Consider the following 56,272-nt stretch of genomic DNA (forward strand, 5'->3'; position numbering starts at 1 on the left):
CGAAGCGGGTACGGTCGCCGATCCACAGCATGTGGGCCGAGCAGTCATACCAGTCGCCGGTCAGCGAGTCGCGGCGGGTCAGCGCTTCCTCGTAAGGCAGCAGCAGCGCTTCGTGGCTGGTGTAGAACTCCGTGCCCTGAAGCTGCGGAACCGAACTCGGGTCCACGCCGCAAGCCGCCATGAAGTCCAGCGCCTCGCCGATGCGGTCCGCCATCTGCGAGAACTTCTCGCCCCAGGGGCTGCGACCGATATGTTCCATCGTCCACTGGTGGACCTGGCGCAGGTTCGCATAGCCGCCATGCGCGAAGGCGCGCAGCAGGTTCAGCGTGGCCGAGGACTGCGTGTAGGCACGCAGCATGCGCTCCGGATCGTTGCGACGCGCATCGGCGTTGCCTTCGATGCCGTTGATGATGTCGCCGAAGTAGCTGGGCATCTCGACGCCGCCCACCATCTCAGTCGGCGCCGAGCGCGGCTTGGCGAACTGGCCCGCCATGCGGCCCAGCTTCACCACCGGCTGCTTGCTGGCGAAGGTCAGCACGACCGCCATCTGCAGCAGCACGCGGAAGGTATCGCGAATGTTGTCGGCGCTGAATTCCGCGAAGCTCTCCGCGCAGTCCCCGCCTTGGAGCAGGAAACCGCGACCGGCGGCGACTTCGGCGAGATCCGCCTTCAGAGCACGCGCCTCGCCCGCAAAGACCAGCGGCGGAAACTTCGCAAGCGTGGCCTCTACCTCGCCCAGCTTCTCCGCATCGCCGTAAACCGGAAGATGGCGGGCTTCCTGAGCCTTCCAGCTTTCCGGGGTCCAATTGCTAGCCACGTTACGTACTCCTGGCGGTTCCTTCGCCTTCTCTCCCCAAGCCGTATGCCCGAGGCCAAACCGGCAAGAACCGCAAAACAAGGGGCGCCCTTTAGCGCCCCCGAGTAATTTTTGCAAAGCCGGTTTAGCCGATCAGCGTGATCGATTGCGCCTCTGCAATCCAAATGAGTGCAAGAATGTTACAGCAAGGCGGGTCGGAGCAGCACTCCACTCGCGGCATCCTGCTAGGTCTCGTAAAAAAGCTTCGTCGCCCCCGCGAAGGCGGGGGCCCCGCTTCCTTCCTTGCGACCTTTCGCCATGCCGCAACAAAAGCGGGATCCCCGCCTTCGCGGGGATGACGGGATATCTATAGGAGGGAGGTTCGGCGACAGTTGAACGCCGGACGGCCCCGCCCCTTACTTCGCCGCGACTGCGCCCACCGCCTTGCCTTCCGGCATGACCTCAAGCCGCCACGAATTGTTCTTGCCGAGATAGCGGGCGGCAAGCGCCTGCATCTGCTGCGGTGTGGTGGCGGTGTAATCGTAGAGGATCGTGCGGACGGTGCCGATCCGCGAGGGATCGTAAGTCGCGCCTTCGAGCTGCCCCATGAAGAACGAAGTGCTCGAAGCCGCGCGCGTCACCTGCTGGCGCATCGGTTCGGTAACGAGCGCGAGTTCCTGCGCGGTCGGCGGATTGTGGATCAGGTCCTGCGCGATCTCGTCGGCGGTCTGGAAGAACACCGTGGTCGACTTGGGATCGAGCTGGGCGACCGCCGTGATCGAGCCGCCCGCCGCCATGTCCACCGGCCACTGCGAATAGACGTAAGGCGCATAGGCGACGCCCAGCTTCTCGCGCACGGCATCGAGCAGGCGGTTGGTGAAGAGCTGCGTGAGGATTTCGAGCTGGCGCGATTCGCGGATGCCCATCGAGCCGCCGCCGGTCGGCCACGAGATCACCGCCGCCGCCTGGTCCGGGTCGCCGTGGTGCTGGAGCACGATCGGCGTATCCGAAGGCTTGGGCACGGTGACGTCCGCGACATTGGCCGTCGAAGGCGCCGGGGTGCGGGCCTTGAGCGCGCCGAAGGTCTTCTCCAGCGCGGTAATGGTCGAGGCCTTGTCGAAGTCGCCGTAGATCTGCACTTCCACCGGACCGCTGGCCAGGGCCTTGCTCCAGACCTTCTTGAACCCGGCCGCCGTGGTCTTCTCGATCGCCTCGGGCGTCGGCGTGGCGAAACGGGGGTCCTTGCCGCGCTGGTAGAATTCGAGATCGCGGGTCAGCACGCCCTGGGGCGAGGTGGCGTAAGTGGCGTACTGGATCTTCGCGGCGGCCTTGGCGCGGACCAGCGGCTGCGGGTCCCAGCGCGGCAGGTCGAGCTTGGCGGCGAAGAGATAGAGCTGGTCGGCCAGATCCTGCGGGCGGGATTCCGCCTGGAACTGGAAGGTGGCGTCCTGAACCTCGAAATCGAAGCCCATCTTGCGCCCGGTCGAGATGCGATCAAGGTCTTCCTGACCCAGCGTGGCCAGACCCGAGCCGACGAGCGCGAATTCGCCGAGCGCGATGTAAGGCGCATCCTGCGGCGCGATCGAACGCTTGCCGCCGCCGAAGCGGACTTTGACGGTGACACGGCCCGGCTCTTCCTGAACCGGCCAGAGCATCGCCTTCACCCCGTTCGCGAAAGTGAGCTGCTCGATGTCGAGCAGGCCGGTTCCGGTCTGCGCGGTCGCCTTGTGAGGCGCGCCGATCGCAGGCAGCTTCTCGAACGAGACCGGCTTCTCGTTACCGGCAGTGCGAATCGAGGCGTCGGGCTTGATCGGCTGGAGCAGCGCACTGCGCAATGTCTCGTCGGTCGCCCCATCCTGCTTCTGCGTGGTGAAGATCGCGCGCGTCACCGTGCCGCCGAACAGCTGCTGTGTGTGCTTGAGCACATCCGCAGGCGTGAACAAGTGCTTCGATTCGCGGAAGATGCGCAGCACGTCGTTCGGCGCGGCCACCGTCTCGCGGATATCGAGCGCATTGACCATGTCGTCGGCCAGCTTCGAACCCGGCAGGATGCGCTGCTGCTCCACGGGCACCTGGAACGCCACGTCGAGTTCGGCGACTTCGCGGTCGATCTCGGCCTGCGTCGGCGGCTTGGTCATGGCATCGGCGATCACCCCGCGCACGTCGCGCAGCGCCGCCTCCCAGTCCTCGCCGAGCGGCGTGACCGAAACGAAGGTGGCATCGGCCGAACGCGAGACATCGTCTTGATTGACCGAGGCGGAGAGGAAGCTGCCGCCCGCACGCGCCTTCGATTCGAGGCGGCGGTTGATCACCGCCTGCGCGATCGAATCGACCATCAGCCCCTGGTTGTAGACAATGTTGTCCGTCACCTGACGCCAGGGGCGCAGGATCGCATACATCAGCGAGGGCGGCAGGTCGGGTTCCACCAGCACCTTGGTCTCGCCGACCGGGTTCTGCGGATCAGCGCCCTGCGGCGCGGCCGGATCGCCGAAGCTCGGCGCCGGGCTCAGCTTGCCGCTGGCCTTCCAGTCGGAAAACCACTTCTTCACATAGCTTTCCAGCGTCGCCGGATCGGCATCGCCCGCCACGATCACCGCGACGTTATCCGGACGATACCAGCGCGAATAGAACGCCCGGACCGAATCCGGGGTCGCCGAAGTCAGCGTTTCCACCGTGCCGATCGGCTCGCGCACCGAAAGCGGCTGTCCGGCGTAGAGCGTCTTCTGCATGGCGTCCTGCACGCGCTTGGCGGCGCCGCCGCGCTCGCGCATCTCGGCTAGCACGATCGGCAGGTCGGACTTGAGGTTGGAGGCCGAAAGCGTCGGCGCCGTCACCATGCCGCTCATCAGCTTGAACGTCTCGTCCAGCGAGGTCGGGGTGGCATTGGGCAGATCGAGCTTGAACACGGTCTGCGTGGTCGAGGTGATGGCATTGGTATCGCTGCCGAAGGTCGCGCCCAGACGCTGGAAGGCGGCAATCGCGGTGCCCTCGGGAATGTACTTCGACTGGCGGAACAGCATGTGCTCCAGCAAGTGCGCATAGCCGCGCTCCGAATCGGTTTCGTAGAGCGAGCCGGCATCGACGCGGATGCGGATCGAGACCTGCCCCGGCGGCACGCCATTACGGCGTACGGCATACTTCAGGCCATTGGAAAGCTCGCCGAAATGCCACTCGGGATCGCGCGGAATGTCGCTGCCGCGATAGAGCCAGGGGTCGCGGTCGCCGGGCAGCGTTTCCGCCGCCGGTGCCTGGCCCGGAACTGGGGCGTTCGGCACTTGCGCGAGAACGGACTGAACCGAAAGGGGAGCCAGCAGCAGGAAGCAGGCGAGCGAGCGAGCGGCGCGCGAAGATTTCGTCATCGGGAGGGGTATAGGTTCCGGTTCGATTAAGGGCCAGTGAATAGCGTGACGTATTAAAGTCGCGGCATAAAAGAGCCGGATTGCAGCCTTGTTCCCGCGCCGCGCAAAGTCAATTGCAGCTTGTGGACTTGACCCTATCCCCGCAACACCTAAATCGCGTGGACCATGTACATCGAAACCGAAGCCACGCCCAATCCCGCCACGCTCAAGTTCCTGCCCGGACGGCAGGTCATGGCAGCAGGCACCCGCGAATTCACCTCGCCCGAGGACGCGGAAGCCTCGCCGCTGGCACAGGCGCTGTTCGACCTCGGTGACGTGACCGGCGTGTTCTTCGGCCAGGGCTTCGTCTCGGTGACGGCCGCGCCCGGCGCCGAATGGTCTGATCTCAAGCCGCAGGTCGTCTCGATCCTGCTCGACCATTTCGTGTCGGAAGCCCCGCTCTTCGCGGGCGGCGACGCCAGCGGCTTCTCGGTTCCGCTCGAAGAAGACACCGATTACGGCGACGATCCCGCCGATGCCGACATCGTCGAGCAGATCAAGGACCTGATCGAGACCCGCGTGCGCCCGGCCGTTGCCAACGACGGCGGCGACATCGTCTATCGCGGCTTCCGCGACGGCGTGGTCTACCTCGCGATGCAGGGCGCCTGCTCGGGTTGCCCCTCGTCCAGCGCAACGCTCAAGCAGGGCATCGAAAGCCTGCTCAAGCACTACGTCCCCGAAGTCACCGAAGTCCGGGCCGCCTGATCGCCCGCATGACGGAGAAGACAGGAGAGCCGTTCATCGGCCGGACACTGGTGATCGATAGCGCGACCGAGGCCTGCTCGGTCGCGCTTTTCGATGAAAAGGCACTTGTTGCGGGTGACTTCCGCATGCTCGGGCGCGGCCATGCCGAAGCGCTCGTGCCGATGATCGCCGCCCTGCCCGATCGCGGCCGTGCGGCGCGGATCGTCGTCGCGCTCGGCCCCGGCAGCTTCACCGGTGTGCGCGTCGGCCTCGCCGCCGCAAGGGCGCTGGCATTGGCCTGGGGTTCCGAGGTTCTCGGCTATTCGACCCTCGCCATGGTCGCCGCTATCGCCCGCGATCAGGCTGGCGCCGTACCCGTGGGCGTAACCATGACCGGCGGCCACGGCGAATGGTTCACCGAGAGCTTTGCCGCAGACGGCAGCCTCACCCACCCCCTCGCCTCCCTGCGCCCCGAAGACGCCGCCGCAAGCATGACCGAAGAGGTCATCGCGGGCACCCAGGCCGAAGCGCTCATCGGCCGGCGCGGACACGGCACGGCCCTCGCAGTCTGGCCCGACGCCCGCGCCTTCCCGCTGCTTCCAGAACATGCCCTGCTGACCGATACCCGCCCGCTCTATGGCCGCGCACCCGACGCGCGCCTGCCCGGCGGACTTCCCGGCCCGCAAAGTTGAAACCGCGATGACCGACGATCTCGACCGGATCATGGCCGTCATGGCCAGTGCATTCGACCCGGCCTGGGGCGAAGCCTGGAACCGCCGCCAAGTCGACGACGCGCTGACGTTCGGAAACTGTCACTACTTCCTCATCTCCGCCCAAGGAAAACCCGTCGAAGCGGAAGAGGAAGCCGCTGGATTTTCTCTGTCCCGCACCGGCTATGAAGAAGAGGAGCTGCTGCTTCTTGCAGTGGCGCCCGAATATCGCCGTATGGGACTGGGGCGCTCCCTACTGGATGCGCTCAAGAAGGCCTCTTCGCAGCGCGGTGCGAAACGCCTTCTGCTTGAAATGAGAAGAGGAAATCCCGCAGAGCGACTCTATTCCAACATGGGCTTCTATCAGATCGGCGAACGCAAGGACTATTATCGGTTGCTGCACGGAGAAAGGCTCGATGCCCTGACCTTTGCTTGCGACATCGACTGAACTTTACACCGACTATTGGAAAATCATTTTCTGTTACAAGTGTCACAATTAGGGACGACTTTTTATAGACCTTGTATTCCCGAACGAAATGGTCCAGAGCGACTATGCAGGGCTTAAATGGCTCGCGGGTTCCAGAAATGGAAATAATAAAGAGGTCGTATAAAATGGAAAACATTCAGGCTGACGCCAACGAGACGCTGATCACGCTCACGTCCGACATCGTCGCTGCTCATGTCAGCAACAACAATGTCAACGTCGAGGACCTGCCTTCGCTCATCACCAACGTCTACGGCGCTCTCGCCGGGCTTGGTGGCACCCCGGTCGTCGAAGAAGAAAAGCCGGAACCCGCCGTTTCGGTTCGCGCTTCGGTGAAGCCGGACTACATCGTCTGCCTTGAGGACGGCAAGAAGCTGAAGATGCTGAAACGCCACCTCATGACCCACTACAACATGACCCCGGAAGAATACCGCGCGCGCTGGAACCTGCCCGCCGACTACCCGATGGTCGCCCCCAACTATGCCGAAAAGCGCCGCGAACTCGCGAAGAAGATCGGCCTGGGTCGCAAGCCTAACGCCAAGCGCGGCCGCAAGCCCAAGGCTGCTCCCGCCGCTGCCTGATTTCGCCGCCTGACGGCACGGAAAAACGCATCCAAGAGCGAGACCGATTTCCACAAGAGGAATCTCCGGCGACGTTCACAGGTTGTGATTAAAGGCACGGCGGCCTATCTAGGTTGCCGTGCCTTTTCATTGATACGGGTCAAACGTGAATCAACCTATCGACCTCGAAGCGCTCTGCGCCGAACGCGGCCTTCGGATCACCGAACAACGCCGCATCATCGCCCGCGTGCTCTCCGAGAGCACCGACCACCCCGACGTGGAAAAGCTCCACGAACGCGCCACCGCGCTGGACCCGGGCATCTCGATCGCCACGGTCTACCGCACCGTCCGCCTCTTCGAAGAAGCCGGCATCCTTGACCGTCACGACTTCGGCGACGGCCGCGCCCGCTACGAAGCGGCACCGGAAGCCCACCACGACCACATGATCGACGTCGAATCCGGCCAGGTCATCGAATTCGTCGACCCCGAACTGGAATCGCTGCAGCGGCAGATCGCCGAAAAGCTCGGCTTCCGTCTCGTCGACCACCGCATGGAACTCTTCGGCGTGCGGATCGATCGCGAGGACGGCGAAACCCGCAAGTGATCGCCGTAAAGTGATTTCGGGGCCTCCGGCCACGGCAATCCAACCAAAAAGGCGGATCGCGCTCCGGGCCTGGCCCCTGATCGCGATCCGCCTTTTGGCGTTGTTGCTCCTGCTCATCGCCTGCGTTCCTGCCTACTACCTGCTCGCGCCCTTCAAAGCCCGCAACCCGGTGCCCCGGCAGTTCCTGAAACTGGTCGGCACGATCTCGGGCCTGCGCGTGACCACGCAGGGAATGCGACCTGCCTCAAGCACATTCTTCCTCGCCAACCACCTGAGTTGGCTGGATATTCCCGCCCTCTCCGGAGCAACCGGAACCGCCTTCATCGCCCATGACGGACTGGCAGGCTTCACACCCCTGCGCTGGCTCTGCTCACTCAACGACACCGTCTTCATCGCACGCCACCGCCGCAGCACCGTGGCCGCGCAAGTCGAGCAAGTGCGCAAGGCCCTGAGCGAAACCGGCGCGCTAACGATCTTCCCGGAAGGCACGACCTCCGCCGGGGACGAACTGCTGCCCTTCAAGTCATCACTGCTCTCTGCCATCGGCACGGACGATACCGGCCTCACTGTGCAGCCGGTCTGGCTCGACTACGGCAAGGACGCCGCCGAAATCGCCTGGGTCGGGGAAGAGCCGGGCCTCGATAACGCCCTTCGCATTCTGGCCCGCGCAAGACCTCTGCGCGTGACTTTGCACTTTCTGCCGCCGCTGGTTGGCGAGGAGCGGGGTGATCGCAAGGCCATGGCGCGGGGGGCGCAACTGGCGGTCGAGCGAGCTAGTGGGGAAGAATAAAGAATAAGCAGGGGAGCATAGCCCCCCTGCACCCCCATTATCGTCTAGGTCGGGTGCCGCCTATCCGTTCCGCGCCCATGGCTGCGTCGGGAGACTTATTGGCTGCGCCGCAAGGAGCGCACACCGGATAGGTCGTGCGCACCGTCGCCAATTCCGAGGGTCTGGGGGATCATCCCCCAGGACTTCTCTTTTCTTGAATTCTTGAATCAACGCGTAGCGTTATAAGCCAGCTGCGCCTCATCCAGCTGGAACCCGACCAGCACCTCGAAGCTCGAACGCGCGACCGCCGCCTTCACGGTCGGATCCGACAGCGGATCGACGGCGGCATCGGCGTCACCTGCCTTGCGCTTACGGGTAATCTTCTCGCGGATATCGGCGGGCAGCGTGGCGGCGGCGCGGTCGATGAAGGCCGAGCCGACAGCGTGGAACTGCGCGCGGTCCTGGCCGTCCGCGAAGTTGAGCGTAACGTGGCCGACGCGCTTGGAGATCACCGCCGAGCCGCCCTGGAGCACCGAGACGAAGTAGGGCAGCGTCACCTGGCGAGCGCCCTGCTTGTCGTTGCGGCGGGCGAGAACGTCGAATTCGACTTTCGCGGTGACTTTATCGCCGACCTGTTCGTTGCAGGTGGTGCGCACGTTGGTCATCGCCGCTTCGAGGTCGATATTGGCCGCCGTGCGATCGTTTGCCACGCGGAACAGGGTCATGTCGCCGGTGTAGTCGGGAATGCCCACGGCCGGGCAAGCCGAGCGCACCGAAGTGATGCCCACGCCCGAATCGACCACGATCTCTCCCTTCTTGGCGCAGCCGCTGAGCGCGGTCACCGCGGCGGCGGAGCAGAGGACAGTGGCAGTCAGGCGGCGTGCATTCATCGTGAGGTTCCTCGAAGACGTCGGCTTGCCCTAGCGGCGCAAGCGGCAAAGCGCTAGAGGCCCATTCATGAACGCGCCCTTTCCGTCTCCGAACCCGTCCTCTTCCGGCCCCTCTTCAGGCAGGCCCCTGCGCCTCCTGATCGCGGCCCCGCGCGGCTTCTGCGCCGGTGTCGATCGCGCCATCGAGATCGTCGAGCGCGCGCTCGAAATCTACGGCGCGCCGGTCTATGTGCGGCACGAGATCGTGCACAACAAGTTCGTGGTCGATAATCTGAAAGCCAAGGGCGCGGTCTTCGTGGAGAGCGTCGATCAGGTGCCGGACGGGGTGCCGGTGATCTTCTCGGCCCACGGCGTGCCCAAGGCGGTTCCGGCCAAGGCCACCGCGCGCGGCCTCGAATGGCTGGACGCGACTTGCCCGCTCGTTAGCAAGGTGCACCGCCAGGCCGAACGCCAGATCGCAGACGGGCGCCACATCCTCTTCATCGGCCATGCCGGGCACCCGGAAGTGATCGGCACTTTCGGGCAGGTTCCCGAAGGCAACATGACCCTGATCGAGACCGTCGAGGACGTCGCCAAGATCGAGGTCCCCGCCGACCGCGAACTCGCCTATCTGTCGCAGACCACGCTTTCGGTGGACGATACCGCCGCCATCATCGAGGCGATCCTCGCCCGCTTCCCCGCAGTCGTCGCGCCGAAGCAGGAAGACATCTGCTACGCCACCTCCAACCGTCAGGGCGCGGTGAAGCAGATCGCGCCCGACTGCGATCTGGTGCTGGTGATCGGCTCGCCCAAGAGTTCCAATTCGCTGCGCCTCGTCGAAGTGGCCGAGCGCGCCGGTTCGCGCGGACAGATGATCCAGCGCGCGACCGACATCGAACCGGAATGGCTGGCCGATATCGCGACGCTGGGCCTCACCGCCGGGGCCTCGGCGCCGGAGGAACTGGTCAACGAAGTGATCGCGCGGATCAAGGAACTGCGCGAAGTCGAATCCGAGGAACGGGTGACCGCCGAGGAAACCATCACGTTCAAGCTGCCCCGCCAGCTCGCCCGCTAAGGAACACTCTACCTCATGGCAGTCTATACCCGGCTCGGCGCGGAAGAGATGTCCGCGATCATCGAGACCTTTGGCGTCGGCACGCTGGTTTCGGCCAAGGGCATCGCCGAGGGCGTGTCCAACAGCAACTGGCTGATCGAGACGCAGCAGGGCGATGACGCCCACCGCTTCATCCTGACGGTCTACGAGAGCCGGACGGACATTTCCGACTTGCCTTTCTTCCTCGACCTGCTCGACCACCTCGCCGCCCGCGACTGCCCGGTCCCGCGCACCATGCATGACAAGGGCGGCGCCAGCCACCGCTTCATCGGCGAGGGCGAAAACCGCAAGGCGCTGGCGCTGATCGAGTTCCTGCCCGGCGTTTCCGTCTCCGAACCGACCCCGGCGCAGGCCCGCGCAGTCGGTGCCGCACTTGCACAGATCCACCTCGCCGCCGCCGATTTCGGACAGTCGCGCGCCAACTCGCTCGACTTGCCCGCATGGCAGCAACTGCTGGGTGACTGCACCCGCGAGGGGCTGGAATCGATCGATCCGGACCTCGGCGCTCTCGTCGAACGCGAACTCTCCGAACTGGCAGGCCAGTGGCCCTCCGACCTGCCGAGCGGCGTGATCCATGCCGACCTCTTCACCGACAACGTGCTGATGCTGGGCAGCAAGGTCACCGGCCTGATCGACTTCTATTTCGCCTGCACCGATCTCTTGGCTTATGACGTCGCCGTCACCCATGCTGCGTGGTGCTTCAACAACGACGGCACCGCATTCCAGCCCGAGCTGTCGCGCGCGCTGATCGAAGGCTACGAGGCCGTGCGCCCGCTTTCCCAGGCCGAACGCGCCGCCCTGCCGCTGCTCGCGCGCGCTGCGGCGATCCGCTTCCTCGCGACACGTGCCTACGACTGGCTCAACACACCGGAAGACGCGCTCGTCACGCCGAAAGACCCCATGGCCTTCGCAAGACGACTTCAGTTCTATGCAGACCCTGCCAATTCCGGGATATTCGGCGCATGAAGCAGGTTCAAATCTTCACCGACGGCGCCTGCAAGGGTAACCCCGGCCCCGGCGGCTGGGGCGTGCTTTTGCGCATGGGCGTCCACGAAAAGGAAATGTCCGGCGGCGAACCGGACACCACCAACAACCGCATGGAGATGACCGCCGTCATCAAGGGCCTCAACGCCTTGACCGAACCCTGCGAGATCACGCTCCAGACCGACAGCAAATACGTGATCGACGGTATCACCAAATGGGTCCACGGCTGGAAGAAGAAGGGCTGGGTCAACGCCAGCAAGCAGCCCGTGCGCAATGCCGATCTCTGGCACGACCTGATCGAGGCGGTCGCCCGCCACAAGGTCCACTGGGAATGGGTGCGCGGACACTCCGGCCACGCCGAGAACGAGCGCGTCGACAAGCTCGCCAGCGACGCGGCGGTCGCCGCAGGCAAGTAACGGGAGCGCAATGCCCGCTTCCGAACCCCGCCTGCCCTCCTTCCCCGTCATCCGGAACCGCCTGCGCGAAGAAGCCCGCGCCCTCGTGACGCCCGGCCCGCGGATGGCCGACGAATGGGCCTGCGTCGCCTCGGTCATGCTGGCGATTCTCTTCGCCCACCTGATCGGCGCGAAAGTGGTGGCCTGGGCTGCCTTCACCGCTTTCGTCCTGCTCAAGAGCGAGACCGCCGAAACGCTCCTTCGCGGCGTGCTGCGCATTGCCGGGACCGCGATCGGCTCGCTGCTGGCGCTGGCCATCGTGCCCTACGCCGCCCACTCGCTGCCGCTCGCCATGGCCAGCGCCGCGCTGGTCGGCGCCGTTGGCCTCTACGGCATGATCACCGCCCGGCGCGCCTATGCCTGGCTGCTGTTCGGCCTGACCTTCGAGATGATCCTGCTCGACAAGCTGGAACACCCAGACCTCGACACCATCCACTTCGCCCAGACCCGCCTGCTCGAAGTCCTCGCGGGCACCGTGGCCTGCGTGATCGTCAGCCTCGCCGCCGCCACGCTCTCCGGCAAGAAGTGGCTCGCCGGACGCAAGCCCGCGCCCGAGCGGATGAAATGGCACCCCCACGCCGCCCGCCACGCGGCGCAGGCGGGAATCGCCATCGCCGTGCTCCCGGTGCTTCACGCCCTGTTCCAGCTGCCGCAGATGGCCCAGGCCGCCGTCACCGTGATGGCCGTGATGATCGTGCCGGTGAGCGGCATCGGCGCGAGCGGCTTCGCCCCCGTCACCCGCCGCCTGCTCCAGCGCACGCTCGGCTGCCTCGCGGGCGGAGGCCTCTCTCTGGCGGTCCTGCTCCTCGCACAAGGCAGCGCACCGGTGCTGATCGCAGGGACCTGCCTCGGCATCGTCATCGGCAGGCATATCGAGAACGGCCTGCCGAACGTGACCTACCTCGGGCTTCAGTTCACCCTCGCGCTGCTGGTCGTACTGGTGCCCGACTCCTACGCCGACGCGGAAATCATGCCCGCGGTACACCGCCTTATCAGCATCTTCGTCGGGATGGCGGTGCTGGAGCCGGTGCTGCTGGTCTGGCACTTCATCGCGCCGGGGCGGAAGGTGAGCGGGGCTGGTCCGCAGGCTGAGAATAACGAGTGAAGGAAAGTGAAAGCAGGGGAGCATAGCCCCCCTGCACCCCCATTACCGTCTAGGTCTCACCCAGCCTATCCGTTGTGCGCTCATGGCTGCGTCGGGAGACTTATTGGCTGCGCCGCAAGGAGCGCACTTCGGATAGGTCGTGCACAAGGTCGACATTCCGAGGGTCTGGGGGATCATCCCCCAGGACTTCTACTTCCCTAAAACCTTCCCGGCCCGAACGGCAGAGGATCAACCTCCCCCCCGTCCTGCCCCAGCAACAACGCCGCCCCCAGCACCGCCGCAGCGGGCGCCGTCTGAATACCGAAGCCGCCTTGCCCCGCGAACCAGAAGAACCCGCTGCATTCAGGGTCGAAACCATAGACCGGCAGCCGATCCTGCGCGAAGGAGCGCAGCCCCGCCCAGCGGTGCTCCACGCGCAGGACCGGGCGGTCCACCACCTGCTCGAACCTGTCGATAGCGAGCGCCACGTCGATTTCTTCCGGCGCGGCGTCACAGGGGGAGCTGGGCGTTTCATCGTGCGGGCTGAGCCAAAGACGGCCGCTTTCGGGCTTGAAATAGAACCCACCCGCAACATCGAGAACGAGGGGCAGCGTATCCGGCGCAGCAGGCTCGATCGCAACTTGGGCGATCGTGCGGCGATAGGGCGCGATGCCGAGCGGGCGGACGCCCGCCTTGCCTGCCACCGCATCGGCCCAGGCCCCTGCCGCGTTCACAAGCACGTCGCAGGTCACGCGGCGCCCGTCGGCCAGCGTGAGCGACCAGCCGCCCGGCACCCGCTCGACCGCAGCAAGTCCCGCGCGGCACCAAAGCGCCACACCTGCTTTGCGGGCGGCGGCCAGGTAATGCTGGTGAAGTCCCGCAACGTCGATATCGCAGGTGCTCGGCTCCAGCACGCCGCAGGTCCATTCGGGCTTGAGATCGGGGATGCGCGCGGCGATGTCGGCGCGGTCGAGTGTCGATACCTCGATGCCGACGCCGCCGTAGGTCTCGGCGAAAGCGGCGATCTCGCGCTCCTGTCCGGTCTTGCCGATCGTCAGTGCGCCGCGCGGGGTCAGCACGCCGAGGCGGTGGAGTTCGGGACCGGAGGCGGTGGTCAGCGGTTTGACTTGCGGGCCGCCGTAGCTTTCGGTCCAGAATGCAGCGGAGCGGCCGGTAGCGTGATAGCCGGGGCGTTCCTCGGCCTCGATCACCAGCACCCGCGCCTGCTCTCCAATCCGGGCGGCCAGCGAGGCGCCTGCCATTCCGGCGCCCACAATGACGATATCGAACCTGCTATCCATAGGGGGTCAGCCCCTAACGGGCGCCGTCCGGTTCAGGAAGTCCCGAATGGCCGCGAGTGTCCGATCGCGGACCGGATCGCTTTCGCGCAGGAGTTCGTGGCGCGCTTCGTGACCGAAGGCCAGGAGTTCGGCATGCGGCAGGCGGCGGGCGGCGCGCCGGATCGCGGGCCAGGAGACGAGGCCGTCATAGCGCGTGGCCAGCAGCAGCACCGGCACTTGCACCGCTTCGAGCACGCCTTTGCCGTCCAGCAGGCGAATCGAGGCGAGCGCCCGTTCGATCCAGCCCCAGCTGGCCGGTCCCATGGCGATGCCGGGGCGGCGGCTGCGCCACCAGTCCTCGTCGGCGTAGCGGCCCTTGTCGTGGGTCAGCAGCCGCGAGCGGGCCTGCGGCAGGACTGCGGGTTTCTCGCTGTGCTTCCAGGCGGGGCGGCGCGAATCGCCGAGCCGGACGATCCCGCGCGCGATGGTGTGGAGCAGCCCCGGCGGCACGCGGGCCGGGTGAATGCCGAGCATCGGCGCCGAAAGCACGAGCGCATCGGGCGTGACCTTCCCTTGCGCGACGGCGCGCATCGCGAGGTGGCCGCCCATCGAATGGCCGATCAGGACATGCGGTCCCGGACGCTTTGCGGTCCAATCGCGCCAGAAGGCGGCGAGATCCTCGATCCAGATGTCGAAGTCGGGAACATGGCCGGTGGTGGCGTCGAAACCGAAGCGGCCGCTGAGCGCCTGTCCGCGCCAGTCGATCGAGCTGACTGCCCAGCCTTCGAGATGCCATTGCTCCAGCGTTTCCAGCCACTTCTCGTAAGTATCTCCGCGCCCCGGCAGGAACAGGATCGAGCCGCGCGCTTCCGTACCGCCGTGAGTCGTGGCAGGCCAGTCGATCCGGCGCAGCGGCTCGGGGCCGCTCGGGCCGGTCCAGAAACTCTCGACGACGCCTTCGGGAATCGTCCGGCGCGCCTTCGCCGCCTCGCGCGCGATTTCGCTGAGGGAGGGCATGCTCTTGGTCGCTTGGATGGTCACTTGGCTGACGTAGCCTTCGATTGTGTGGTTACTGTTTGGTAAGCGATATCCGCTAGATGAGGCCCCGGCCAAGGGGGAACTCACGAATGCCGAGCGGAGCTTTTTCGTATGCATTGCTGCTGGCATTGGCAATCGCCCTGCTCACTGCGGCCTTCACCGATCTCAAGCGCCGGGAGATCGACAATACGCTCAATCTCGGGATCGCGCTGGCTGCACCGTTGTGGTGGTGGTCGCTCGGCTTCGGCTGGAGCGACGTGGCCTGGCAGCTCGGGCTGGCCCTGCTGACTTTCGTCATCGCCTGCGTGCTCTTCGCGCTGCGCCAGATGGGCGGCGGCGACGTCAAGCTGCTTGCGGCGCTGGCACTGTGGTTCGCGCCGGGCAGCTTCGGACAGGTTATCGTGCTGATGGCGATGATCGGCGGCGGCGCCTCGATCGCGATGGCCGCCTTCAACATGGAACGCATTTCCGGCGAGAAGCTGCGCGACGCGCTCGGCTGGGTGGTTGCGCTCGGCTGGGTCTGGGCCGCGGCCTGCGTGGTCTATGCGCTGGCGACACACCAGCCGGTGATTTCCTCCGCCCATCTCGATGCGGTCCACAAGGCCCTGCCGCAGGCCTGGATGCTGGCGCTGGCGACGCTTGCACTGGTGATCGTGTTCCTGCTCGGCTTCCGCCACATCATGCGCCGACAGAAGTCGCGCCTGCCGATCCCTTACGGCGTCGCCATTTCGGCCGCCGCCCTGTGGGTCATGGGCGAACAGGCGCTTTCCAGCCCACTCGTTGGGTGAACCCGATTTTAACCAATTTACGCGATTGAACACATACTTGCTGCCGGGATCTCGAATGGGGGAATTCGGACTCGGAGCTCATCAGGGGTCGCTTAGACATGGATAGGAAGAAGCTGGTGCTGCTGGTTGCCGCGCTGCTGATCGCAGTCGTCACGGCAATGGGTGCCCGCTCGATGTTCGCCGGTTCCGCCGCGCCGCAGGCGCAGGCCGTGGCGACCGCCCAGCCGACCGGGCCGAAGGTCCTCGTCGCCCAGCGCGCGCTGCCGGTGGGCACGATCATCACCGCCGACGCCGTGTCCTATCAGGACTGGCCGAAGGAACTGGTGAAGGACGCCTACTTCATCGACGGCCAGGCCGACATGCAGAAGCTGCTCGGCACCGTCGTCCGCTTCCAGATCACGGCGGGCCAGCCGGTGACGCAAGGCGCCCTCGTCGCGCCGGGCGACCGCGGCTTCCTCGCCGCCGCGCTGGGGCCGGGCATGCGCGCCGTGACCATTCCCGTTTCGGCCAAGACCGGCGTGGGCGGCTTCGTCTTCCCCGGCGACCACGTCGACCTCGTGCTGACCCAGCAGGTCGCCGGCAGCGACGGCGGCCAGGCCCTGCGCGCCTCGGAGACGATCCTGCGCAACTTGCGCGTGCTCGCCACCGACCAGGCCACCGACAACGAAGTGGTGGACGGCAAGACCGTGGTCCACGCCTTCAGCACCGTTACGCTCGAAGTCACCCCGCGCATCGCCGAAAAGGTCGCCGTGGCGCAGGAGATCGGCACGCTCAGCCTCTCGCTGCGCGCCATTGCCGACAGCCAGGGCGAGTTCGAGCGCATCCTCGCCAGCGGCGACGTGAAAGTGCCCGAAGGCGCGACCCGCGCGCAGGAAGAGCAGCTCATGCGCAATGCCCTGAACCGCCCGATCGAAGGCAGCTCCACCTACATGACCGGCGGCGATGTCTCGCGCTTCCAGCGCTCCAGCCGCCCGGCAACGGGTCCGGAAGTGGCGGCCCGCACCGCTGTCGCCAGCGCACCGCAAGGTCCCTCCCCCGCCGTCGCACCCGTCCGCACCGGGCCGGTCGTGCGCGTCACGCGCGGCAAGGAGACCACCGAAGAATCCGTGGGCGGCCATTGATGACTGCCCGCCCGCCCATGCCAGACATTGGTCGCATCCATTCGCTGAAGGTCCACCCGATGCAAACGCGCCTTCTCAAGTCCTTGCTTGTCGCTGCCTGTGCGCTGGCACCTCTGACGGTCGCCGCTCCAGCGCAAGCCCAGTCGGTCGTGAACCCCGCGCAGGACGTCTCGCTGTCGATCGGCAACGGCCAGCTTGTCAATGTACCCGGCACCATGGCTGACGTCTTCGTCGCCAACGACGCGGTGGCCGACGTACAGGTCAAGTCCGCCCGCCAGCTCTACGTCTTCGGCAAGGCGGGCGGCACTACCACCGTCTATGCCAGCAATGCGGCGGGCGCCGTGATCTGGTCCGCGACCGTGCGCGTCGGCTCCAACCTCGACAGCGTGGACGCGATGCTGCGCCTCGCGATGCCCGAGGCGAAGATCGGCGTCTCGACGATGGGTTCCAGCACTTTCCTGCTGACCGGCACAGTCAAGACACCCGAAGATGCCGCCGAAGCCGAACGCCTCGTGCAGGCCTATGTCGGCAAGGACGCGAACGTTATCAGCCGTTTGCGCCAGGCCACGCCGCTTCAGGTCAACCTGCAAGTGCGCATCGCCGAAGTCAGCCGCTCGCTGGTGAAATCGCTGGCGGTGAACATGTCGACCATCGACAGCTCCAGCGGCTTCAAGTTCGGCCTTGGGCAGGGAACGATCACGCAGCACTCGCCAGGCCTCCCCATGGGCGTGGGCGGTTCGGTGGAAGTCACCCTTCCCGACGGCACCAAGGTCCCCGGCTCCAGCGTAAGCACGGCATCGGCAGGCAGCACGCTCGCGGCGGCCGGAAAGCTGTTCGGCGTGAACATCCTCGGCTCGCTGGATGCGGGCGAGACGGTGGGCCTCGTCACCACGCTTGCCCAGCCCAACCTCACAGCACTCTCGGGCGAAACCGCCGAATTCCTCGCGGGCGGCGAATATCCCATCCCGATCAGCCAGGCCCTCGGCACGACCTCGATCGAGTTCAAGAAATACGGCATCAGCCTCAGCTATTCGCCGACCGTGCTGGCGAGCGGCCGCATCTCGATGCGGGTCCGCCCCGAGGTTTCAGAACTGTCCAGCCAGGGCGCGGTCAACTTCAACGGCTACGAAGTGCCCGCGCTCACCGTGCGCCGCACCGAGACGACCGTGGAACTTGGCTCCGGCCAGAGCTTCATGATTGCCGGGCTGCTAAGCAACAATTCGCAGAACACCATTCAGAAGCTGCCCGGCGCCGGCGACCTGCCGATCCTCGGCTCGCTGTTCCGCTCGACCAGCTATCGGCGCGGCGAGACCGAACTGGTCATCGTCGTCACGCCCTATCTCGTTAATCCTGTGGATGCGTCGAAGATCGCCCTGCCGACCGACGGCTTCAATGCGCCGAACGATCTCCAGCGCGTGCTCGGCAATATGGAAAGCGACGGCGTCAGCGCCAGGAAGCGGCCCGAACCCACCACGGAGGGGGCCTCCAGCGGGCCGAGCGTCGGCGATGCCGCGACAGGCAAGCCCGCGAAACGCTCCGCCGCCGATACCAGTCCTCGCCCCGGCTTCAGCCTGTGAGAAAGATGCCTCCCATGCCTATCCGCCCCCGTCTCGCCGCCGGATCGCTGGCGCTCTCGCTCGGCCTGCTGCTGGCAGGATGCGGCGGGATGCCGACCAATCGCTCGATGAACAGCGTCCATCAGCCGGTGGTCGAGCGCGTCAACTACACGCTCGACGTACGGACTGACGGCGCAGGCCTCGGCTCGGGCGAGCAGGGCCGCCTTGCAGGCTGGTTCGAAGCCATGGGCCTGAAGTACGGCGACCGAGTCTTCGTGGACGATCCTTCCGCCAACCCAGCCGTGCGCAGCGCCGTGGAAGCCGTGGCCGGGCGCTACGGCCTGACGCTGGCCGAAGGCGCGCCGGTGACGGACGGCTATGTCGAGGGCGGTAATGCACGGATCGTCGTTGCGCGCTCGAAAGCCTCGGTTCCGGGTTGCCCGGACTGGTCGGCGCGCAGCGACTTCAATCCCAACAACGGCCTGACCAGCAACTACGGCTGCGCCACCAATGCCAATCTTGCAGCGATGGTCGCCAATCCGGAAGATCTGGTCAACGGCGCCCAGACTACCGGCGAGACCACGGTGATGAGCGCGACCAAGGCCATCGACGCCTATCGAAAGGCCGATCCGACCGGCGGCAACTCCGTCAAAGAGACCTCCAGCAAGGCAAACTGAGCCATGAACGCACCCTGGAAATCCGGCGGCCCCGGCGGCCGCGACCAGTTCGCCGCCTATATGTGCGATGAAGCCTCGCTCGACGTGCTGCGCCCGATCGCGCTCGAAATGGGCTGGCAGCCGGAGAAGTGCAACAAGGGCGGGCTGCGCAATGCCGTCCAGTCGCTATCGATCTCCGCCAGCCCGAACATCCTGCTCGTCGATCTTTCGGAAAGCGGCGATCCGCTGAACGACATCAATGCCCTGGCCGAAGTCTGCGAGCCCGGCACGGTCGTCATCGCCGTCGGCCAGGTCAACGACGTACGGCTCTACCGCGACCTGCTGGCCAGCGGCATTCACGACTACCTGCTGAAGCCCCTCTCGCCCGGCACCGTGCGTGACACCCTCGCCCAGGCCCAGGCAGTCTTCGCCGCGCCGCGCGTGCAGGACGGCGCCGCCGCCAAGTCGCATATCTCGACCGCGGTGATCGGCACGCGCGGCGGCGTCGGCGCCTCGACGCTGGCGACCTCGCTCGCCTGGCTGTTCAGCGCTGACGACAAGCTGCCGACCGCCCTGCTCGATCTCGACATCCATTTCGGGACCGGCGCGCTCTGCCTCGATCTCGAACCAGGACGCGGCCTCACCGACGCGATCGAGAATCCCAGCCGCATCGACGGCCTGTTCATCGAGCGCGCGATGATCCGCGCCAACGACAACCTCGCGATCCTCTCGGCCGAAGCGCCGATCGGCACCCCGCTGATGACCGACGGCTCGGCCTTCCTCCAGCTGGAGGAAGAATTCCGGCAGGCCTTCGAGATGACCGTGATCGACATGCCGCGCAACATGCTGATCAACTTCCCGCAGCTCGTCGCCAACGTGAACGTGGTTGTGCTTGTGGTCGAACTGACGCTGGCCTCGGCGCGCGACGCGATCCGCATGCTGTCCTGGCTCAAGTCCCATGCCGCCCATGCCCGTGTGATCGTGGTCGCCAACAAGGTCCAGCCGAGCCTCGCCGAGATCACCAAGGCCGATTTCGAAGCCTCGATCGAAGCATCGCTGCAACTCTCGATCCCCTACGACCTCAAGGCCGCATCGATGGCCGCGAAGCTCGGCCAGACCTTCGCCGACACCAACCGCAGCAATCGCGCGGGCGCGGCCATGCGTGACCTCTCGCGTCTGATCCTTGAGGAAACCGGCGGCACTGCAAATGCAGCAGCCGTAAAACCCTCACTGCTCGGCAAGCTCGATCTCAAGGCCTTCATGGGCAAGGCCGCGAAGAAGGAAGCCGCGACCCGCTGAGGGCGCGCAAGGGGCCTCGGGAGTCGGCGATGAACATGATGCAGCTTCTGCTGGTGGCGGTCGGCCTGCTGAGCGTGGCGGCGCTGTTATGGACCGCCTTTGCCGGTCCCTCGCCCGCCAAAGAATCGACCCGGCGGCTCAAGTCCGTCCGCTATCGCCATTCACAGAGCACCACCGACCGCGTCGAGGCGCAGATGCGCAAGGCCGTCGCCGCGCGTCGTCCCAAAGTCCACAAGATCGCCGGTTCCGGATCGCGTATCGACGCGCTGGCGCTGCGCCTGCATCGTTCGGGCGCAAGCTGGACGCTCAATCGTTACCTCTCCGTCTCGGCAGGCGTGGGCGTTGCCGTCTTCCTGCTGACACTGCTCAAGACCGGCGCGCTGCTGCTCGCGCTGGCCTTCGCCCTGTTCGTCGGCCTCGGCATTCCGCATTTCGTGCTGAACAAGATGATCGCGCGTCGCACCAATGCCTTCAACGGCAAGTTCCCCGATGCGATCGAACTGCTCGTGCGCGGCCTGCGCTCCGGCCTGCCGGTCACGGAAACGCTGGGCGTCGTCGCCAAGGAAGTGCCCGGCCCGGTCGGCGAGGAATTCAAGCTCGTCACCGAGCGCATCAAGATCGGCAAGACCATGGAGGACGCCCTCCAGGAAACCGCCGACCGCCTCGACATTCCGGAATTCAACTTCTTCTGCATCACCCTCGCCATCCAGCGCGAGACGGGCGGCAACCTTGCGGAGACGCTCGCGAACCTGTCCGACGTGCTGCGCAAGCGCTCGCAGATGAAGCTCAAGATTCGCGCGATGAGTTCGGAATCGAAGGCTTCCGCCTATATCGTCGGCGCCCTGCCTTTCATCGTCTTCTTCATGATCTGGTGGATCAACCCCGGCTACATCGGCAAGTTCTTCACCGACGACCGCCTGACCGTGGCCGGTCTCGGCGGCGCGATCTGGATGGGGATCGGCGCCTTCATCATGGCCAAGATGGTCAGCTTCGAGATCTGAGCGAGAGACATGCCAGACCAACCCGCCGGTCCCACCCTTCTCGGTTTCGACGTGATCTTCGTCGGCACGCTGCTGGCGATGGTTGCCGCTGCTGCCGTCATGCTGGCGATCTATGCCGCTGTTACCGTGCGCGACCCGATGGCCAAGCGCGTGAAGGCACTGAACCAGCGCCGCGAAGCGCTCAAGGCCGGGATCGCCACCGCGCCGCGCAAGCGCCAGAGCGTCGTGCGGCGCAACGAGACGACCGACCGCATGGGCGCCTTCCTCGGCGCGCTGAAAGTGCTCCAGGACAGCCAGCTGCGCGTCATCGAGCAGAAGCTGGCGCAGGCGGGTATCCGCAACAAGGAATGGGCGGTCGCGGTCGTCTTTGCGCGCCTCGTCGCACCGATCGTGCTGGGCGGCACAGCCGCACTGGTGATCTACGGGATCGACTATTTCCCGCAGTGGAGCAGCTTCAAGAAGTTCATGGGCTTCGCCGCGATGCTGATCGCCGGCTACAAGGGACCGGACATCTTCATCAAGAACATGGTCACCAAGCGCACCGATGCGATCCGCAAGGGCCTGCCCGACGCGCTCGACCTGCTGGTGATCTGCGCCGAGGCGGGTCTGACCGTCGATGCCGCCTTCGACCGCGTGGCCCGCGAACTCGGCCGCGCCTATCCGGAACTGGGCGAGGAATTCTCGCTGACCTCGATCGAGCTTTCGTTCCTCACCGAGCGGCGACAGGCCTTCGAGAACCTTGCCTACCGCGTCGATCTCGATGCGATGCGCGGGGTCGTGACGACGATGATCCAGACCGAGCGTTACGGCACCCCGCTCGCCTCGGCGCTGCGCGTACTTTCTGCGGAATTCCGCAACGAGCGCATGATGCGCGCCGAGGAAAAGGCCGCGCGCCTGCCCGCGATCATGACCGTGCCGCTGATCCTGTTCATCCTGCCGACGCTGTTCGTGGTCATTCTCGGCCCGGCAGCCTGTTCGATCGCCGACGCCTTCTCCGACGGGGGACCAGGAGCCGCAAAGTAAAGCTCAGCGCCGCCGGGGAACGTAGACCAGCACCCCGTCCGGCCCGCGATAGATCCGCTGCCAGCGCCGCGAGCGGGCCAGTTCCATGGCCAGTGGCGCATTGTGCTCTTCCTGGATCACGAAAGCGGCGGGATGCCACTTGGCGATGACATCGACGAGCGGCACGTAGCCGTTCTCGATCCCGCCGTTGTACTGCCATTCCTCCCGCGCATAGCGGTAGTAGCGACCGTCGTAGGCCACGCGCCAGTGCGGCCATCCGGCATCGATCACCGCGCCGCCGAACGGAAAATCGGCATAGACGGTGCCGCGAACGCCCTGCTTCTTGAGATAGGCGACCGCGCCGAGCGGAATGTTCGGCGCGAAATGGGTCGGCACGACGAACGGCATCGCCATGCCGACGAGAACCACCGCAGCGACGGTCAGCCTGCGCGTGTCGCCGCTTTCGGCTTCATCCCGACCCGCCGCGCGCGCGATGACCGGCACCATGGCGACGGCCCAGAACAGCACGAAACGGTAGGCCGTCACCGTCAGGACGAACAGCGCCAGCGCCACCAGAAGTTCGCCAAGATCGAAGCGTCGCCCCTTGCGCGCGAGCAGGAGCAGTGCGGCTAGAGCCGTCATCACCACCGGCACGGCGTTGAGCCAGTTCCCTTCGATCCACAGCGGCCGCCATTCGCTGGCGCCGATGGCAAGGCTCATCTCGGCATTGGTGGCGGAGATCGCCAGCACCGATAAGCCGTCCGGCGTCGCGAACATCGCCGCCACCGCCACGACCGTCAGGACCGCCGAGGCTATCGGCAGCGCCCGGCGGCGATCGCGCAGCCATGCGAGACCACCCGCCGCCGTATGCAGACCCAGCGCCAGAACGCCAACACTGACCGAGGGATGAAGGTTCTGCCAGAGCACCAGTAGCGGCGCGCCAAGCGCAATCGTCGTCGCCGTCCGCAAATTCAGGCGTTGCAGCGCCAGCAGCAGGCCGAAGCACAGCGCGGCATAGCTTTGGGGCCGAATGCTAGCGGTCGGCAAGGCGGCGGCGAAAGCGAGGACAAGTGCCAGAGCCACCGCCATCCGCGAGGCACCGCGCCAGCGGCAGGCCGCTGCAACGGCCCAGAACCCGCCGAGCCAGCACAGCGCATCGTAGACGCGCAAGGCCCCCCAGCCACCATGACTGCGCACGAAAGCCATGCTCGCCTGCGCCAGCCAACCGACTGCGGGAAGCGGCTCCCCGAGATGGAGAGCGGCAAACGGCTCGCGCCAGACCGGACCGCCGCGATCGAGAATGATCTCGCCCAGCTTGAGCTGCCAGAAGATATCGACGTCCCAGACGCTTCGAAACAGCAAGGCCGCCAGCATCGCCGCAGGCACGAGCGCCAGGAACCATCGGGACACGCGCCCGCCGGCTTCCGTTTCAGCGCCTTCGATCCGTCCGCTCACTCTATCCCCCGAAGCCTATGCGCCAGCCTTCAGCAGAAGTCTCCGCGTCCGATCCTGCTTTCGCAGCGCGGAGGACTCTTCAAGCCCCCCGCGTTCGAAACCCGTGCGAAAACGGGGATAATTGCGCCGGAATTCAGAAGCGCATCAGTAGCCCATCAGGCTCAGCACTTCCTTGCGGCTGCGCTCGTCGTCGAGGAACGTGCCCATCATGCGGCTGGTGATCATGCTGACGCCCGGCGTGCGCACGCCGCGCGCGGTCATGCAGGCATGGCTGGCCTCGATCACCACGGCCACGCCCTGCGGCTGGAGATGGTCCCAGATGCACTGCGCCACTTCGGCGGTGAGGCGCTCCTGGATCTGGAGGCGGCGCGCGAAACCGTGCAGCACGCGGGCGAGCTTCGAAATGCCGACGACATGGTCCTTCGGCAGATAGGCGATCGCTGCCTTGCCGATGATCGGGGCCATGTGATGCTCGCAGTGCGACTGGAACGGAATGTCCTTCAGCAGCACGACTTCGTCGTAGCCGCCCACTTCCTCGAACACGCGGCTGAGGTGGATAGCCGGGTCCTCGCCATAGCCCTGGCAATATTCCTTCCACGCGCGCGCCACGCGCTTGGGCGTGTCGAGCAGCCCTTCGCGCGACGGATCGTCACCCGCCCATTCGATCAGCGTGCGAATCGCGTCCTGAACGTGTTCGGGGACGGCCGGCTTGCCCAGCGGGTTGTCCTCGTCGGGACCGTCTAGGCTGCTCATCCCTTCTTACTCCTTCGCAATCTGTCCATGAGGCGCAGCCGCATGAGCTGCCCCTTGCGGCGGAAGAGACCGCGCCGCTCGATCGGCTCGAACATCTCACCGGGACGTTCCGGATCGAGCAGAGCACTTTCACCGAGCGCTCTTTCAGCTTCGGACAGATGTTTCAAGGGCAAGGGTTCGAGATGTTTGCCCGAGCGCACAAGGCTTTCTATGGCCCCCAGCATGGAACCTTGGCGATCCAGCGCCGCCACGATGGTCTCCTCGGTCACGCCGCAGTGCTCGGCCAGCAGGCGATGGCGCAGGCCAGTGATCGCCGGAGAGACATGGCGGTTCGCCGGACGCGCCGCGTCGATGAACACGTCGCACTCGGAATCGAGGCCCATCGAGCGGTTGTTCATATTGGCCGAACCGACCCGCAAAATCTCGTCGTCGACGATCATCAGCTTGGCATGGACGTAGATCGGCGTACCGTCCGAGGTGACCGGATAGAAGATGCGGAAACGCCCGGCATGATCGGCATTGTTCAGCGTGCGCACGAGTTCGACCCGCGCAGTGTCCATCGCGATCTGTTCCAGCCAGCCGTCGGCGGTCAGCGGATTGATGATGACGAATTCGGGCGGATCGTCCTCCAGCAGGCGCTCGCAGATCGCCTCGGCTATCGCGCGCGAGGCAAAATACTGCGTCTCGGCATAGATGAACCGCTTCGCCCGCCGAATCTGCTCGACGAACAGTTCCTCGATCTCGCTGACTTGCGGGCACTCGCCATATTCCGCGCGGGTGCGGGCGATGCCGATCTCGACGTTCTCGAACTCGGCCCGCAGTTCGTCCGGCCAGGGGCTGAAGTCCTGCGGCGCGCAAGGCGCCAGTTCCGCGCCGCCCGCGACCTTCCAGCGCTCGCGCCCGAGATCGCCCAGCGCCGCCGCCACTTCGCCTTCCATCACCATCGTCACATCGTGCCACGGGCCGTAGAGCCTGCCGGTCGGGCGCCGACGCCGGCTATCGTTCGGCAAGTGATCGGGCGTATCCCAACGGTCGGAGGTCATGTCGATCCCGCCGCAGGCCGCAAAGACATCGTCGATCACCACGATCTTCTGGTGATGGCTGCATCCCACCGGATGGGCGGCGTCGAACTTGAAGTCGATTCGCTTGCGCAAGGCCCAGCGCACGAGATCGACCAGCATCGTGCCGCGAAGCAGCGACTTCATCAGCGAAAGGTTCCACTTGAGCAGCAGAATCTCGAGCCGCGGATTGCTCTGGACGAGGTAGACGATGAAAGACCCCAGCCGCGCCGGAAACCGCTTGCGCCGTCCGCGCTGCCACCAGCGCCGCCCTTCCGAAAGCAGGATGCGGGAATCGAAATCCCAGCCGATCATGAAGATGCGCTGCTGCGCATCCTCCATGATGCCGCGCATCAGCTCGAAATAGTCCGCCGCGTCGATCACCACATAGGCGCGCTTCGCCATCGCGTAGCGCCAGACCGATGGCGACACCGCCCATTCGCCGTTAGCCGATTCCTTTATCATTACCCGCCTTGCTGGATCACCCGTTGCAGCGGATCAAGCGTTCAGATGAACGAGAGTTCCCTCCCCCATTTGTCCGACAGCAGGCACAGCCTGCCGCCCTCCGGAAAGCGAAATGGCGGATTTCCGCCATTTCGTCGTAAAAAAGTGCCATTTTGACGGTTGATCCGGCACCATTCAGGGGCCATTCCGTTTCGCAGGTGCAACATGCACCGTTAGCCCTGCTCCAATTCTTGTCGCATGGGAGGCGGAGCGGGTTTCCTGCCTTCGGGTCGGAACAAAACGTCCGGGTCGTCATTTTTCCGGACCACCATTCATGCTCCCGCGCGTGCGACTGCGTGCCGGGAGCCCCCGAGCCGGGGACCGCAAGGTCGGTTCCCGCATCGAGAAGGAGTACGCCATGAAGAAATCTCTCATCGCCGCCGCGATTGCCGCCGCGACCCTGTCCCCGGTTGCCGTCATGGCACAGGGCACGGCCGCGACCGCTGCCGCCAACCCGACGGTGGGCGCCAAGGTCTATGGCCCCGATGGCTCCGAAGTCGGCACCGTGGAAGCGGTGCAGAGCGGTGTCGTTACCGTCAACACCGGTGCCGCGCGCGCCGGCCTGCCGGTCGCTTCCTTCGCGACGCGTGAAAAGGGCCTGACGATCGGCATGAACAAGGCCGACCTCGAAGCCGCCGTGAACGGCGCCAAGGCCGAGAGCAGCGCCGAACTCGCCACTGCCTTCGTCGCCGACAAGCCGATCAAGAGCAGCGACGGCGTCGTTCTCGGCACCGTTACCAAGGTCGAGGGTGAAGACGTCTTCGTCACGCTCAGCAACGGCTCGGTGGCCCAGCTCAAGAAGTCCTACTTCGGCCTCGGCGCCGACAAGTCGCTGACGCTTGGCATGACCGCCACGGCGTTCAACTCGCAGCTTCAGGCCAGCGCCGGCGGCCAGCCGGGTGCCGACGCCCAGGCCGCGCCTTCGGCCACTGCCGGTGCAGCTGAGACGCCCAGCGGCCAGTAAGCGTCTGTAAAGGAACGAATCGGAAGGGCCGGGAACGCAGCCGCGTTTCCGGCCCTTTTCATTTGCCGCTATCGACAGAAGCCGCCGCAAACGAAAAGCCCCGCCGAAGCACTGGGCTTCGTGGGGCTTTTCGTGTGTTTGGCAAGTGGTGCGCCCGGAACGATTCGAACGTCCGACCCTCAGATTCGTAGTCTGATGCTCTATCCAGCTGAGCTACGGGCGCACAATTTGCCCTATGTGGTGCCATTTCCGCTTCCAGGGAAAACCCTCGAAGGAGAAATGGTGCGCCCGGAACGATTCGAACGTCCGACCCTCAGATTCGTAGTCTGATGCTCTATCCAGCTGAGCTACGGGCGCAAATTTCATTTTCCAACCAATGCCCAACCCCCCGAAGGAGAATGGTGCGCCCGGAACGATTCGAACGTCCGACCCTCAGATTCGTAGTCTGATGCTCTATCCAGCTGAGCTACGGGCGCGTTGGAGAGGCGCCAATAGGAGTCGTTCGCCCTGCCGTCAACGCCTATATCGCGTTCCCGAGCAAGAATGTGGATAACTCGGCCGCGAGCGGATAATCGAGCGGCGGCATCGCCAGATCGGGGATCGCCTCGAGCCTGCACCAATCCAGCGCCTGCGCTTCGTGGGCCTGCGGCTCGCCGCGCCATTCGCGGCATATATATAGAAGAATGACGACCGCCCGGTCGGACTGCCCGTCCGAGGGCGCCAGACTGCCGCTGCTGGCGAAGCCGATGGGCAGCAACGCTTTCTGATCGAGATCGACCCCCAGTTCCTCATTCAACTCGCGTGCGGCAGCCGCTTCCGGAGTCTCGCCCGGCTCCACTTTTCCGCCTGGAAATTCCCAAAGGTTGCCGTGCATCGACGCGGAAGGTCGTTGCTGCATCAGGATTCGCCCATCTGCACGCATCAGCGCGACCGCAACGACCAGCAGAGGCGGCAACGGGGGTGTAAGAGAATTTTCCAGCTTCGCGCCCTCCTTTAGGAACTCTTTAACGCTGAAATGCTATTTCAGGAATATATCGGGGGTATTGCAAGCAATCATGACTATAAAGTCGATTCTACAGCGTATATCTCAAGATAAATCCGGCGCTACTGCAATAGAGTATGCGCTTATCCTGACCATGATCGTTCTCGTAATGCTCGTCTCGCTGAACAGCGTCGCATCGGAGACGATAAAATTGTGGACCGGAATTTTCGAAAAATCTGCCAATGCCATCGAAGGCCAATAACAAGGCAGATCACTTAAGTTTTTTTCAACACTTGTGGCGTAGTTCCAAGCCTGTCCAAAGCGCCGAAGCGAGTGCCTCATAGGGTAAGCCGGGGGGCGGGGCGGACCGGGTACACCAGATTGCTTTCATTCAGGAGACATCAGATGAAGTTCCTCGCCAAGCTGCGCCGTAATGAACAGGGCGCCACCGCTATCGAATACGGCCTGATCGCGGCCCTTATCGCCGTTGCCGCCATTGCCGCCATGCAGGGCCTGGGCACCAGCCTGAAGACCACGTTTGAGACGACTTCGGGCACGCTGGATACCGCGAACACCGCTGCTGGTACTGGCGCTGGCACTGGTACTGGCGGCTAAAATTAGCTTTACACAATCAAGGGGCGGCAGGGAAACCTGCCGCCCTTTTCGTTTGAGCAGAACATCTCCACTTTCACCACGTCATCCTGAGCTTGTTTCAGGATCCATCTCCCCAAACCACCCGCCGCTGATGGTCATAAATGGATCCTGAAACAAGTTCATGATGACGAATGTAGTGTTCATGACGAGTGCGACAACCATAGGTCGCCCGCCGAGAAATCAGTGTAACGGGAGAACAACTTCCGCCCTGCCTCTCAATACGTCACCAGCTTCACTTTCTGCCCCGGCACCAGCCGCGCATTACTGTCCAGTCCGTTCAAGACCAGAAACCGCTCCAGCGCCGCATCCGTATAAGCCATGCGTGCCGCCAGCGACTTCACGGTGTCGCCAGCCTTTACAGTCATCACCGCCAGGCGGCGTGGCTTCACCTGACCGGCATCTGCAGCGGAGATGCGGCGCAGGCTCTTGAACATCGGGTTGAACACCCCTGCCCCGCCGACGCGCGTGATCGTCAGGAAGTGGTAGGCCTTGCCGCCCCCGAAATCGTAGGCGAATACCGCGACGTCCACCGGCCCGCTCGACGCCTGCACCCGCGCCACGCCGTAAGCAGCCGTAAACCCGTTCACCGTGGTCCGCTCGATACTGGACGGCTCGATTCGCGCCTGCCCCGATTCGGTCAGGCTGGAAAACACCGTCTGGATATAGACATCGAGGCCGGTCCCAAGCGGCCCACCGGCGAATTGCGCCTTGCCCGAATCGCCGTTGATCGAAACCGCCTGCGTCCCGTTCACCAGATAGAAGCCCTCCGGCGCCTGAAACGCGAGGCGTAGGTCCGGATGGGTGAACTTGCTGCCGTCGATGATCCCCTGCTTGGGATCGTCGCCATAAATCAGCCCGTCGATGCGCGTGAGGAATACGTCGCGATTCGTCGTGCCGGTGGCGGCACTGCCTGCCAGCGACAGCGCATCGCGGACGCGCGAGGCGGGATCGGGGTGGGTCGAGGCCCATTGCGGCACTTGGCTCGAACTCCCGCGCAATTGCGCTTCGAGCGCATTCTGCCGCGCAAGGCTGTTCAACACCGTCGCCATCGCGCGCGGATCGTAGCCTGCGCGTTTCAGGTAGGTGATGCCGAGTCGGTCCGCTTCCAGTTCCTGCGTGCGCGAATATTTCAGCGTCAGCATCTGCGAGCCTTGCGAGGCCAGTTGCTGCCCGATCCGCCCGAAAGCGCTGTCCCCCAGCAACACGCCCGAGAGAATCGACCCCAGCGCGCCAAGCAACTGGTTGCGCGAGGCCGCCTGCTGCCGCTTGGCCGAGTGACGCGCCGCGACATGCCCCACCTCGTGGCCGAGCACGCCCGCCAGTTCCGCCTCGTTGTTCATGAGCGCCGTCAACTGGCGCGTCACATAGATATAACCGCCGGGAATCGCGAAAGCATTGTTCACCGGCGAGTTCAGCAGCGTGACCGTGAAATCGCCTTTCGCATTCGACAGGCCAGACTGCACGGCGATGTTCTTGCCGACCTGCTCCACATAGGCGGCCTGCGGCCCGGTCAAGCCGCCGCCGAACTCGGCGAGCAGATCGGGATGGGCCTTGGCGCCCTGCTCCTTGTCGGCCCGGCTGATCGAACTGACAGTAGCCGGATAGGCCGCTGCCGCCACGGCGATCCCGGTCGCACTCGGCGCGAAAGCGAGCGCGGATGCCGCCGCCATCGCACTCCACCTGCGCCCAATCCCTTTATTCACGAACACCGCATTCCCCTCCGCCAAGGACGTTTCTCAGGTCTTTCCCGTTCTGCAACGGGATCTGCAAGCGCTTGTTCCCGTCACCCACGCGCCAGCGGATGGCGCGCGTTCACGAGCGCGACGAGCCGCGCGGAATCGACATGGGTGTAGATCTGGGTCGTGGCGATGTCCGCATGGCCGAGCAGTATCTGCAGGACCCGAAGGTCCGCGCCGCCTTCCAGCAAGTGCGTGGCGAAGGCATGGCGCAACACATGCGGCGAGACCCGCGTGGTATCGATTTCCGCCCGCACCGCCAAGGCCCGCAGCAGCTGGAACAGCCGCACCCGCGTCAGGTGGCCGCTCTCCCCGCTCGATGGGAACAGGAACTTCGAATTGCCCCGCCGCACCGCCAGCCAGCGCGAGAGCACCGTACGAGCGCGCCCGCTCACCGGCACCATGCGCTGCTGCCCGCCCTTGCCGGTGACATGCAGGAACGGCGCATCGCGCGGCACCGCTGCAAGGGGCAGCGAGACCAGTTCCGTCGCGCGCAGGCCCGAACCATAAAGCAGTTCCAAAAGCGTCAGCAGCCGCACCGCATCCGAGCGTTCACTCGCCGCCTCGGCCTCGGCAGTGGTAAGAAAGCGTTCGACTTCCTCATGCGAGAGAAGGCGCGGCAAAGGGCGGCGGGTGCGCGGCTTGGGCAGCGAACCTGAGGGGTCATCTACCCGCAGCCCCTCGTCCACCAGGAAACCGTAGAATTGCCGAAGCGCCGAACAGCGACGGGCAAGACTGGATGCCGCCAGCGTATCCCAGGCCTCCCCCAGCGCCGCGAGCGCATCGCCGTCCGCCGCCGCGAGATCGCCGAGTTCCTCCGCCGCCGCCGTCAGATCGCGCCGATAGGCCGCCAGCGTGTTCGCCGCCGCGCCGCGCTCGGCCGCCAGCATCGCCAGAAACCGCTCGGCGTGATCCGCCATGGGAATCAGGCTCGCGCCACGGCTTCCGCAGCGATCATCCGCGCTTCCGCGTCGAGGCCAACCGTGCGCAGGGCCGAGACGATGTGGTAAAGGTAGCGCGGCGTCATGCGCTGCCAGCTGCTGCCCTGCATGCCGAGGCCCGCCAGCATCGCCACGCTGGCGGCATCGCCGTCCCGCGCCGCCCGCTCGATCGCCGTGGTGAAACGGGTGGCACTGTCCAATTGCATGCCCCATTCGTTCGAATAGCGCGTGGCCGCGCCCTCGTCGATGCGGCCCAACCCGGCCAGACCGGCCACGAGAAACGCGCTCTTGCGCTTGTTCTGGCTTTCGTCGTCGCCGTAATAGCTGTCGACCGCGCCGCTATCCACCGCGCGAATGCGGCCCGGCGCCGCCAGGGTCAGCAGCCCCCAGCCCTGGCTGCCGGATGGCACGATCGGCGACCATGCCAGCGCGTTGGTATCGTAACCCGCCGCCAGCATCGAGGCGATCAGCGCTCCGGCATCGTCCGCCAGATCCTTGCTCGGCGCGATGCGCGCGGCGGCGGCGGCGGTCAGCACCTGCCGGGCATAAGCCGCCTGTCCGCTTACACCGGTCCAGAGCGTCTGCATCGCCGCGATACGGGCTGCCGGGGATTCGAGGCCATAGGCATCGCGCAAGGTCTCGGCGCGCTTCTGCCAGTCGCCGGTCACGTCGGGATCAGCGTAGAGCTGCGAATAGAGATCGACCATCGCCGCGTTCGAAAGCACCCCGCTCGCCCCGGCGCGGTCGGCAGCGGCAGCGCGGCGGGAGAGACCCACCATCGGCGCCAGCGCGGTGATGCTGTCATAGGCGGGACCTGCCCCCACCATGGCGCTTTCCGGAGGGGTCAGGCCGACACCGATAGCGAGGCCGTAGCGCCAGGGCGTCATCGTATCGACGCCGTCCCACTCGATCGTCACCGCCTTGCGCGACCGTCCGGCGGCGCCGGCATATTTCTGCGCGAGCAGGGAATCGATGCGCGGCATCTTGCCGCTGACGCGGGCCTTCTCCAGCCGCGAGAGCGCCGCCGCACCACTGCCCCGGAAGGCATCGCAGATCGACTGCGCAGCGCTCCACTCGATGCTGGCGCCCTGTGCGCCCTGAATCGAGAGCACCGGGCACATGCCGGTGAAGTCGGCGGTGCGCTGATAGATGTCGAACGCCTCGCGGGTGATGTCCGGCGTGAAGTTCGAGATATCGAGGCCCTGCAAGACCGCACGCGCGGCGTCACTTTCGCCCATGCGAATCAGCAGGCCGACGCGCAGCGCCAGGAATTGCTGCGGGCTCATCCCCGCCGGAGCCTGAAGCCGCGAGGCCAGTGCGCGGCGCAGCAGGATATGGCCCCAGCGCGAGACCAGCGTGCCGCGATTGGCGGCCAGCGCCGTCTGCACCAGATAGGGGTTCTGCGTGGCGAGCGAGCCTGCCGCCATGCCGCCCTCGTTCTCGTCGACGAGGCCGACCTCGTCCATCGAACGGCGGGCGCCTGCGGGCATGTCGAGATTGAGCTTGTCGGTGAGCAGCTGCTCGAAGTCCTCGGGCGACATGCTCTGGAGTTCTTCCAGCGTCGGCAGCCGCTTCAGCGTACTCTTGCCCGCAGCATCGACGGTCACGAAGGAATCGGGCGAGAAGCTGGGCAGCGCGGTCGGCAGCGGCTGCACCACCGGCGTCGACACGCTGGTCGTCGCGGGACGCGGCGCAGCCGGAGCGCTCGTCGCGGCGGGGCGACTGGGCGCGGGGGTCGGCGTCGGTTCGTCGAACATCTTCGGCAGCAGCGATTCCGGCGCGTCCTGCGCCACCGCCCATGCCGAAGTCAGCGCCAGCGAGGCCCCGACCAGCAGGTGCCATGTCCTTATACGCACGGTCATTGCGGCAACTCCGGCACCGGAACCGGCTGGACGATATCGCGTACCGGCGAGCGGCCGCCGTTCGTCCAGGCAGAGACCGCCAGAGCAATGGCCATCAACGCGATCGCCAGCAGGACGATGGAAACGGCAGCCACGCCTGAGAACTTGCGCCTGCGTTTTGGTATCGTCACTCGCCTTCCTTCACCGATGCTTGCGCTGCGACCTAGCGCAACTATAGGCGATGGAGCAATGGACGTTCAACAGACCCGGTTTTCCGCGCAGGAAATTGCCGCTCTCGCGCGGCGCATCGACCGCCCCATCGTTCTGGTCGGAATGATGGGCGTGGGCAAATCGAGCGTGGGCAAGCGCCTCGCGACCCTGCTCGACTGTCCCTTCATCGATGCCGACGAGGAAATCGAGCGCTCCGCGCAGATGACCATCCCCGAGATTTTCGAGACTTACGGCGAGTCCTATTTCCGCGACGGCGAACGCCGGGTCATCTCGCGCCTGATCGATGCCGGGGTGGAACCAAGGATCGGCCCCTGCGTGATCGCGACCGGCGGCGGCGCCTTCTGCAACGAGGTGACGCGGCAACTGATTCTCGACAAGGCGATCACCGTCTGGCTCGACAGCGAAGTGGAAACCCTGGTCGAACGCACCGCGCGCAAGGACAACCGCCCGCTGCTGCAAGGCGGTAACCCTCGCGAGATTCTCGCACGCCTGCGCGAAGACCGGCGACAGCACTATTCGCTGGCCCCGATCCACGTCATGAGTCACAGCGGACCGCACGTCCAGACGATCAACAAGGTGCTTCAGGGAATTTCGCAATGGCTGTAATCCCCGTCGATATCGCCGGCCGCCCTTACGAAGTGCGCGTCGGCGCCGGGCTGCTTGCCGAACTCGTGCCGCAGTGCCGGGGCCGTCTGCGCAAGCGCGGCGTGCCGATCATCACCGACGCCAACGTCCACGCCGCCTGGGGCGCAGTGGTCGAAGCCAGCCTGCGCGACAACGGCCACGAGCCGCACTGGCGCATTCTTCCGCCCGGCGAAGCCACCAAGTCGTGGGAAGAACTGGCCGCCACGGTGAACTGGCTGCTCTCGCTCGAAGTGGAGCGCGGCGACCATATCATCGCGCTCGGCGGCGGCGTGATCGGCGATCTCACCGGCTTCTGCGCCTCGGTTCTCAAGCGCGGCTGCAAGTTCATCCAGGTGCCGACCACCCTGCTCGCCCAGGTCGATTCGAGCGTCGGCGGCAAGACCGCGATCAACACGCCCGCCGGCAAGAACCTCGTCGGCGCCTTCCACCAGCCCTCGCTGGTGCTGGCGGACCTCTCGGCGCTGGAAACCCTGCCCGAGCGCGACCTGCTGGCGGGTTATGCCGAAGTCGTGAAATACGGCCTCATCGACGATGCCGACTTCTTCGCCTGGTGCGATGCCAATGCCGCCGCGATGCTCGCGGGCGACAGCCAGCTTCGCGAATATGCCGTCGCCCATTCGGTGGCGAGCAAGGCCAGGATCGTCGCGGAAGATGAATTCGAGACCACCGGCAAGCGCGCCCTGCTCAATCTCGGCCACACGTTCGGCCATGCGCTGGAGGCCGAGACCGGCTTCTCCACGCGCCTGCTCCACGGCGAGGCGGTGGCGCTCGGCATGGTGCTCGCGGCACGCTACTCCGCCCGCCGCGAACTGATGCCGCGCGCCAGCGCCGAGCACATCGCCCGCCACATCGGCGAGATCGGCCTGCCCGCCAGCCTCACGTCCCTCGGCCTCGACTGCGACGGTGCCCGCCTTGTCGAGCATATGCTGCACGACAAGAAGATGGACGCAGGCACCCTGCCCTTCCTGCTGCTCAAGGGGATCGGTCAGACCTACCTCGACAAGCAGGTCTCGCTGGACGACGTCGCCGCGTTCCTCGACGAGGAATTGGCGCGAACTTGAGGCTTCGCGCTCTCTACCGACCCGTCATAGGGCACGGAGCGCGCCAGCCCCACAGCTCTATCGCGTTGAATTTCCGATACACCGTGCCCTGCATGCGGCGTATCCGGCAACGAGTCGCGCCTGACTCGCGTTTCCGCTCCATTCCTTCCATGGAATTTGGCGCCGATCGCAGAACCTTTCACGAGGTCCGGGGGCGTACGGAAAGGCGGCAGGTCGATCGGGTCTGTCGCCTTTTCCGTTTGAACAAAGTCGCTTGGCACCGCCGCCCCCGCCAACCTCCTTGCTCGACGTGACATTACAATGACGCGCCACTATGGTGCGCCCTCGGATAACAAAAGTACCGGGTCGCACCAGACGCCATGACACTTTCAGAAGCCACTCCCGAACTCGACTTCCCCGAGGAAATCGAGCGAAACGACCGCGCTTTCCTGGGCCATCCCAAGGGCCTGGGCTATCTCTCCTTCGTCGAGGGCTGCGAGCGCTTCTCGTACTATTCGATGCAGACGCTGCTCGTGCTCTACATGGTCAAGTACCTGCTGCTGCCGGAAAACGTCGGCAAGGTTCTGGGCCTGTCGTGGCTGCGCGGCTGGCACTATTCCGGGCTTGAGGGACAGCCGCTCGCCTCCGCGATCTTCGGCGACTATACCTCGCTCGTCTACCTCACCCCGATCCTCGGCGGCATCGTCGCGGACCGCTGGCTGGGCCGCAAGGCAACGCTCATCGCGGGCGCGGTGATCATGTCGCTCGGACATTTCCTCATGGCCTTCGAGGGCATGTTCCTGCTGGCGCTGGTATCGCTGGTGGTCGGCGTCGGCCTGTTCAAGGGCAATATCGCCAGCCAGGTCGGCGAACTCTACAAGCCCGGCGATCTGCGCCGCGCCATGGCGTTCCAGATATTCTACATCGCCATCAACGTATCGGTAATCGCCGCGCCGCTGATCGCCGGTACGCTGGGCGAGAAAGTCGGCTGGCATTACGGCTTCGGCACTGCCGGGATCGTCATGGTGCTGGGTCTGGTCATCTACCTCAAGGCCGGACACTGGCTCCCCGCCGACAACCGCGCCCCGAAGGGCGAAAAGGCGCCCAAAATCCGCCTGAGCCGCTCCGACTGGCCGCGCCTCGGCGCTCTTGCGGTACTGGTGCCGGTGCTTGCCGTGGCGATGATGAGCAACCAGGAAATCTTCAACGCCTACCTCGTCTGGGCGGACGACAAGTTCCAGCTGACCTTCTTCGGCGATACCCTGCCAACGAGCTGGATGATCACCGTCGACGCCACCCTCAGCTTCTCGATGCTGGTTGCCGTGGCCGCCTTCTGGAATTGGTATTCCGCCCGCACCGGCCGCGAACCCGACGAACTGGGCAAGATGATCATCGGCTCGGTCTTCAGCATGATGGGCGGCATGTGCCTGGTGATCGCCGCCGCGACCGCCGGGAATGCCAAGATCGGTCTGTTCTGGCCGGTGATGTTCCACTTCTTCAACTCGATCGGCTTCGCCCATATCATGCCGGTCAGCCTCGCCCTGTTCACCAAGGTCGCCCCGCGCGCGCTCAACGCGACGGTCGTGGGAATCTACTACCTGGCCTTCTTCGGCGCGAACAAGGTCGTGGGCGAAGTGGGCGGCTGGTATTCCTCGATGGATACCGTGTCGTTCTGGCTGCTCCACGTAGGCTCTGCCGCCGTGGGCCTGATCGCCTTTGCGGCATTCAAGATCGCGCTTGGCAAGACGCTGGCGGGTGAGCCGGCTCCGGACTGATTAGACGAAACTGACAAGAAGCTCGTCGTCCCCGCGAAGGCGGGGACCCCGCTTGTTCTGCAAGCTCTGTGTTTGGCGCAAGGAAAGCGGGGCCCCCGCCTTCGCGGGGGCGACGAGGATTTGAATTGAAATAGCAGGTCCTCAGCCGAACACGGCTACCGACTGCAGCCCGGCGATCACTGGCCTGCCCGCCGCATTCCATTGCAGGATACGCTCGCTCGCCCCACCATCGCGCGCGAATTCGCTGGTCGAGCGCAGCAGCCACCAACCATCCTCGGTCGTCGGCGCCGGTTCCAGCACGTTGATATGCCAGTGCATCGAACTGATCGGCACGCGGAAATTCAGCAGCGGAAGCACCGCCGTCGGCAAGGCATCGCCGACAAGCACTGCTTCCAGCGCCGGATCGAGACCTTCGCGCTCCTTGAGCCGCACCCACCAGCACAGATCGGCCTCACCCGGCGCCGACTTCGGGAAGGCGAACCGCACATCGAAGTTCCGCTTCAGAAACTCCGGTGCAACTTCCATCGGCACCGGCTCGGCATCCGCAACCGGACTTACGCCCTCCGGCATCGGGTAACCGTCGATGTCCGCCGCGCTCTCGATCTGGCGCATGAACACGAAGCTGGCGCTGAAGCCGACGCCCTTCTCGTTCGACAGTTCTGCCGCAACCCAGGTGGCATTGCGCCCCTTGCGCACGATCCGCGCCCGCGCCTCCACACGGCCCGCCAGCGGCGCGATCATCGCGAACTGGCCCGAACGCAGCGGCGGCAATTCGGGATCGACCCGCTGCGCCGCAGCCAGCGACAATGCCGAAGTCAGCCCACCGTAAGCGGTGCGCCCCTGCAGCCAGCCCTCGGTAATATCGAAAGCGAAGCCGCCCTCGATCTTCTCCGCAGCGGCGAGAAGCGCGGCAAAACCCGTCATCAGAACACCCTCGAACCGCTGAATGTCATTCCATTTCGAGGATCACGGCGTCCACCGCGAGGCTTTCGCCCGCCTTGGCATTGACCGCCTTCACCACGCCCGACTTCTCGGCGCGCAGGATGTTCTCCATCTTCATGGCCTCGACGACGGCAAGCGGCTGACCGGCTTCCACCTTGTCGCCCTCACCCACATGGAGCGCGACGAGCAGGCCCGGCATCGGGCAGATCAGGTACTTCGAAAGATCCGGCGGAATCTTTTCGATCATGTGCTTGTTCAGCCCGGCGATGTGGCTGGGCAGGATCAGCACATCGTGGATGCAACCGCGCGTGGTCATCTTCAGGCCCGTACGCGTGGGCGCGACGCGGATACCGATGGCCTCGCCGTCAATCTCGGCGTCGATCAGTCGGTCGCCCGGGGTGTATTCCATCGCGAGGTCGACCGAGACGCCGTTCACAGTGACGTCCTCGTCATCGATGACGACCTCATACGGCGCCTTGTCGATGGTGACGGTCCATTCCGAAGGCGGAGCCAGACGGCGCGGTGCCAGTTGGCCATCGACGCGGCGGGCACGGTCGGCCCGCGCGGTGGCGACGAATGCTGCGACGGCGGCCAGCTTGCCCTTTAGCTCTTCCGATGCAGGCGCGCCGGTGAAGCCTTCGGGATATTCCTCGGCAATGAAGCCCGTGGTCAGCTCGCCCGAGCGGAAGCGCGGGTGCTGCATGATGGCCGAGACGAAATCGATGTTGTGCCCAAGGCCCTCGATCTCGAACAGGTCAAGCGCGGCGACCTGCTTGTCCGCCGCCTCGTCGCGGGTCTCGCCCCAGGTGATCAGCTTGGCGATCATCGGGTCGTAGAACATCGAGACTTCGCCGCCTTCGTAGACACCGTCATCCACGCGAATGCCGTCCACACCGCGACGGCCGTTTTCGGCGCCGTCGTCATCCCAACCATCAACCGGCGGCTGATAGCGCACAAGACGGCCGGTCGAGGGCAGGAAGCCGCGATAGGGATCTTCGGCATAGACGCGGTTTTCGATGGCCCAGCCGTCGATCTTCACGTCGGCCTGCGTCATCTCCAGCTTTTCGCCGGCAGCGACGCGGATCATCTGTTCGACCAGATCGACGCCGGTGATCGCTTCGGTAACCGGGTGCTCCACCTGAAGGCGGGTGTTCATTTCGAGGAAGTAGAAGCTCTCGCCCGTCGGATCGGCGCCCGAGACGATCAGTTCCACCGTGCCCGCCGAGTAGTAGCCCACTGCGCGCGACAGGGCGACGCACTGCTCACCCATGGCCTTGCGCATCTTTTCAGTGACGAAAGGCGACGGCGCTTCCTCGACCACCTTCTGGTGGCGGCGCTGGATCGAGCATTCGCGCTCGTTCAGATAGAGGATGTTGCCATGCTTATCGCCCAGGATCTGGATCTCGATATGGCGCGGGTTGAGGATGAACTTCTCGATGAAAACGCGGTCGTCGCCGAAGGAGTTCAGGCCTTCACGCTTCACGCTTTCGAAGCCTTCACGCACGTCCTGCTCGCTATAGGCAAGGCGCATGCCCTTGCCGCCGCCGCCGGCCGAGGCCTTCATCATCACCGGATAGCCGATCTCGTTCGAGATGCGCACGGCGTGCTCGGTATCCTCGATCTCGCCGACGAAGCCGGGCACGACGTTGACGCCGGCCTGCTTGGCAAGCTTCTTGGATTCGATCTTGTCACCCATCGCGGCGATCGCGCCGACGGGAGGACCGATGAACTCGATGCCCTCTGCGGCCAGCGCTTCTGCGAACGAGGTACGCTCCGAAAGGAATCCATAGCCCGGATGGACGGCTTCGGCCCCGGTCTGCTTGCAGGCCTGGATGATCTTGTCGGCAATCAGGTACGACTGCGCGGCGGGCGCGGGGCCGATGTGGACGGCCTCATCAGCCATTTGCACGAAAGGCGCGCGGGCATCGGCGTCGGAATAGACGGCCACCGTCTGGATGCCCATGCGCCGCGCGGTCTTGATGACGCGGCAGGCAATCTCGCCACGGTTTGCGATGAGGATTTTCTTGAACATCTCAATCCCTGTCTTTTGTTCTACGCCAAGCGGCGAAAAGTCCCACCAAGATCAAAACGATCAGGCTCCCCGGAAACATGAGGAACCTGATCAGTCCGTCATTCTCGCATTCCGCACTGCCAGGGCGCCCGCAGTCTCCCAGCGCCACACCGAACAGCATCATCGCTACGAAGGCCGTCCCCAGCAGGCCGAGCGCAATACAGCCAACGCTCCGTGCCGAACTCGAACCTTCGCTAAAACTCAAGCTCCGCCCACTCCCTCATCGTCCCCCTGAACTTGTTTAGCTCCGCTGGCCTGACGGCTCAGGGTCCATCGCGCCGCACAGGCCATCGGTCCGAACGGCGAAATGGATGCTGAAACAAGTTCAGCATGACGGGGATGGAAGGGTGCGCGGTGCCCCATTCGTTATTCCGCAGCTTCCAGCTTGGCGCAGCCCTTGGGCATGCGCTGGGCTTCGACTTGCGCCGGGGTCAGTTCGATGGCCATCGGCTTGATGCCGAGACGGGCGAACATCGCCGCGTCGTTGTCGTCGCCGGAGTTCGGTGCGGTCAGCAGCTTGTCGCCGGTGAAGATCGAGTTCGCGCCGGCCATGAAGCACATCGCCTGCGTCATTTCGGACATCGATTCGCGGCCGGCCGAGAGGCGCACCATCGACAGCGGCATGGTGATGCGCGCCACCGCGACGGTGCGCACGAATTCCACATCGTCGATCTTGGCAAGCGGGGTATCGGCCAGCATGTCGCCCAGCACGGTGCCCTTCACAGGAACCAGCGCGTTGACCGGCACCGACTGCGGGTGATCGGGCAGCGTCGCCAGCGTGTGAACGAAGCCCACGCGGTCGGCGCGCGTCTCACCCATGCCGACGATGCCGCCGGAGCAGACGTTGATGCCCGCCATACGCACGTTCGACAGCGTATCGAGGCGGTCATCCATCGTGCGCGTGGTGATCACCTGATCGTAACGCTCGGGCGAGGTGTCGATGTTGTGGTTGTAGTAATCGAGACCCGCTTCGGAGAGCATGTCCGCCTGATCGGGCGTCAGCATGCCCAGCGTCATGCAGGTTTCCATGCCCATGGCGCGCACGCCCTTCACCATCTCGATGATGGCGGGCATGTCGCGGTCCTTGGGGTTGCGCCAGGCGGCGCCCATGCAGAAGCGGGTAGAGCCCTGATCCGCCGCCTGCGCCGCGCGCTGCAGCACCTGCTGCACTTCCATCAGCTTGGTCGCCTTGACGCCGCTGTTGGCCGAAACCGACTGTGAGCAATAGCCGCAGTCTTCCACGCAGCCGCCGGTCTTGATCGAAAGCAGCGTGGAAAGCTGCACTTCGTTGTGCGGATGGCTGGCGCGATGGACTTCGGCTGCGCGGAACACCAGTTCGGTGAACGGCAGGTCGAACAGCGCCGCGATTTCCTCACGGGTCCAGTCGGTACGTGCAGTGATGGCGGGGGTGTCAGTCATAGTCATTCCTCAGGCGGCCGGTCTGCGCGCGGGATGACGCGCGGCCAAACCCCGGTCATAGGGGCAAGCGCGGCGTCGATCCAGCGTGGCCATCCTTATTCCGCCGCTTCCAGCGAAGAACCGAGCGGCGGCATGTTGTGGCCGAGCAGGCGCAGCACGTCGGCGGCGCATTCCACCACGTTAGAGCCGGGGCCATAAATGCCCTGAACGCCCGCATTGCGCAGGAATTCATAATCCTGCGGCGGGATGACGCCGCCGGCGATCACCTTGATGTCGCTGCGGCCGGCTTCGCGCAGTTTCTGGATCAGCTCGGGGATCAGCGTCTTGTGACCGGCTGCCAGCGAGGACGCGCCGACAACGTCGACCCCGCTCTCCAGCGCCAAGACCACGGTTTCCTCGGGAGTCTGGAACAGCGGGCCGGAAACCACGTCGAAGCCCATGTCCCCGAAGGCGGAGGCGATCACGTTGGCGCCGCGATCGTGGCCGTCCTGACCCATCTTGGCGACCAGCACCTTGGGCTTGCGGCCGAGACGGCGTTCCACTGCCTGCACGCCGTCCAACACTTGCTGCCAGCGGCTGTCGCCTTCGTAAGGCGCGGCATAGACGCCCTTCACCGGGGTCGGCTGCGTGCCATAGCGCTGGAAGCTGTCTTCCATGGCCGAGCTGATCTCGCCCAGCGTCGCGCGGGCGCGGGCGCATTCGACGGCGAGCGCAAGCAGGTTGTTCTCGATGCTTGCGGGCGCGGCGGCACCGTCGCGCAGGGCCCCCAGCGCAGCCTGGCACGCAGCCTCGTCACGTTCCGCCTTCATCTTGTTGATGCGGGCGATCTGGCCTTCGCGGACCTTGGCGTTGTCCACTTCCAGCGTTTCCAGCAGGTCTTCGCTGGCAAGGCGGTACTTGTTGACCCCGACGATCACGTCGTCGCCCCGGTCCACACGGGCCTGACGGGCGGCGGCGGCGGTCTCGATCATCGCCTTGGGCCATCCGGCGGCGACAGCCTTGGCCATGCCGCCTTCGGCCTGCACGCGCTCGATGATCTCCCACGCCTGGTCGACCAGTTGCTGCGTCAGCGCCTCGATGTAGTAGGACCCACCCAGCGGATCGACGACATTGCACATGCCGGTCTCCTCCTGGATGATGATCTGCGTGTTGCGGGCGATGCGGGCCGAAAAATCGGTCGGCAGCGCAATCGCCTCGTCCAGCGCGTTGGTGTGCAGCGACTGGGTGCCGCCCAGCATCGAGGCCATCGCCTCGATCGTGGTGCGGATGACGTTGTTGTACGGGTCCTGCTCCTGCAGCGAAACACCCGAAGTCTGGCAGTGCGTGCGCAGCATCTTCGAACGTTCGTCCTTGGCGCCGAGCTCCGTCATCACCCGATGCCACAGCACACGCGCGGCGCGCAGCTTGGCCACTTCCATGAAGAAGTTCATGCCGATGGCGAAGAAGAACGAGAGGCGGCCCGCGAACTTGTCGATATCGAGGCCCGATGCCGCGCCGTACTTCACGTATTCCGCGCCGTCGGCGATGGTGAAGGCCAGTTCCTGCACCTGCGTCGCCCCGGCTTCCTGCATGTGATAGCCGGAAATCGAGATCGAGTTGAACTTCGGCATCTCGCGGCTGGTGTAGCCGAAGATGTCCGAGATGATCCGCATCGAAGGCTCTGGCGGGTAGATGTAGGTGTTGCGGACCATGAACTCCTTGAGGATGTCGTTCTGGATGGTCCCGTCGAGCAGCTTGCGGTCTACGCCCTGCTCTTCACCGGCAACGATGAAGAAGGCCAGGATCGGGATCACCGCGCCGTTCATCGTCATGGAGACCGACATCTTGTCGAGCGGAATGCCGTCGAACAGGATCTTCATGTCCTCGACGGAATCGATGGCGACGCCCGCCTTGCCCACGTCACCCACGACGCGAGGATGGTCGCTGTCGTAACCGCGATGGGTGGCAAGGTCGAAGGCGACCGAGAGGCCCTTCTGGCCCGCGGCGAGGTTGCGGCGATAGAAGGCGTTCGATTCCTCGGCCGTGGAGAAGCCCGCGTACTGGCGGATGGTCCAGGGGCGGCCGGCATACATCGAGGCGCGCACGCCGCGCGTGAACGGCGCGAAGCCGGGAAGGCCGGGATCCACGGTCACGTCCTCGGCAGTGTAGAGCGGCTTTACCGCAATACCCTCGGGCGTGTTCCAGGTCAGGTCCCTACCCTTGACCTCCTTGTCGGCGGCTGCCTTCCAGTCGTTGATGTCTGCCATGTTCGGCTTCCTGCATCGTCGTCCCGGACTTGATCCGGGACCGGTGTCTGTCTTTAGGCGGGCGCTCTCTTCGGGGCACCCTGCCGCGAGGTGGGCCGTTCTCGGCCAACGGTCCCGGATCAAGTCCGGGACGACGTGAAACTCAATGCCCCCCCCTTGGGCGTTTCCATGATCTCGGTGAGCTGACCGCCCATGTCCTTGGGGTGAACGAAGAAGATCAGCGTCCCGTGTGCGCCCACGCGCGGCTCACCCAGTACACGCTTGCCAAGGCCTTCGAACCACGCCTTGGCCGCGTGAATGTCCGGCACTTCGTAGCAGATGTGATGCTGCCCCCCGAGCGGGTTCTTCTCCAGCCACTTGCCCACGGCCGAGTCCGCCGCAGTAGGCTGGAGCAGTTCGATCTGCGTGCCCGCCGTGCCATCTTCACCGGGCGTATTGACGAAGCAGACGCGCACTTGCTGGCTTTCCAGCACGAACGGCTCGGTAATATCAGTGGCGCCCATCACATCGCGATAGAACGCGATCGAGGCGTCGAGATCCGGCGTGGCGACGCCGATATGGTTGAGACGGCCCAGCTTCACGCCACATTCTCCAGTACGAGGGCGATGCCCTGCCCGCCGCCGATGCACATGGTGACAAGGCCGTACTTCCCGCCCGCGCGCTTCAATTCGTACATGCACTTGATGGCGAGCATCGTGCCGGTCGCGCCGACCGGGTGGCCGATGGAAACGCCCGAGCCGTTGGGGTTCACCTTCTCGGGATCGAAGCCGAGCACCTTGGAAACGGCGGCAGCCTGCGCGGCAAAAGCCTCGTTGCTCTCGATCACGTCGATCTGGTCAAGCGAAAGCCCGGCGCGCTTCAGCGCCACCGGCACGGCCTTGATCGGGCCTTCGCCCATGTAGGCGGGCTCGACACCGGCATGGCCCCAGGCGACGATCTTCGCCATGGGCTTGAGGCCCCGCTTCTCGACCTCCGAAGCGGTCGCCAGCACCACGGCGGCAGCACCGTCGTTGATGCCCGAGGCATTGCCGGCGGTCACCGCGCCGTCCTTCTTGAAGGCGGGCTTCATGCTGCCCAGCGTCTCGACAGTGGTGTCGGCGCGGACATGTTCGTCGGTGTCGAAGACGGCGACGCCCTTGCGGGTCTTCACTTCGATGGGAAGGATCTGGTCCTTGAAGCGACCTTCCGCAATCGCGCGAGAGGCGCGCTGGTGGCTGGTCGCGGCAAGCGTGTCCATGTCTTCGCGCGTGACACAGTGACGTTCCGCCACGTTCTCGGCCGTGATGCCCATGTGGTAGCCGCCGATGGCGTCCGACAGGCCGACGGTCAGCGCGTCTTCCTGCGTATTGGCGCCCATCTTCTTGCCCCAGCGCACGCCGTGGTCGTGATAGGGCACGTTCGACATCGATTCCGCGCCGCCCGCGACGGTGATCCCAGCCTCGCCCAGCTTCATCATCTGCGCGGCCGAAACGATCGCCTGCACGCCCGACCCGCAAAGGCGGTTGAGCGTCAACGAAGGCACTTCGAACGGCACGCCGGCATTGATGCCGATCACGCGGCTGAGCATCTCGTCCTTGGCGCTGGTCGGCATGACCTGGCCGATGACGATATGGCCGACGTCCTCAGGCGAAACGCCCGCGCGGGCCAGAGCCTCGGTCACGACCTTGCCGCCGAGATCGGACGGCATGAACGACTTCAGCGAGCCGCCGAAATCGCCGACTGCCGTGCGCACGCCGCTGACGATGTAGATGTCTTCCATGACCTGACTTCCCAATTTTGTTTCTGATGCTGGCCGTCTTTCGCGGCTCAAGCTCACGTCAAAGCGGAATGTTGTCGTGCTTCTTCCAGGGGTTTTCGAGGCTCTTGGTCCGCAGCTTGCGCAGCCCCAGCGCGATGCGCTTGCGGGTCGAGTGCGGGTAGATCACCTCGTCGATATAGCCCCGGCTCGCCGCCACGAAGGGATTGGCGAAGCGGTTCTCGTATTCCTTGGTCTTCTCGGCAATGCCTTCGGGCGAGAGGCCGCGGAAGATGATCTCCACCGCGCCCTTGGCGCCCATCACCGCGATTTCGGCGGTCGGCCAGGCGTAGTTGAGATCGCCGCGCAGGTGCTTTGACGCCATAACGTCGTAGGCGCCGCCATAGGCCTTGCGGGTAATCACGGTGATCTTCGGCACGGTTGCCTCGGCATAGGCGAACAGCAGCTTGGCGCCGTGCTTGATGATGCCGTTATGCTCCTGATCGGTGCCCGGCAGGAAGCCCGGCACGTCCACGAACGTGATGATCGGGATGTTGAAAGCATCGCAGAAGCGCACGAAACGCGCGGCCTTCTTGGACGAGTTGATGTCCAGCACGCCCGCCAGCACCATCGGCTGGTTGGCGACGACACCCACCGTCTTGCCCTCGATCCGGCCGAAACCGACGATGATATTGCCGGCATGCATCGGCTGAACCTCGAAGAAATCGCCCTCGTCGAGCGTCTTCCTGATCACCTCATGCATGTCGTAAGGCTGGTTGGCCGAAGGCGGGATCACGGTGTCGAGGCTTTCCTCGGCACGGTCCCACGGGTCGGCGCAAGGACGCTCGGGCACTTCCTCACGGTTGCTCAGCGGCAGGAAGTCGAAGAAATCGCGCGCCGCCAGCAGCGCCTCGATATCGTTCTCCAGCGCAAGGTCGGACACCGAGGTCTTGCTGGAGTGCGTGACCGCACCGCCCAGCTCTTCCTGCGTGACGACTTCGTTGGTCACGGTCTTCACCACGTCCGGCCCGGTGACGAACATGTAGGAGCTGTCCTTCACCATGAAGATGAAGTCCGTCATCGCCGGCGAATAGACCGCGCCGCCCGCGCAGGGGCCCATGATCAGCGAAAGCTGCGGCACCACGCCCGATGCGAGCACGTTGCGCTGGAACACTTCGGCGTAACCGCCGAGCGAGGCCACGCCTTCCTGAATGCGCGCGCCGCCGGAATCGTTGAGACCGATCACCGGCGCGCCGACCTTCATCGCATTGTCCATCAGCTTGCAGATCTTCTGCGCGTGACGGTGCGACAGAGAGCCACCGAACACGGTGAAATCCTGGCTGAACACATACACAAGGCGGCCATTGATGGTGCCAGAACCCGTGACGACGCCGTCGCCGGGGATGCGCTGGCTTTCCATGCCGAAGTCGGTGCAGTCATGTTCGACGTAGAGGTCGAATTCCTCGAAGCTGCCTTCGTCCAGCAGAATGTCGAGACGCTCCCGCGCGGTCAGCTTGCCCTTGGCGTGCTGCGCGGCAATGCGCTTCTCACCACCACCCAGCTTTGCTGCGGCGCGGCGCTTCTCCATTTCGGCGATATTGGCGGACATCCGGGTTCCCTTGGAAAGTGACCTTGACGGCACGAATTATTGCCTCTGCTAGGCAGTTCGGGGGGGTAAGGTCAATAGATTTAATTGATCGGTTAAATGACAAAAGTGGCAGGTTCGCATCCAGCCCCGCCCCGGCGCCTCATCGACGAGCGTCCGCGCCGTCCCATGCAAAAAGCGCCGCAACCGGGGATCGGTAGCAGCGCCCTTGCTTCGTCCGGACGCAGCGGTCCGGGGTGATCGCAGATCGGACAAGCACGGCCCGCCCGCAAACAACTCACTTCATGAGAACAAGCTCTTCGGACATCGTGGGATGGACGGCCACGGTAGCGTCGAAATCGGCCTTGGTCAGACCCGCCTTCACCGCAATTGCAGCGGCCTGGATGATTTCCGGCGCTTCCGGGCCGATCATGTGCAAGCCCAGCACGCGGCCGGTATGCCCGTCGCAGACCATCTTGTAGAGCGAACGCTCGTTACGGTGGGCGACGACATTCTTCATCGGGCGGAAGTCGCTCGTGTAAATCTTGACCTCGCCGTACTGCTGGCGTGCCTGCGCTTCGGTCAGACCCACCGAACCGATCGGCGGATGGCTGAATACGGCCGAAGGGATGCAGCCGTAGTCCACCGTCGTCGGCTTGCCGCCGAACACGGTATCGGCAAAGGCATGGCCCTCGCGGATCGCCACCGGGGTCAGTTGCACGCGGTTGGTCACGTCGCCCACGGCGTAGATATGATCGACGCTGGTCTGCGAATATTCGTCGACCTTAATGGCGTTCTTGTCGTCCAGTTCGACGCCGACGTTCTCCAGCCCCAGCCCCTCGATATTGGGCACGCGGCCGGTCGCGAACATCACGCAGTCGACTTCGAGCGGCTCGTGGTTGGTCATCGAGACCGTCAGCGAGCCGTCCGCGTTCTTCTCGATGCCCCGGAAATCGGCATTGAAGCGGAAATCGATGCCTTTGGTGAGCGAGATCTGGAGCAGGCGGTCGCGCATGGATTCGTCATAGCCGCGCAGCAACTGGTCCGAGCGGTTGATGAGGGTCACCTTCGAGCCGAACTGGTGGAAGATGCCCGCGAACTCGTTGGCGATATAGCCCGCGCCCGCGATCAGGATGCGCCTGGGCAGCGCATCGAGATGGAAGGCCTCGTTCGAGGTGATGCCGTGCTCGTGGCCGGGGCAGGACGGGATCAGCGGGCGCGCGCCGGTGGCGATGAGGATGACTTTCGCCGTCTTCTTCTCGCCGCTGGCCAGAGTGATCTCGTGCGGGCCGGTGATCGTGGCGCGCTCGTGGAAGATTTCCACCTGGTTGTTCGAAAGCGTCTGCGTGTAGAGACCATTCAGCCGGTCGACATCGCCCATCACGTTGTCGCGCAGCTTGATCCAGTCGAACTTCGCTTCCGGAATGTCCCAGCCGAAGTGCTTTGCGTCCTCAAGGTCCTCAGCGAAGTGCGCGCCGTAGACGAGCATCTTCTTGGGCACGCAGCCGCGGATCACGCAAGTGCCGCCGACCCGATATTCCTCGGCAACCGCCACGCGCGCGCCGTGCGCCGCCGCGATCCGGCTGGCGCGCACGCCGCCCGATCCTGCGCCGATGGTGAAGAGGTCGTAGTCGAATTCTGACATGCACTTGGCTCCTGCTGCACCGGCCTGCAGTCCGGGCACGGGGCATATGGGGCAGATCGCCGCCGATTGCCACCGGGTGTTCCGCCCCGCGTGAGAAGCTCTCCTTTACCCGCCCCAAGTAACGAACCGTCGAAACGGCCGCCCCGCTGACCGCAAAATATTTGTCAACCAAAACAGTTGAGTTTATGGGAGTCGCATCACCAGCCGCTCCCTACAGGACAGCCTGCGCCCGGCGGCCCGAACTCCCCAGCAACGATTCAGTCGGGAGAAGAGAGAATGGCAAAGACGAACCTTGAGCCCGCAGCACCTGCGCAGGAACCGCTCGTGCTGCTCATCCCCGGCCTCGACGGCAGCGGCCCCGGCCACTGGCAGCGCCGCTGGGCCGAAGAGATGGACAATGCCCAGATGGTCGACCTCGGCCTATGGGAAAAACCGCATCGCAACACCTGGATCAACCGACTCAACCATTCGGTGCAGCGCGCCGGACGCCCGGTCGTGCTGGTGGCGCACAGCCTCGGCTGCCTGCTGACGGCATGGTGGGCGAAGTTCGAACAACCGGGAACGACATCTCCGGTAGTCGGCGCGCTTCTGGTCGCGCCGCCGGAAGTGGACTTCTTCCCGCGCGACGACCGGCTCAACGGCTTCGCACCGACGCCGAGCGAGGCCCTGCCCTTCCCCTCGATCCTGGTGGCCAGCCGCAACGATCCGTGGATCGGCTTCCCGACCGCACGCCTGCTCGCCCGCCAGTGGGGCAGCCAGTTCGTGGACGCGGGCGAGACCGGCCACATCAATGCGGATTCGAAGATCGGCAGCTGGGAGGACGGCAAGTCACTGCTGCGCCAGCTTACCGGCAAGCGTCCTGCCGGAGACAGCGCCCGCCTACCGCTTCCGGCAGACCGGCCCGAAGCCCTCGAATACCGATCCTGACGGGTATCGACCTCCAGCGAAACCCCGCAAGGAGCCGGGGCAGGTCTACATGACCTGCCCCGGCTTTTTTATCAGGCGATACCCGAAAGCTTGAGAAGCGCTTCGGTCGAAGGGTCGAAGGTGGTGCCACCCTTCTCGATCTGCTTGGCGATTTCCTTGCCCAGTTCGACGCCGAACTGGTCGAAGGGATTGATCTCCATCAGCACGGCATTCGCGAAAGTGCGATGCTCGTGGAAGGCGATCAGCGCGCCGAAGGTCGCGGGCGAGACTTCGTCGAGCAGGATAGTCGCCGAAGGGCGGTCGCCCGCATAGGCACGGGCCGGGTCTTCGCTGGCCTTGCCCGCCATCAGCGCGGCGCCCTGCGCGAAGCAGTTCGACAGCAAGATGCGGTGATGCGCGGGGTTGAGGTCGTCACCCGGCGCGATCGCGGCGATGAAGTCCACCGGCACGAGGTTGGTGCCCTGGTGCAGCAGCTGGAAGACCGCGTGCTGGGCATCGGTGCCGACGCCGCCCCAGGTGATCGGCGCCGTCGGGCCGTCAACCGGCGAACCGTCGACCTTCACGCTCTTGCCGTTCGATTCCATCTCCAGCTGCTGGAGATAGTCCGGCAGCAATGCGAGGCGTTCGTCATAGGCGAAGACCGCGCGGGTCTGGCAGCCGCGCAGACGGGTGTAGTACTGGTCGGCAAAGGCCGCGCGCAGCGGCAGGTTGGCGAGGCCGTCGGTATCGCGGAAGTGCACGTCCATCGCCGCCGCACCGTCGAGGAACTCGGCGAAGTCCGGCCAGCCGAGCGCCATGGCGACCGGGAAACCGATCGAAGACCACAGCGAATAACGCCCGCCGACGCTTTCCGAGAACGGCAGGATGCGCGTCTCATCCACGCCCCATTCGACGGCCTTTTCGGGCGCCGCGGTCAGCGCGACGACGCGGCCATAGGGGTCCTCGACGCCGTGCTCGCGCATCCACCCGAGAACGCTTTCGGCATTGGTCATCGTCTCGATAGTGGTGAAGGTCTTGGAGGCGACCGCCAGCATCGTCGTCGCCGGATCGCACTTGGCGAAGGCCGCTTCCAGCGCGCAGCCGTCGATATTGGAGACGACATGAACGTCCACCATCGCCCCGTCGCGGGCGAGCGCATCGATCGCCAGCGCCGGGCCGAGTGCCGAGCCGCCGATGCCGACGTGGATCAGGTGCTTCACCTCACCCATCGCGCCGCGGTGGATCGCCTCGACGATGGCGGCCATGCGGGCGTGGAATTCGTGGGCGAGCACGACGCTCTCCTCGCTGCCGACACCGCGCTGGGCGGTATGTTCGGCGGCACGGCCCTCGGTCGTGTTGACGATCTCGCCCGCGAAGAGCGCAGCGCGGCGCCCCGCGAAATCGGTCGCCACGGCCAGTTCCTCGAAGGCGGCGATATGGGCCGCGTCGAGGTGGGTCTTCGACCAGTCGAACCGGATCGCGCCGGGGCTGGTCTCGTCGCCCAGCTCCAGACGGCTGGCGAGCAGGTCGAGACGGGCCGGATCGGCGTCGAAAAGCTCGGCAAGCGTCGGTTTGGGCAATCCTTTCAGCTTGTTCCACACCGCTTCGCTCATGCCATGGTTCCTTTGTTCAACTTGGGGGCAGCCTTATGCATAGCAGGCAGCGGAAGGCCAAGTGCCATTCTTGCGTAAACATCTACACATGTCGCTCGACGAAAACATGACGTTTTTGGTCGATAGCGGCACATCTTGCCCGCGTATCTCCTTGACGGATGGCCCCGCGCGCAACAAGGGTTCGAGCCATGAGCGACATCGAAACCGCGACTTCCGGCCCCACTCCCGAAACATCCGCAGTGCCGCCTTCCGGCGCAGGCGGCAAGCCTGCAAAGAAAGATGCCAAGAAGGATGAGGGCTTCTTCTCCTTCCTGCTCTGGTTGGTGCTGGGCGTGGTGGTGCTGCGCAGCTTCATCATCTCGCCCTTCAACATTCCCAGCGAATCGATGCTCCCGCGCCTGCTGAACGGGGACTATCTCTTCGCCTCGAAGTGGTCCTACGGCTACTCGAAGTATTCGCTGCCCTTCAGCCTGCCGCTGATCCCCGGCCGCATCTTCGCCAGCCAGCCCGCACGCGGCGACGTGGTGATCTTCAAGGCCCCTCCCGGCAACGACGTCGATTACATCAAGCGCGTCATCGGTCTTCCGGGTGACGAAGTGCAGGTAAAGGCAGGGCAAGTCTTCCTGAACGGCAAGGCCGTGCCGCGCGTGAAGCAGCCCGATTTCGTGCTGCCGGTCACCTCCAACACCCATTGCTACGCGCCCGAATTCGAAGGCAAGGATGCGGCGGGCGGCCCGGTCTGCAACTATCCGCAGTTCCGCGAGACCCTGCCGAACGGCAAGAGCTATAACGTGCTCGATCTCGGCCAGACCCCGCAGGACGACACCGGCGTCTACATCGTCCCCGAAGGCCACATGTTCCTGATGGGCGACAACCGCGACAACTCGCTCGACAGCCGCTTCCCGGCGATCGAGGGCCAGGGCATCGGCATCGTCCCGCAAGACAATCTGGTCGGCAAGGCTGCCATCATGATGTTCTCCACCGACGGCGACGCGCAGTGGCTCAAGCCCTGGACCTGGTTCACCGCTGCCCGCTGGAGCCGGATCGGGAGCGTGATCTAAGTGCTTGAAGCAATAGACCGCAACTTTCTCGCCGAAATCTCGGGTGCCGCGCCCGCCGACGAGGCGCTCTGGCTGTCCGCCCTCACCCACGGCAGCACCGGCGAGAAACGCAATTACGAACGACTGGAATTCCTCGGCGACCGGGTCCTCGGGCTCTCGGTCGCCGAATGGCTTTTCGAAAACAGCGAGGAGGCGGAAGGCCGCCTTTCGCAGCGCCTCAACGCGCTCGTCAGCCGCCAGACCTGTGCCGAGGTTGCGCGCCGCATCGGCCTCGGCCCGCACATGCGCCTCGGCAAGCAGGCCCGCGACGACGGCGGGCTGGACAGTGACAATATCCTGGGCGACGTGATGGAAGCGCTGATCGGCGCCTGCTTCACCGAACGCGGCTTCGAGGCCGCGCGCCAGATGGTCCGCAAGCTCTGGGCGGAACCGATGCAGGGCAAGGCGGGCAAGCGCAAGCACCCCAAGTCGGCACTGCAGGAATGGGCCGCCGGAAACCGTCGCCGCATGCCGGAATACAAGCTGGTCGAGCGTTCCGGCCCCGATCATGCCTCGCAGTTCACTGTCGAGGTTGCTATTTATAACGTCGGCGCCGCGCGTGCCACGGCCAATTCCAAGCAGGATGCCGAAACCCGCGCCGCCGAGGAATTCATGAGGAAATTCGGATGACCGAACATTGCGGTCTAGTAGCTGTCATCGGCGCCCCCAATGCGGGCAAGTCCACGCTCGTCAACGCCCTGGTCGGCCAGAAAGTGGCGATCACTTCGGCCAAGGCCCAGACCACCCGTGCGCGCCTGATGGGCATCGCCCTGCTCGATGAAACCCAGATCATCCTGGCCGATACCCCGGGCATCTTCGAGCCGAAGCGCCGTCTCGACCGCGCGATGGTCGCCGCCGCCTGGGAAGGCGCGCAGGAAGCCGACGCCGTGCTGCTGGTGGTCGATCCGATCAAGAAGCGCCGCCACGAGCTTGAGCCTTTGCTCGAAGCGCTGGCCACCCGCCCGGAACGCAAGATCCTGGTGATCAACAAGGTCGATGCCGGCGCCAAGGAACCGCTGCTGGTCCTGGCGCAGGAACTGACCGGCAAGGTCCAGTTCGACGAAGTGTTCTTCGTCTCGGCGCTGACCGCCGACGGCGTGCCCGAACTCAAGGCGCACCTTGCCGGGCTGATGCCGGAAGGGCCCTGGCACTATCCCGAGGATCAGGTCTCCGACGCCAGCGAACGCCTGCTCGCCTGCGAGATCACCCGCGAACAGCTCTATCGCCAGCTCCACGAGGAACTGCCCTACGATGCCGCGGTCCGCCCAGAGGCCTACGAGCAGCGCAAGGACGGTTCGGTGGAAATCCGCCAGCAGATCGTCGTTACCCGCGACAACCAGCGCGCCATCGTGCTCGGCAAGGGCGGCTCCAAGATCAAGGCGATCGGCGAGGCCGCGCGCAAGGAACTGGCCGAAGTGCTGGGCCAGAAGGTCCACCTGTTCCTCCATGTGAAGGTCGAGGAAAACTGGGCCGACGCGCGCGACATCTACGAAGAGATCGGACTGGACTGGGTCAAGTAATGACGCGCCTACCGTCGATGAAGGCCGCGCGAGCGGCCATGCTTCTCGGCGCCTTCGCCGCGCCCGCTATCGCGCGGGCCGCGGAGAGCGAACAGGTCGCCGCGGTCGAGGAAAGCCTGGCCGGGCAGCGCTATGTCGCCATCGGCTCGTCCTTCGCCGCCGGGCCGATGCTGCCGCCTGCCAAGGGCGGCGCGCCTGCCCGCTGCGGTCAGAGCATGAACAATTACCCGACGCTCCTTGCCGAGCGCTTCGGGATGATCCTGACCGACCGTTCCTGCTCGGGCGCGACCACCAACAACGTGCTCGGTCCCTGGGGAGACATTCCGCCGCAGATCAGCGCGGTCACCCCGCAGACGCGGCTGGTGACGGTGACGATCGGCGGCAACGACCTCAACTACATCGGCAATCTCTTCACCGCGACCTGCATCTACCGCGCCAAACAGCTGCCCCACGGCGCCAAGCGGCCGTCCTGCGGCACGGTGAAAGTGCCCACCGAGGTCGAGTACGCACGCGACGAAATGCAGATGATGGAGATCGCCCGGCGCATCCGCTCGGTGGCGCCCCGCGCGCGCCTCGTCTTCGTGCAGTACTTCACGCCGCTGCCGCAGCCAGGCGCGCTCTGCGCGGCCACCCCTGTCAGCGAAGAACATGCCGCCATCACCCGCCGTATCGGCCAGCGTCTTTCCGAGATCACCGGCCGCGTCGCGCAGGCCTACGGCGCCATCGTCGTCGAGATGAACCAGTCTTCGGCTGCGCATACGCCCTGCGACACCCTGCCCTGGATGATCGGCTCACCTGAAGGCTACGATGGCAGCCAGGGTCTTCAATGGCACCTCAACTTTGCGGGAATGCAGGCGACCGCCAACGACATCGGCTGGTGGCTGACCCGCTCGGGCGTCAAGCAGGCCAAGCCGGGCCTCACCATGCAGCCGCAGTCGATCCCCTCCGGCACTCCGACGGTCGTGGTGCCGCCCGCAGTGCCCGGCCCCCCCAAGGCCGTACCTTCGCCCACCCCTACGGCAACGGCGACACCCTCCTCCGGCTCCGGGCGACCGAGGCGCTAATTGCCCGCCAGTCGCCAGCGCGCAAAGCTGGCGATGGCGGCAATCCCGGCCAGTCCGGCGGCCACCAGCATCGGGGCGGGGCCTTGCCCGGCGCCGAGCGACAACATCGTTCCGATCATCGCCGCGCCGAGCGTCTGTCCGAATAGGCGTCCGGTTGCGAGCAGTCCGCCCGCCGCCGCCGCCCGCTCACGCGGCGCATTGCTGACGATCATGCGGGCATTGGGCGAGAAGAACAGGGCGAACCCGAAAGCGGCGACGACAAGCCGCCAGGCGATCGCCAAAGCTCCGGCATGGGCCGGCAGAAACGCCAGCAAGACCAGCCCGGCAACGGCGATACCCATGCCGACAAGTCCCATGATCGAAGGCGAGACATGGTCGGAGAGCCAGCCTGCCGCCGGCGCGACGACCAGCATCGTCAGCGGGAACGGCAGGACCAGCAAACCCACGTCCTCGACGCTGTAACCCATGCCCTGCTCCAGCCGGAACGGCAGCGCGACGATCAGCGCCGCCGAGGCGATGAAGCCCGCTATCGCCGCAACCGTCGAGAGACCGATCGCAGGCTGAGCCAGAAGATCCACGGGAAAGACCGGGCTCGCCTTGCGCCGCTCGCGGCGGGCCAGCAGCAGGGCTGAGGCGATACCGACAAATGCCGCAGCCAGCCCCAACTCCACCATGCCGCCATGCGCGGCCAGTTCCACGCCGCCGATCAGCAGGACGAAGCTGCCCGCACTCCACAGGCCTGAAACCCAGTCGAACGGCGTATCGCCGCGCTGGGGGTCGGGCAGGAAACGACCGATCAGCAGGGAAACCAGCGCGAAGGGAACGGCTGCCACGAAGATCCAGTGCCAGTCGGCATGGGCCACGATGAAACCGCCGAGAACCGGCGCCAGCGCGTTGGAGGAAGCGACGATCACCGAATTGATGCCCAGCCCGCTGCCCAGCTTCGCCTTGGGATATATCTGCCGGATCAGGGCCGTGCCGACGCTCATCGCCATGCCCGCGCCGAGCGCCTGGCCAGCGCGGATCAACAGCAGCAGCGGCAACGAACTCGCGAAGAATGAAAGTCCCGAAGCGATCATGAAGATCACCTGCCCGGCCTGATAGACGCGCCTCAGCCCCAGTCGCTCGCCGAGATTGGCGAAAGGCAGCAGCGCCATGACCATGACGAGCTGATAGACCGTCACCACATTGACGACGACGCCCTCCTCCACGGAGAGATCGCGGGCGATCGTCGGCAGTGCGACATTGGCGATCGTGCCGTCGAGCACAAATAGCGCGGTACCGAAGGAAATCGCCACGATCGCCCATAACCGGCGCGGCAGCGGCAGCCCGGAATCCCGGGCATCCGGACCATCCGTCGTCCGGCCCGGAACCGGCTCGCCATCGTTCATTCGCAGCATGTCACTCCAACGCCCGAGTTCGAAATCGGTGCGCAAGGTGCCCCCCAGCGGAACCGCCTGCAAGCCATACGGAAGGTTGGGCAAACCGGCCTGTCGCCAAACCGCAACGTTGGCGGAGCAAGGACGGCCTGACGGCAACGCCTGCCCCGGCGGCCGAGAGCGAACGCGCAGAAAGGTCGGACAATGATCGCAATG

Annotated in this window: 50 protein-coding genes and 3 tRNA genes (1 of these 53 running past the window's edge); 27 read left to right on the plus strand and 26 right to left on the minus strand. The window is 65.2% G+C overall.

Annotated elements, in window-relative coordinates; all coding sequences use genetic code 11:
* Positions 1 to 817 carry the 5' portion of a class II 3-deoxy-7-phosphoheptulonate synthase gene (locus ACZ1II_RS17685; RefSeq protein ID WP_465144919.1) on the minus strand. Its footprint begins 557 nt before the window's first position, so 817 of the gene's 1,374 nt are visible here — the first part of the coding sequence; the start codon lies at positions 815 to 817; the stop codon falls past the left edge of the window.
* A gap of 395 nt (positions 818 to 1,212) precedes the next feature.
* Positions 1,213 to 4,155 (minus strand): M16 family metallopeptidase, encoded by a 2,943-nt coding sequence (locus tag ACZ1II_RS17690; protein ID WP_465144920.1) that lies wholly within the window; start codon positions 4,153 to 4,155, stop codon positions 1,213 to 1,215.
* A gap of 165 nt (positions 4,156 to 4,320) precedes the next feature.
* On the opposite strand from ACZ1II_RS17690, the gene ACZ1II_RS17695 reads away from it, so the two are divergent.
* From ACZ1II_RS17695 to ACZ1II_RS17720, 6 genes are all read left to right on the plus strand, one after another.
* Positions 4,321 to 4,899, plus strand: a complete 579-nt coding sequence (locus ACZ1II_RS17695; protein WP_465144921.1) for a NifU family protein — start codon at positions 4,321 to 4,323, stop codon at positions 4,897 to 4,899.
* A gap of 8 nt (positions 4,900 to 4,907) precedes the next feature.
* On the plus strand, positions 4,908 to 5,570 hold the full coding sequence (gene tsaB, locus ACZ1II_RS17700; RefSeq protein ID WP_465144922.1) for a tRNA (adenosine(37)-N6)-threonylcarbamoyltransferase complex dimerization subunit type 1 TsaB: 663 nt from the start codon (positions 4,908 to 4,910) through the stop codon (positions 5,568 to 5,570).
* A gap of 7 nt (positions 5,571 to 5,577) precedes the next feature.
* Positions 5,578 to 6,036: a GNAT family N-acetyltransferase gene (locus ACZ1II_RS17705; RefSeq protein ID WP_465144923.1), complete on the plus strand. Its 459-nt coding sequence runs from the start codon at positions 5,578 to 5,580 to the stop codon at positions 6,034 to 6,036.
* A 164-nt stretch (positions 6,037 to 6,200) separates the two neighbouring features.
* Positions 6,201 to 6,653, plus strand: a complete 453-nt coding sequence (locus ACZ1II_RS17710) for a Ros/MucR family transcriptional regulator (protein WP_465144924.1) — start codon at positions 6,201 to 6,203, stop codon at positions 6,651 to 6,653.
* A gap of 145 nt (positions 6,654 to 6,798) precedes the next feature.
* A complete protein-coding gene (locus tag ACZ1II_RS17715) occupies positions 6,799 to 7,236 on the plus strand; it encodes a Fur family transcriptional regulator (protein WP_147215419.1) in 438 nt (145 codons plus the stop codon).
* Between the two features lie 94 nt (positions 7,237 to 7,330).
* Positions 7,331 to 8,026 carry a lysophospholipid acyltransferase family protein gene (locus tag ACZ1II_RS17720; protein WP_465144925.1) on the plus strand — a complete coding sequence of 232 codons (696 nt, stop codon included), beginning with the start codon at positions 7,331 to 7,333 and terminating at the stop codon, positions 8,024 to 8,026.
* A 206-nt stretch (positions 8,027 to 8,232) separates the two neighbouring features.
* Here the strand turns inward: ACZ1II_RS17720 and ACZ1II_RS17725 are convergent, their stop codons facing one another.
* On the minus strand, positions 8,233 to 8,895 hold the full coding sequence (locus ACZ1II_RS17725) for a hypothetical protein (RefSeq protein ID WP_465144926.1): 663 nt from the start codon (positions 8,893 to 8,895) through the stop codon (positions 8,233 to 8,235).
* Between the two features lie 67 nt (positions 8,896 to 8,962).
* Here ACZ1II_RS17725 and ispH point away from each other — a divergent pair, with 67 nt between their 5' ends.
* From ispH to ACZ1II_RS17745, 4 genes are read left to right on the plus strand one after another with little or no spacing between them, the layout of a single operon-like run.
* Positions 8,963 to 9,949: a 4-hydroxy-3-methylbut-2-enyl diphosphate reductase gene (ispH, locus tag ACZ1II_RS17730; protein WP_465144927.1), complete on the plus strand. Its 987-nt coding sequence runs from the start codon at positions 8,963 to 8,965 to the stop codon at positions 9,947 to 9,949.
* A gap of 15 nt (positions 9,950 to 9,964) precedes the next feature.
* Positions 9,965 to 10,954 carry a homoserine kinase gene (gene thrB / locus ACZ1II_RS17735; RefSeq protein ID WP_465144928.1) on the plus strand — a complete coding sequence of 330 codons (990 nt, stop codon included), beginning with the start codon at positions 9,965 to 9,967 and terminating at the stop codon, positions 10,952 to 10,954.
* A complete protein-coding gene (gene rnhA / locus ACZ1II_RS17740; protein WP_404914377.1) occupies positions 10,951 to 11,388 on the plus strand; it encodes a ribonuclease HI in 438 nt (145 codons plus the stop codon). The genes thrB and rnhA overlap by 4 nt, the downstream gene beginning before the upstream one ends.
* Before the next feature lie 10 nt (positions 11,389 to 11,398).
* On the plus strand, positions 11,399 to 12,532 hold the full coding sequence (locus ACZ1II_RS17745; protein WP_465144929.1) for an FUSC family protein: 1,134 nt from the start codon (positions 11,399 to 11,401) through the stop codon (positions 12,530 to 12,532).
* A 197-nt stretch (positions 12,533 to 12,729) separates the two neighbouring features.
* On the opposite strand, the gene ACZ1II_RS17750 is transcribed toward ACZ1II_RS17745, so the two are convergent.
* A complete protein-coding gene (locus ACZ1II_RS17750; protein ID WP_465144930.1) occupies positions 12,730 to 13,812 on the minus strand; it encodes an NAD(P)/FAD-dependent oxidoreductase in 1,083 nt (360 codons plus the stop codon).
* 6 nt (positions 13,813 to 13,818) lie between these two features.
* Entirely contained in the window at positions 13,819 to 14,808 is a 990-nt protein-coding gene (locus ACZ1II_RS17755) for an alpha/beta fold hydrolase (RefSeq protein WP_465144931.1), read from the minus strand.
* A gap of 110 nt (positions 14,809 to 14,918) precedes the next feature.
* Between ACZ1II_RS17755 and ACZ1II_RS17760 the strand changes: the two genes are divergently transcribed.
* From ACZ1II_RS17760 to ACZ1II_RS17790, 7 genes are all read left to right on the plus strand, one after another.
* Positions 14,919 to 15,617: an A24 family peptidase gene (locus ACZ1II_RS17760; protein WP_465144932.1), complete on the plus strand. Its 699-nt coding sequence runs from the start codon at positions 14,919 to 14,921 to the stop codon at positions 15,615 to 15,617.
* Positions 15,618 to 15,715: 98 nt separating this feature from the next.
* Complete coding sequence (cpaB, locus tag ACZ1II_RS17765) at positions 15,716 to 16,738, plus strand: Flp pilus assembly protein CpaB (protein WP_465144933.1); 1,023 nt, start codon at positions 15,716 to 15,718, stop codon at positions 16,736 to 16,738.
* 59 nt (positions 16,739 to 16,797) lie between these two features.
* Entirely contained in the window at positions 16,798 to 18,315 is a 1,518-nt protein-coding gene (locus ACZ1II_RS17770; protein WP_465144934.1) for a type II and III secretion system protein family protein, read from the plus strand.
* Positions 18,316 to 18,329: 14 nt separating this feature from the next.
* Entirely contained in the window at positions 18,330 to 18,971 is a 642-nt protein-coding gene (locus ACZ1II_RS17775; RefSeq protein ID WP_465144935.1) for a CpaD family pilus assembly protein, read from the plus strand.
* 3 nt (positions 18,972 to 18,974) lie between these two features.
* Positions 18,975 to 20,249 carry a pilus assembly protein CpaE gene (locus ACZ1II_RS17780; protein WP_465144936.1) on the plus strand — a complete coding sequence of 425 codons (1,275 nt, stop codon included), beginning with the start codon at positions 18,975 to 18,977 and terminating at the stop codon, positions 20,247 to 20,249.
* A gap of 29 nt (positions 20,250 to 20,278) precedes the next feature.
* Positions 20,279 to 21,250, plus strand: a complete 972-nt coding sequence (locus tag ACZ1II_RS17785) for a type II secretion system F family protein (RefSeq protein WP_465144937.1) — start codon at positions 20,279 to 20,281, stop codon at positions 21,248 to 21,250.
* A 9-nt stretch (positions 21,251 to 21,259) separates the two neighbouring features.
* Positions 21,260 to 22,273, plus strand: a complete 1,014-nt coding sequence (locus tag ACZ1II_RS17790; protein WP_465144938.1) for a type II secretion system F family protein — start codon at positions 21,260 to 21,262, stop codon at positions 22,271 to 22,273.
* A 3-nt stretch (positions 22,274 to 22,276) separates the two neighbouring features.
* Here the strand turns inward: ACZ1II_RS17790 and ACZ1II_RS17795 are convergent, their stop codons facing one another.
* The 3 genes from ACZ1II_RS17795 to ACZ1II_RS17805 all read right to left on the minus strand — a co-directional run bounded on the left by ACZ1II_RS17795 (position 22,277) and on the right by ACZ1II_RS17805 (position 25,983).
* Positions 22,277 to 23,662, minus strand: coding sequence for a hypothetical protein (locus ACZ1II_RS17795; RefSeq protein WP_465144939.1), 1,386 nt, complete (start codon positions 23,660 to 23,662; stop codon positions 22,277 to 22,279).
* A gap of 189 nt (positions 23,663 to 23,851) precedes the next feature.
* Positions 23,852 to 24,460, minus strand: coding sequence for a GTP cyclohydrolase I FolE (folE, locus tag ACZ1II_RS17800; protein WP_465144940.1), 609 nt, complete (start codon positions 24,458 to 24,460; stop codon positions 23,852 to 23,854).
* Positions 24,457 to 25,983, minus strand: a complete 1,527-nt coding sequence (locus ACZ1II_RS17805) for a phospholipase D-like domain-containing protein (protein WP_465144941.1) — start codon at positions 25,981 to 25,983, stop codon at positions 24,457 to 24,459. The genes folE and ACZ1II_RS17805 overlap by 4 nt, the downstream gene beginning before the upstream one ends.
* A 397-nt stretch (positions 25,984 to 26,380) precedes the next feature.
* Between ACZ1II_RS17805 and ACZ1II_RS17810 the strand changes: the two genes are divergently transcribed.
* On the plus strand, positions 26,381 to 26,986 hold the full coding sequence (locus tag ACZ1II_RS17810; protein WP_465144942.1) for a hypothetical protein: 606 nt from the start codon (positions 26,381 to 26,383) through the stop codon (positions 26,984 to 26,986).
* Positions 26,987 to 27,132: 146 nt separating this feature from the next.
* Here ACZ1II_RS17810 and ACZ1II_RS17815 read toward each other — a convergent pair.
* From ACZ1II_RS17815 to ACZ1II_RS17830, 4 genes are all read right to left on the minus strand, one after another.
* A tRNA-Arg gene (locus tag ACZ1II_RS17815) sits at positions 27,133 to 27,209 on the minus strand.
* Positions 27,210 to 27,266: 57 nt separating this feature from the next.
* Positions 27,267 to 27,343: transfer RNA gene (locus tag ACZ1II_RS17820), tRNA-Arg, on the minus strand.
* Between the two features lie 42 nt (positions 27,344 to 27,385).
* Positions 27,386 to 27,462: transfer RNA gene (locus ACZ1II_RS17825), tRNA-Arg, on the minus strand.
* Between the two features lie 44 nt (positions 27,463 to 27,506).
* Positions 27,507 to 27,941 (minus strand): (deoxy)nucleoside triphosphate pyrophosphohydrolase, encoded by a 435-nt coding sequence (locus tag ACZ1II_RS17830; RefSeq protein WP_465144943.1) that lies wholly within the window; start codon positions 27,939 to 27,941, stop codon positions 27,507 to 27,509.
* Positions 27,942 to 28,373: 432 nt separating this feature from the next.
* Between ACZ1II_RS17830 and ACZ1II_RS17835 the strand changes: the two genes are divergently transcribed.
* Positions 28,374 to 28,583: a Flp family type IVb pilin gene (locus ACZ1II_RS17835; RefSeq protein ID WP_465144944.1), complete on the plus strand. Its 210-nt coding sequence runs from the start codon at positions 28,374 to 28,376 to the stop codon at positions 28,581 to 28,583.
* A 254-nt stretch (positions 28,584 to 28,837) separates the two neighbouring features.
* On the opposite strand, the gene ACZ1II_RS17840 is transcribed toward ACZ1II_RS17835, so the two are convergent.
* From ACZ1II_RS17840 to ACZ1II_RS17855, 4 genes are all read right to left on the minus strand, one after another.
* Positions 28,838 to 30,292: a M48 family metalloprotease gene (locus ACZ1II_RS17840; protein WP_465144945.1), complete on the minus strand. Its 1,455-nt coding sequence runs from the start codon at positions 30,290 to 30,292 to the stop codon at positions 28,838 to 28,840.
* Positions 30,293 to 30,405: 113 nt separating this feature from the next.
* Entirely contained in the window at positions 30,406 to 31,278 is an 873-nt protein-coding gene (locus ACZ1II_RS17845) for a tyrosine recombinase (protein WP_465144946.1), read from the minus strand.
* 5 nt (positions 31,279 to 31,283) lie between these two features.
* The gene (locus ACZ1II_RS17850; RefSeq protein WP_465144947.1) at positions 31,284 to 33,161 is read right to left on the minus strand and encodes a hypothetical protein; all 1,878 of its coding nucleotides are present in this window, start codon (positions 33,159 to 33,161) and stop codon (positions 31,284 to 31,286) included.
* Positions 33,158 to 33,331 carry a hypothetical protein gene (locus ACZ1II_RS17855; RefSeq protein ID WP_465144948.1) on the minus strand — a complete coding sequence of 58 codons (174 nt, stop codon included), beginning with the start codon at positions 33,329 to 33,331 and terminating at the stop codon, positions 33,158 to 33,160. Before ACZ1II_RS17855 ends, ACZ1II_RS17850 begins: the two co-directional genes overlap by 4 nt.
* Before the next feature lie 58 nt (positions 33,332 to 33,389).
* Between ACZ1II_RS17855 and ACZ1II_RS17860 the strand changes: the two genes are divergently transcribed.
* The 3 genes from ACZ1II_RS17860 to ACZ1II_RS17870 all read left to right on the plus strand — a co-directional run bounded on the left by ACZ1II_RS17860 (position 33,390) and on the right by ACZ1II_RS17870 (position 36,831).
* Entirely contained in the window at positions 33,390 to 33,977 is a 588-nt protein-coding gene (locus ACZ1II_RS17860) for a shikimate kinase (protein ID WP_465144949.1), read from the plus strand.
* Positions 33,968 to 35,077, plus strand: a complete 1,110-nt coding sequence (gene aroB, locus ACZ1II_RS17865; protein ID WP_465144950.1) for a 3-dehydroquinate synthase — start codon at positions 33,968 to 33,970, stop codon at positions 35,075 to 35,077. The genes ACZ1II_RS17860 and aroB overlap by 10 nt, the downstream gene beginning before the upstream one ends.
* Before the next feature lie 359 nt (positions 35,078 to 35,436).
* Positions 35,437 to 36,831 carry a peptide MFS transporter gene (locus ACZ1II_RS17870; protein ID WP_465144951.1) on the plus strand — a complete coding sequence of 465 codons (1,395 nt, stop codon included), beginning with the start codon at positions 35,437 to 35,439 and terminating at the stop codon, positions 36,829 to 36,831.
* Positions 36,832 to 36,972: 141 nt separating this feature from the next.
* On the opposite strand, the gene ACZ1II_RS17875 is transcribed toward ACZ1II_RS17870, so the two are convergent.
* From ACZ1II_RS17875 to gor, 8 genes are all read right to left on the minus strand, one after another.
* Positions 36,973 to 37,755 (minus strand): thioesterase family protein, encoded by a 783-nt coding sequence (locus ACZ1II_RS17875; RefSeq protein WP_465144952.1) that lies wholly within the window; start codon positions 37,753 to 37,755, stop codon positions 36,973 to 36,975.
* Positions 37,756 to 37,780: 25 nt separating this feature from the next.
* Complete coding sequence (locus tag ACZ1II_RS17880; RefSeq protein WP_465144953.1) at positions 37,781 to 39,805, minus strand: ATP-binding protein; 2,025 nt, start codon at positions 39,803 to 39,805, stop codon at positions 37,781 to 37,783.
* A gap of 405 nt (positions 39,806 to 40,210) precedes the next feature.
* Positions 40,211 to 41,263, minus strand: coding sequence for a biotin synthase BioB (gene bioB, locus ACZ1II_RS17885; RefSeq protein WP_465144954.1), 1,053 nt, complete (start codon positions 41,261 to 41,263; stop codon positions 40,211 to 40,213).
* A gap of 95 nt (positions 41,264 to 41,358) precedes the next feature.
* Positions 41,359 to 43,509, minus strand: coding sequence for a methylmalonyl-CoA mutase (scpA, locus tag ACZ1II_RS17890; RefSeq protein ID WP_465144955.1), 2,151 nt, complete (start codon positions 43,507 to 43,509; stop codon positions 41,359 to 41,361).
* 119 nt (positions 43,510 to 43,628) lie between these two features.
* Entirely contained in the window at positions 43,629 to 44,090 is a 462-nt protein-coding gene (mce, locus tag ACZ1II_RS17895) for a methylmalonyl-CoA epimerase (protein WP_465144956.1), read from the minus strand.
* Entirely contained in the window at positions 44,087 to 45,268 is a 1,182-nt protein-coding gene (gene bktB, locus ACZ1II_RS17900; RefSeq protein ID WP_465144957.1) for a beta-ketothiolase BktB, read from the minus strand. The genes mce and bktB overlap by 4 nt, the downstream gene beginning before the upstream one ends.
* 58 nt (positions 45,269 to 45,326) lie before the next feature.
* The gene (locus tag ACZ1II_RS17905) at positions 45,327 to 46,853 is read right to left on the minus strand and encodes an acyl-CoA carboxylase subunit beta (protein WP_465144958.1); all 1,527 of its coding nucleotides are present in this window, start codon (positions 46,851 to 46,853) and stop codon (positions 45,327 to 45,329) included.
* 274 nt (positions 46,854 to 47,127) lie between these two features.
* A complete protein-coding gene (gene gor, locus ACZ1II_RS17910) occupies positions 47,128 to 48,474 on the minus strand; it encodes a glutathione-disulfide reductase (protein ID WP_465144959.1) in 1,347 nt (448 codons plus the stop codon).
* A 276-nt stretch (positions 48,475 to 48,750) separates the two neighbouring features.
* Between gor and ACZ1II_RS17915 the strand changes: the two genes are divergently transcribed.
* The gene (locus ACZ1II_RS17915; protein ID WP_465144960.1) at positions 48,751 to 49,401 is read left to right on the plus strand and encodes an RBBP9/YdeN family alpha/beta hydrolase; all 651 of its coding nucleotides are present in this window, start codon (positions 48,751 to 48,753) and stop codon (positions 49,399 to 49,401) included.
* Between the two features lie 71 nt (positions 49,402 to 49,472).
* Here the strand turns inward: ACZ1II_RS17915 and pgi are convergent, their stop codons facing one another.
* Positions 49,473 to 50,993, minus strand: a complete 1,521-nt coding sequence (gene pgi / locus ACZ1II_RS17920; protein WP_465144961.1) for a glucose-6-phosphate isomerase — start codon at positions 50,991 to 50,993, stop codon at positions 49,473 to 49,475.
* A gap of 188 nt (positions 50,994 to 51,181) precedes the next feature.
* Between pgi and lepB the strand changes: the two genes are divergently transcribed.
* From lepB to ACZ1II_RS17940, 4 genes are read left to right on the plus strand one after another with little or no spacing between them, the layout of a single operon-like run.
* Positions 51,182 to 52,054 carry a signal peptidase I gene (lepB, locus tag ACZ1II_RS17925; RefSeq protein ID WP_465144962.1) on the plus strand — a complete coding sequence of 291 codons (873 nt, stop codon included), beginning with the start codon at positions 51,182 to 51,184 and terminating at the stop codon, positions 52,052 to 52,054.
* Positions 52,055 to 52,723: a ribonuclease III gene (rnc, locus tag ACZ1II_RS17930; protein ID WP_465144963.1), complete on the plus strand. Its 669-nt coding sequence runs from the start codon at positions 52,055 to 52,057 to the stop codon at positions 52,721 to 52,723.
* Complete coding sequence (gene era, locus ACZ1II_RS17935; protein ID WP_147215499.1) at positions 52,720 to 53,613, plus strand: GTPase Era; 894 nt, start codon at positions 52,720 to 52,722, stop codon at positions 53,611 to 53,613. Before rnc ends, era begins: the two co-directional genes overlap by 4 nt.
* A complete protein-coding gene (locus ACZ1II_RS17940) occupies positions 53,613 to 54,677 on the plus strand; it encodes an SGNH/GDSL hydrolase family protein (RefSeq protein ID WP_465144964.1) in 1,065 nt (354 codons plus the stop codon). Before era ends, ACZ1II_RS17940 begins: the two co-directional genes overlap by 1 nt.
* Here the strand turns inward: ACZ1II_RS17940 and ACZ1II_RS17945 are convergent.
* The gene (locus tag ACZ1II_RS17945; protein WP_465144965.1) at positions 54,674 to 56,077 is read right to left on the minus strand and encodes an MFS transporter; all 1,404 of its coding nucleotides are present in this window, start codon (positions 56,075 to 56,077) and stop codon (positions 54,674 to 54,676) included. The genes ACZ1II_RS17940 and ACZ1II_RS17945 overlap by 4 nt on opposite strands.
* Positions 56,078 to 56,272: the final 195 nt, after the last annotated feature.

It is taken from the genome of Novosphingobium sp. BL-S-20 (genome assembly GCF_055521635.1).

What these genes read in the sequence shown, in the direction of transcription:
- rnhA (WP_404914377.1), top strand. Translation starts at nt 10,951, where the DNA reads ATGAAGCAGGTTCAAATCTTCACCGACGGCGCCTGCAAGGGTAACCCC.
- ACZ1II_RS17710 (WP_465144924.1), top strand. Translation starts at nt 6,201, where the DNA reads ATGGAAAACATTCAGGCTGACGCCAACGAGACGCTGATCACGCTCACG.
- gor (WP_465144959.1), bottom strand. Translation starts at nt 48,474, where the DNA reads ATGTCAGAATTCGACTACGACCTCTTCACCATCGGCGCAGGATCGGGC.
- ACZ1II_RS17775 (WP_465144935.1), top strand. Translation starts at nt 18,330, where the DNA reads ATGCCTATCCGCCCCCGTCTCGCCGCCGGATCGCTGGCGCTCTCGCTC.
- ACZ1II_RS17705 (WP_465144923.1), top strand. Translation starts at nt 5,578, where the DNA reads ATGACCGACGATCTCGACCGGATCATGGCCGTCATGGCCAGTGCATTC.
- lepB (WP_465144962.1), top strand. Translation starts at nt 51,182, where the DNA reads ATGAGCGACATCGAAACCGCGACTTCCGGCCCCACTCCCGAAACATCC.
- scpA (WP_465144955.1), bottom strand. Translation starts at nt 43,509, where the DNA reads ATGGCAGACATCAACGACTGGAAGGCAGCCGCCGACAAGGAGGTCAAG.
- aroB (WP_465144950.1), top strand. Translation starts at nt 33,968, where the DNA reads ATGGCTGTAATCCCCGTCGATATCGCCGGCCGCCCTTACGAAGTGCGC.
- thrB (WP_465144928.1), top strand. Translation starts at nt 9,965, where the DNA reads ATGGCAGTCTATACCCGGCTCGGCGCGGAAGAGATGTCCGCGATCATC.
- ACZ1II_RS17905 (WP_465144958.1), bottom strand. Translation starts at nt 46,853, where the DNA reads ATGTCCGCCAATATCGCCGAAATGGAGAAGCGCCGCGCCGCAGCAAAG.
- ACZ1II_RS17870 (WP_465144951.1), top strand. Translation starts at nt 35,437, where the DNA reads ATGACACTTTCAGAAGCCACTCCCGAACTCGACTTCCCCGAGGAAATC.
- ACZ1II_RS17755 (WP_465144931.1), bottom strand. Translation starts at nt 14,808, where the DNA reads ATGCCCTCCCTCAGCGAAATCGCGCGCGAGGCGGCGAAGGCGCGCCGG.
- ACZ1II_RS17725 (WP_465144926.1), bottom strand. Translation starts at nt 8,895, where the DNA reads ATGAATGCACGCCGCCTGACTGCCACTGTCCTCTGCTCCGCCGCCGCG.
- ACZ1II_RS17875 (WP_465144952.1), bottom strand. Translation starts at nt 37,755, where the DNA reads ATGACGGGTTTTGCCGCGCTTCTCGCCGCTGCGGAGAAGATCGAGGGC.
- ACZ1II_RS17805 (WP_465144941.1), bottom strand. Translation starts at nt 25,983, where the DNA reads ATGATAAAGGAATCGGCTAACGGCGAATGGGCGGTGTCGCCATCGGTC.
- ACZ1II_RS17760 (WP_465144932.1), top strand. Translation starts at nt 14,919, where the DNA reads ATGCCGAGCGGAGCTTTTTCGTATGCATTGCTGCTGGCATTGGCAATC.
- ACZ1II_RS17810 (WP_465144942.1), top strand. Translation starts at nt 26,381, where the DNA reads ATGAAGAAATCTCTCATCGCCGCCGCGATTGCCGCCGCGACCCTGTCC.
- ACZ1II_RS17750 (WP_465144930.1), bottom strand. Translation starts at nt 13,812, where the DNA reads ATGGATAGCAGGTTCGATATCGTCATTGTGGGCGCCGGAATGGCAGGC.
- bktB (WP_465144957.1), bottom strand. Translation starts at nt 45,268, where the DNA reads ATGGAAGACATCTACATCGTCAGCGGCGTGCGCACGGCAGTCGGCGAT.
- ACZ1II_RS17690 (WP_465144920.1), bottom strand. Translation starts at nt 4,155, where the DNA reads ATGACGAAATCTTCGCGCGCCGCTCGCTCGCTCGCCTGCTTCCTGCTG.
- ACZ1II_RS17835 (WP_465144944.1), top strand. Translation starts at nt 28,374, where the DNA reads ATGAAGTTCCTCGCCAAGCTGCGCCGTAATGAACAGGGCGCCACCGCT.
- ACZ1II_RS17695 (WP_465144921.1), top strand. Translation starts at nt 4,321, where the DNA reads ATGTACATCGAAACCGAAGCCACGCCCAATCCCGCCACGCTCAAGTTC.
- tsaB (WP_465144922.1), top strand. Translation starts at nt 4,908, where the DNA reads ATGACGGAGAAGACAGGAGAGCCGTTCATCGGCCGGACACTGGTGATC.
- ACZ1II_RS17860 (WP_465144949.1), top strand. Translation starts at nt 33,390, where the DNA reads ATGGACGTTCAACAGACCCGGTTTTCCGCGCAGGAAATTGCCGCTCTC.
- folE (WP_465144940.1), bottom strand. Translation starts at nt 24,460, where the DNA reads ATGAGCAGCCTAGACGGTCCCGACGAGGACAACCCGCTGGGCAAGCCG.
- ACZ1II_RS17780 (WP_465144936.1), top strand. Translation starts at nt 18,975, where the DNA reads ATGAACGCACCCTGGAAATCCGGCGGCCCCGGCGGCCGCGACCAGTTC.
- ACZ1II_RS17850 (WP_465144947.1), bottom strand. Translation starts at nt 33,161, where the DNA reads ATGACCGTGCGTATAAGGACATGGCACCTGCTGGTCGGGGCCTCGCTG.
- ACZ1II_RS17770 (WP_465144934.1), top strand. Translation starts at nt 16,798, where the DNA reads ATGCAAACGCGCCTTCTCAAGTCCTTGCTTGTCGCTGCCTGTGCGCTG.
- bioB (WP_465144954.1), bottom strand. Translation starts at nt 41,263, where the DNA reads ATGACTGACACCCCCGCCATCACTGCACGTACCGACTGGACCCGTGAG.
- pgi (WP_465144961.1), bottom strand. Translation starts at nt 50,993, where the DNA reads ATGAGCGAAGCGGTGTGGAACAAGCTGAAAGGATTGCCCAAACCGACG.
- ispH (WP_465144927.1), top strand. Translation starts at nt 8,963, where the DNA reads ATGAACGCGCCCTTTCCGTCTCCGAACCCGTCCTCTTCCGGCCCCTCT.
- ACZ1II_RS17880 (WP_465144953.1), bottom strand. Translation starts at nt 39,805, where the DNA reads ATGTTCAAGAAAATCCTCATCGCAAACCGTGGCGAGATTGCCTGCCGC.
- ACZ1II_RS17785 (WP_465144937.1), top strand. Translation starts at nt 20,279, where the DNA reads ATGAACATGATGCAGCTTCTGCTGGTGGCGGTCGGCCTGCTGAGCGTG.
- ACZ1II_RS17940 (WP_465144964.1), top strand. Translation starts at nt 53,613, where the DNA reads ATGACGCGCCTACCGTCGATGAAGGCCGCGCGAGCGGCCATGCTTCTC.
- ACZ1II_RS17840 (WP_465144945.1), bottom strand. Translation starts at nt 30,292, where the DNA reads ATGGCGGCGGCATCCGCGCTCGCTTTCGCGCCGAGTGCGACCGGGATC.
- cpaB (WP_465144933.1), top strand. Translation starts at nt 15,716, where the DNA reads ATGGATAGGAAGAAGCTGGTGCTGCTGGTTGCCGCGCTGCTGATCGCA.
- ACZ1II_RS17945 (WP_465144965.1), bottom strand. Translation starts at nt 56,077, where the DNA reads ATGCTGCGAATGAACGATGGCGAGCCGGTTCCGGGCCGGACGACGGAT.
- ACZ1II_RS17915 (WP_465144960.1), top strand. Translation starts at nt 48,751, where the DNA reads ATGGCAAAGACGAACCTTGAGCCCGCAGCACCTGCGCAGGAACCGCTC.
- ACZ1II_RS17790 (WP_465144938.1), top strand. Translation starts at nt 21,260, where the DNA reads ATGCCAGACCAACCCGCCGGTCCCACCCTTCTCGGTTTCGACGTGATC.
- era (WP_147215499.1), top strand. Translation starts at nt 52,720, where the DNA reads ATGACCGAACATTGCGGTCTAGTAGCTGTCATCGGCGCCCCCAATGCG.
- ACZ1II_RS17745 (WP_465144929.1), top strand. Translation starts at nt 11,399, where the DNA reads ATGCCCGCTTCCGAACCCCGCCTGCCCTCCTTCCCCGTCATCCGGAAC.
- ACZ1II_RS17845 (WP_465144946.1), bottom strand. Translation starts at nt 31,278, where the DNA reads ATGGCGGATCACGCCGAGCGGTTTCTGGCGATGCTGGCGGCCGAGCGC.